This is a genomic window from Oscillatoria salina IIICB1 (genome assembly GCF_020144665.1).
GTDB lineage: Bacteria > Cyanobacteriota > Cyanobacteriia > Cyanobacteriales > SIO1D9 > IIICB1.
The window spans coordinates 1-53,870 of the sequence record NZ_JAAHBQ010000045.1 but is presented as its reverse complement, the minus strand read 5'-3'; the positions used below and the strand labels follow the sequence as shown (position 1 = coordinate 53,870).

Sequence of the window (53,870 nt, the reverse complement as noted above, 5' to 3'; positions counted from 1 at the left end):
GCTTCTGTATCTCCCTTTTCCTTATCATCTCATCGCTTTCAAGAGCGGATAAGCGCCTCTGCTTCCCGCTCACAAAGCTAAAATGTGAAGCAGAGGCGATCGCCCCAAAAAGCTCAAAAATGAGAGTCTAGATGAATAACCCGATTTTGATTCATGTCATGAAATTTTCGGTCTTGAACAAGCCCTCAAGATAATTGAATGGTATCGCTGGTGTTAGCGTATTGAGCAACTTTTCGCCACGCTCAAACAGTACTGGGCTATTTTTATTGATTATCGAGGTATTCTCAAGAGGGGTTGGGGTAAAGGTGACTTTAGTTATTGCGGGATCTTGTTCTGGGGTTGGTAAAACGACGGTGACTTTGGCTTTACTGGCTTTTTTGTCCGATCGTGGTTTTCCGGTGCAAGCTTTTAAGGTGGGTCCTGATTATATCGATCCTATGTTTCATACGGCAATTACTAAGCGCCCTTGTCGTAATTTAGATCCGGTTTTGACGAGTGAAGCTTATGTGCAGCAGTGTTTTGCTCGTCATAGTTCGGATGTGGATTATGCTTTGGTTGAGGGTGTGATGGGTTTGTTTGATGGGATTAGTTGGGGTGAAGTGGGTGATTTTGCTTCGACGGCTCATATTGCTAGGTTACTCGATTTACCTGTTTTGTTGGTGTTGGATTGTAGTAAGTTGTCGGGATCGATCGCTGCGATCGCGCATGGTTTCCGTACTTTCGATCCTAGAGTTAAAATTGCTGGTGTGGTGTTAAATCAAGTTGGCAGCGATCGGCATTTACAATTACTCAAAAATGCCCTAGAACCACTACATTTACCTATTTTGGGCGTTTTTTATCGCGAACAGTGTATTCGCATCCCTGACAGGCATTTGGGCTTAGTTCCAGCCGCCGAAATTCCGGGGATGCAGCGATTATTTGACCAATTAAACTCACTTGCTGAAGAGCATTTTGACTGGGAGCGATTGCTGCCATTATTAAAAGCAACACCGCTAACTCCAACTCCTCCCTTGTTAAGCGGGGTTGGGGGGAAGCCAAAAAAAGATAAAATCAAAATTGCGGTGGCAGGCGATCGGGCTTTCAACTTCTACTATCAAGATAACCTCGACATCCTCATCGCCCTCGGAGCAGAATTAATTTTTTGGAGTCCCTTAGCCGATACCAAACTACCACCAGGAATACAAGGATTATACTTTGGCGGCGGTTTTCCTGAAGTATTCGCCTCAGAATTAGCTAACAACAAAAACGCACGTCACGCAGTCAAAAAAGCCATTGCAGCCGGAATTACCACCTACGCAGAATGCGGTGGCTTAATGTACTTATGCGAGCAAATTATTGACTTCGACGGTCAAGCCTGGGACATGGTAGGAATCTTACCAAACAAAGCAGTAATGAGTAAAAAACTAACCCTCGGCTACCGTCAAGCCACTGCCTTAGAAAACACATTTTTATTTCCCGCCGGAACCCAAATTACAGGACACGAATTTCATCGCTCGCGGCTAAAAATTACAACCCAAAAGCCACTCTTTAAAGTTACCACATATCACCCCCAAACACCAGCAATTCTCGAAGGATTTACCCAAAAAAATCTCCACGCATCCTACCTACATTTACACTTCGGCACCCACCAACAAATCCCCCAACAATTCCTAATCAATTGTCACAATTCGACCCTTATTGAAACTCAAAAAAATTAGCCCGCGAAGGGGACCTAATTCGTGTAGCCGCCCGTTTACGGGTTCGGCAAATAAAATTTGCTTCAATACTGACAATTAATTTTCGTAAAAAAAATGTCATGCTGAATGGAGCGTTAGCGAAATGAAGCATCTCTAGACTACGTTTTAACTTCTACGGAGATTCTTCGCTTTAAAAGAATGACAGGTTAAACTGGGTCATAATCACAAGTTATAATTTGGGTTAACAGTCTTGATTGTCATGCTGAGATGATTTTTACTTTACTGTTGTCTTATAGTGAGAATTTTTTTTCGACCATAAGTTAACTATAACTCAACTAGACAGCACTACTTCCGTTAACTAGCCCATCGGCTGAAATTTATACTTCTAAGATAATCTCAATCTTTTTATTCACTCATGAAACTCGAAGATTACTTTGAATTTCTTGCGCCTGATGACATTAGACTCAAAGGTACAAGAGTCGGCATTGAAACTATTTTATATGATTACATTTATCATGCACGCACGCCGGAAGAAATTGCTCAAACCTATCCTACTATCACTTTAGAACAAGTTTATGCGACAATTCTTTATTACCACCACGAAAAAAGCAAAGTCAGTCAATACATAGCTGACTGGTTGGAGTGGAGTCACAAAATGCGAGAAGAACAACGTAAAAATCCTCCTCCTGGAATTAAGCGATTAATGGATATTAAAGCTGCCCAAAAGAAACAACAAACTCATGAGTCTTCAATATCTTAGACCAAATTTAATTAATTATCCAGCAAGAAAGATGATTTTTGTCCAGCAAAAAAAATGATTTTATCTAGCAAGTTAAGATGATTTTTGTCCAGCAAAAAAGATGCTTTTATCTAGCAATAAAGATGATTTTTATCCAGCAAAAAAGATGATTTTTATCTAGCTTTTTATCTAGCAATAAAGATGCTCGCACTACAGTATTTAATGATGATTAATTATCGGGCTTTTCCCAGAAAAACTGAAAAGCCAAAACGCAACCACAAGCGGTTTAAGCCTTACTATAATTACCAGCTTGTAGTTGCGCTTCGTAAGCATTAATCTTACTATTCAATTCCCGAATCCTGCGAGAAAGAGCGCGAGTAATATTAACAGCAATTTCTGGAGTTTCTTCGATCGCGTCCTGTAATTGTAGCTGGTTGAGTGTCAAACAGTCGCATTTGTCAAGGGTAGTTACGGATGCGGAGCGAGGTTGCGCGTCAAACAACGACATTTCGCCAAAAAAGGTTCCCTTCTCTAATTGTGCCAGTTCGCGATCGCCCAAATGAACCTTTACTCGTCCGGAAACGACGATGTAGAGCGATCGCCCTTCTTCTCCTTCCTCAAAAATTGTATGATCGACAGGAAATGCTACCTCGTCCATTGCGGAAGCGAGTTGTACTAAAAATTCGTCTCGCAATTCCTGAAAAATTGAGACACGTCTGATAAATAATAAGCGCTCGAAGCTACTTAACATTTTGGTTTATTTCTCTGTCGTTACTCATCACAAGACAAAAAACTCGGACACTTTAAATTGTATGGGGAAGCTCAGACTCTAACTCAGTTTGTAAGCGTTCAACTTGAGCGCTAACTAAAGGATCGGGATCGTTTCTTAGCACAGCCAGCAACTCCAAACAAGTGCGGGGACTCGCTTCTCGCAAATAAGCCAAAACTGCTTCTCTAACGAAACCCGTCGGATGACGCAAACAAGCTAAAGTAGCTTCCCTAGTTAAACTCCAGTGTGCCTGACGTGCTAAATAAAAACAACAAGCCAAACACCAGTCGGAAATAAAATGACGAAACTCTAACAAGCGACGCAAGCGATCGCTGGCTGACATCGGCTGATAGGGAACTATTTGCGATAATGCTACCAGTTTGTCGCTCGTTTTCGGACGGTCGAGAACTTCCAGAAAAACCCGTTTTTGCGGGATGTCAAGAGTATTATCTAATATTTCCAAACCCAAAGCGATATTTGCCTGTGAATCTGAGTTTAAATTAAAAATTGCTGCTTGAATAGCCCCAAATGGATACAGTAGCTTCATCAGTAAGAAACAACGCTCGAAGATATCAGCTTGCATACCTTCTAAGGCACTTTTGAGCAAATCGACTTCGATCCCGGATAATTGTTCTAAGTTCAGATCCAACATAGCTGCTAAAATTTGACCGAGCAAGAGCAGTTCTTGGTCAACCATCGTTTCGACACCGCTACGTCCGATTTGCTCGTTCACGGCTTCAATACCTGCCTCTTCGGGCATTTTTAGGAGAATACGCAAGAGATTGCGGCGCGTGGTTCCCCAGCTACTCAGTAATTGTTGAACGAGTGCTTCTTTGGCTTCGGGAGTATTAATCGCCGCGATCGTTTTTCCTGCTTGTAAACTGGCGAAATTGTCTTCGCGGGGATCTTGTAACAATTCTATTAAAAGTGGTAACGCTTCGTTACCTAATTCCTGCAAAGCGTTTTTTGCTGCCTCGCGAGTAGTTTTGTAGTAAAGTCCTTTAATTAAGGAAGGGTAATATTCTTCTAAACGCTTAACAGCAATAACTTCCAGTAAAGCGCAACGCACTCGCGCGGAATCATCTTGTAATAATTTAGGGACATAAAGCCGAACCAAAGTAGCGATCGCCGAATTAGAATAGCGATCGCTACTTTTTTCCGGGTAATTCGCCAGCTTACCCAAGTCTTCTAACTTATCTTTTTCTTGCAAAGCTCCCGTAGCGATCGCGCGTTCTCGTTCTCGTTTTGATTTCAGCATTTTTTCGAGAACTTTTGTTGCTTCTACTTGTTCGCTTCTACTTCCCCTTGCTAACATTAAACCTGCCGCCGTTCCCCGTAGCATTGGATCGACGCGATCGCTTAAATAAGGTTTCAAATTGCGCGTATCTAACTCAGGTTGCGACAACCAAACATAACGCAATGCTAAAGATAATACTTCTAAACTTGGCTTGCTTGCAATCAATCTTTGGACATAAGGCAAATAAGTTGAATTCGGATACTTCAACATTGCCTTTAAACTTTGTCGTTGCAATGCTGGAGAAAAATTCACTAATAAGGGAGCCAAAACTTCCCCCGATCCTGCGGGATCGATTTGTTCTAATAATTGAATACAAGAACGTTTATCTGCTTCCGCTTCTCGTTCTTCTAATGCTTCTAAAACTGCTCGTTTAAAAGCCTTCAAATCCACATTTAAAGCTTTTAAACGTCCTTGAGCAGCACTTTGCACGAGCAAGCTTAAATAACTGGAACGCAGTAGCCAAGCACTAGCTGCCCAAATCGAAGAAAACAGCACGATCGCGGAAATAAATACCCCACTTTGAATTTGTCGCTGAGTCTCTTCTACTTCTTCGGGAAATCCCCAATGAATAAGCGCAATTGTCGCTAAAATTCCTAAACCTGTAAGTCCCGCCGCCAAAGGTTCAGCAACTCCTTGGACAAATGCTTGAATTGAGCCGCGACTATGTTCGGGAATCGGTTGAAATAAAGCTGGTTCAATCCCAGCAATTAACGTATAGCGTAACAATTCATCGATAAATTTTAAAATTATTACACCAACAAACAAAATTTCCGCATCTTGAAACGTAAAAGTCCCGAACCTGGTATCAAAAATTAACGTAACTAAGCCTAAAATCGATAAAGATACAGGTAAAAACATCGCGGCAACAAACACACCCAGACGTTCTACTGCTCGACTAGAAACAAATAACTGCGTTGCCAGTTCGCAAAGTCCCAAAATACCAGAAAATAAGCCCAAAAATCCAGCTATTTCCCCTGTATCTAAATTAACTTCCAGTTGACCGAAATACTCAAATTCAACCAACAGAAACAGAACTTCACCTAAAACAAAGAAAGCAAAGAGGGGAATAATATATTTTTTTAAAGGACTGGAAGTGCTACGAGTTCCCTTACTTTCCTGTAGCTCTTCTAAGTCTCGCACTGGAGAATCAGGAAACGCGTGTTTGTAGCGTTTCGTGAGATAAAAAAGCGTTACAGATCCCACAATTATCATTACCGTAGCCGCAATCAAAACGTTTTTCAAACCAATTGTCAGCAACAACAAAGGTAAAGAAAAACCGGAAATTACATCGGCAATTAGTAAACCACTAGAAATTAGTGGGTAAGTGCGTTTAATTTCCCGAATATTAAACAGTTGATTTGCAGCAACTTGCGAATTAAGGTCATTGAGAACATCCGTAGCATCCATCCACAGCCGCAAAATAAATACGGTGACGAGGGACACGATCCCGTATTCAATTGATAAGCCAAAACGAAATAAACTTAGAGGCAATGCCATCAAAACAGCGATCGCCACTAATACTGTTTGCATTGGCAAAAAACTTTGCAGCCAAGAATATAAAAATCCTAGCCCCGACCCCATCAAAGCACTGGTAATGTAAATTATCGGCAGCCATTTCGTCCCAAATCCGTCGGGATAGGGAGCCAAAAATAAAGCTACCGCAGTTTGTTCTAGCCACAGCAGCCCTATTGAGGTCGCAGTATAAAAAGCGAACATTAAAAATGTTCGTTCGCCTTCCTCTGGTCGGAGATTCACCCATCGCAGGAGTCTCTGTCCCCAGTCACTCCTACTTCTTCCGCGTGTTTGCAGTTTCATTTTTTTGTCAATTGTCAGTTGTCAGTCGTCAGTTGTCAGTAGAAAAGCAGAGCCAACTGACCGAAATCAGAACGAAGCACCCGTGCCGCCGTATAGACGCACCTTGGCTTGTCTCTACAAAGCTCCTACAAAGAGATTGTGGCACAAGTGCTTCGCCAAGCGACCACTGACGGGCGATCATTTTTTCGGAGAAAGCAGCATCATCATGTTACGACCTTCTCTTTTGGGGGCTTGCTGCACTTCTGCTAGCTCCTGCAAATCAGTTGCCATCCGTTTAAGCAATTCTTCAGCTAAATCGGTGTGTTGAATTTCTCGACCTCGGAAAGTAATTGTTGCTTTCACCTTGTCTCCGGATTTGAGAAAGCGTTCGGCTTGAGAGACACGCACGTTATAGTCATGGTCTTCAATTTTGTAACGCATCTTCACTTCTTTGACGTCAGCGTTGTGCTGCTTTTTCTTGGCTTCTCGTTCTTTTTTCTCCTTTTCGTATTTGTATTTGCCATAATCCATGATTTTGCAAACCGGAGGATCGGCAGTTTCGCTGACTAAGACTAGATCTAGTTCTTTTTCTTCAGCAAGCCGCACTCCTTCTTCAGGAGAAATAATCCCAATCTGCGAGCCATCAGTATCGATAACTCGTACTTTGGGAAAGCGGATTCTGTCATTAATTTGGGGTAAGTCCCGATAGCGTTTTCTATCTCTCACAGGCTTATATTTCGCGGTGACTGGTAAACTAATTGAAAATAAAACTGTGTTTACTTGTCATTCTACTGAGTTTGACAAATTTCTGTACATATTGTTAACTTAACTTTCGATTTGAGGAAGATTGATGTAGTTTAGCAAACTTTTACCTTCGTGTTTACGCTACTGAGGTTAGATTCGGTCTTGATAAAATAAAGGCAGTAGCAACTTTTTTTAGTTAGAGGCTTTCTGTGACTGGGTTTGGACATTGGCAGCAACGTATTGGTTCTCAGCGAGATTGGGTTTGGCGAGGTTGGCAGACTCGCTATACTTATTTGCGGGCAGATTTAGACAATCCGCACTCAAGTACGCCCTTAATTCTTTTACACGGTTTTGGTACTTCTATCGAACACTGGCGGAAAAATTTTCCCGACTTAAGTCGCCAACACACGGTTTATGCTTTAGATTTATTAGGTTTCGGGGCATCGCAAAAAGTTCCCGTAGAGTATAATAGCCAACTTTGGCTCGAACAAGTTTATGATTTTTGGCGAACTTTTATTCAACAACCAGTGGTACTTGTGGGTAACTCGATTGGTTCGCTGATTTGTCTAGTGGCGGCGGCGACTTATCCAGAAATGGTTAAAGGCGTGGTTTTACTGAGTCTTCCGGATGTTACTCTTCGTCAAGAGACGATTCCTAAGCCTTTACAGCCTCTGGTTATGGGAATTGAGAGAACTGTAGCCTCGCCACCAGTGCTAAAACTTTTGTTTCGGTTGCTGCGAACTCGTCGGGTGATTCGTCGATGGGCAGCGATCGCTTATGCTAATTCTACGGCGATCGATCCGGAATTAGTAGAAATTCTGGCGACTCCGGCTCAAGATCGAGGTGCTTCGAGGACTTTTGCTGCTTTGTTTCGAGCCATTAGCAGTCCGAATTTTGCCCCGCCAGTTAAGGTATTATTACCTCATCTCTCGATTCCCATTCTCTTAATTTGGGGTCGTCAAGACCGCATGGTTCCTTCTAGTTTGGCTCATCAGTTTGCAACACTCAATTCTCAAGTTCAGTTAGTTGAACTGGATAATGTCGGTCATTGTCCTCACGATGAATGTCCCGAACAGTTTAATCAGATTTTACTTGCTTGGTTACAGGCTCAGTTTCCGGTAACGAGGGAAACTGAACCTGATTTGGTGGTAACTACTACTCCCGATTTTTAACCAACTTGGACTTGGGATGTGTCCACAGCTTGACAACCATTTACACCTTTGGCTGTAGAAACCATTTTGTCAAGTGTTGCTTGGTCAGATACTTCGCCTTTTAGCACTACAGTAGTGCCAGTTTGAGCTACCCAGAGTCTTTCTTCGTCATCCAAGTCAGGATCTTCGTCAAAAGCTAACACTACTCGTTTTGCTAGCCCGCTTTGGTCATATTCACCACTTAGTCCTACTCGTTCGGGAGGAATATCGTCTTTTTCGGGTGTGGGGCTAACTGAGGCATTTTGCACTACTGTAGCTCCAGAACCTGCTTCTTCAGCTTCTTTACTTCCTGGTTTGACTAAGTTAAAAATTCTTTTTAACCAACCCATAACTGTGTTTATCCTAATTTCTTGAATGGACTTTTCTATTATGGGGGTTGAATCCGGGAAGGTATCTATATCCCTAAGAAGATTTTCAGTTTTTCTTGATAAATGTTTATATCTCCATAAATAATTTGGCGAGATCGATGGCTAGCGATATCATAGTAAGTTACATCTACAAATAGTTTGTCTTTTTATAAGTTTTACTAATTGATACCATGAAACACACTATTTCTGTTTTAGTTGAAGATGAAGCTGGCGTTTTGACTCGAATTGCTGGGTTGTTTGCGCGTCGTGGCTTTAATATTGAAAGTTTGGCTGTTGGTCCGGCTGAACAAATGGAGATCTCTCGGATTACTATGGTCGTGAATGGAGACGATCGCACGATCGAACAGTTGATTAAACAACTTTACAAGTTAATCAATGTTCTTAAAGTACAGGATGTGACTACTATTCCCTGTGTGGAACGTGAGTTAATGCTGATTAAGGTTAATGCTACTACTTCTAACCGCGCAGAAGTTATTGAGTTGGTTCATGTTTTTCGCGCTCGTGTGGTTGATATTTCTGAAGATACACTTACTGTTGAAGTGGTCGGCGATCCCGGTAAAATGGTGGCAATTATCCAAATGCTTAATAAGTTCGGTATTCGCGAAATTGCTCGTACTGGTAAAATTGCTCTGGTTCGCGAGTCGGGTGTTAATACTGAGTATCTTAAGTCTCTGGAAGCTAAAGTTTAAATAGTTAGCTTTCTTGACAAAAAAACATTTTTCTGGTAAAAAAATTTCTATGGAAAAAGAAACAGCGATCGCTTGTGACAATCCCAAAGTAATTTGGGCAAACTAAAAGAAAGTAGCGGTGCAGAAATATGGTTGAATTCTTAATTAACGCCACTATCTTTCTTTTAGTGGGTATCGCTGGGGTGCTTGTTGTTAGTCTTGTTTCTTTGATTTCCGAACAAAAATCGCCTAAATCTCGTTATCGTCGCAATTACCGAAAGCCCCGTTTTTTACCTCGTTTCAAAAAGTTTAATTCTCAAGTTTTTCTCGGTTTTTCCCTAATTTTCTTAGCGCTAATTCTTTCTTTCCAGTCTTCCTATACTAACGATCTTTGGGAAGACAAAGATATTAGTGAAGTTAATTTTATTCAAAGACTTTTAGCGATTCCACCAGAAAGAAAGGCTGAATGTCAACTAGGATTTACCTATGTTAATCTGCTGAGAGAAATACACGGTAGAAATAAACTAAATTGGGACGAACGAGCTTATAATTTAGCTGTAGCTCGCTCGAAAGATATGTATAAGCGAGATTATTTTGACCATGTCACTCCTGAAGGAACTTGTGCTAAAGATCTGCAAAAGGAATATGGTTTTTCCAGTCAGGAATTTGTCGCAGAAAATATTTCAATGCAGGCGTATTATACCGTAATTAATGGAGTCGAAACTGACAAGAAAGTGCAATTACCCACTTTACCGAAAATAACTGAAGTTGTTGATGGTTGGATGAATAGTCGCGGACATCGATATAATTTACTGTTTCCCAACCATCAAGCAGGAGCGATCGGTTGCTACAAAAATTTTTGCACTTTCTTTGGCGTTAATCAAGAGAATTTTGGCGGTGGAAAGTGTACGACAGGAGAAGAAGGTTTAGAGTTTTGGCGGAATGTGGAAAAGCAACCGGATGAAGTTGATTATCCGTGAAATTTAATCAATAATTAGGACAATTTTTCCCATCATCGAACCAGATTCGAGTAGCTTATGTGCGGCAGCAGCTTCTTGTAAAGGAAAGGTTTTTGCAACGTGAATTTGTAACCTTTTTTGCTCGAACATTCGACTACATTGTTGGAGAATTTTCGCTTGTTCTTGTTGTGCTTCGATATTATTAGTTAACTGAGGAGTAAGCATCAATTCGAGACTAATGCGTAAATTACGCGATCGCGCTTCTTTCCAATTTGTTTCTGCACTGGGTTGCAATAAAGTCACCAAATCGCCGTAAAGTTGTATTGCACCGAAAGTTTGCACAAAATTTTCGCCACCGACGGTATCAAAAGCAAGTTCGACTCCTTCTCCTTCTGTCCAGTCTAAAGCCGCTTCAACAAAATCGGTTTCTTTGTAGAAAATCGGATAATCTGCGCCTAAACCAGAGACAAAATCGGCTTTTTCTTGACTGCCAACCGTGGTACAAACCGTGGCTCCTTGTAGTTTAGCTAATTGTATAGCCACGTGACCGACTCCGCCAGCACCCGCATGAACTAAGACTCTCCGCCCTGCTTCCAAGCGCCCGCGATCGTAAAGTGATTCCCAAGCGGTAATCAAAACTAAGGGCGCAGCCGCAGCTTCCGCCCAAGAAAGATTACTAGGCTTGTGGGCGACAAATTTTTCGTCAACGACAGCGTATTCGGCATAATTACCAGTAAATAATTTGCCCAAACCCCCTTGACAAAAATACACTTCGTCCCCTTGAGCAAAATTAGTCACTTGCGAACCTACTTCCTCAACAATTCCTGCACCATCACAGCCGAGGATAGCAGGCATTTGTTCGGGGTAAAAAGTACCTCTACTCCTTATTTTGGTGTCAATAGGATTAATTCCTGCGGCTTTAAGTTTGACAAGGATTTGAGTAGGTTGTTTGATTTGGGGTGTAGGCATTTCCTGAAGTTGGAGAACATCAGGATTGCCCGGAGTAGTCATCGCGATCGCTTTCATCTTCCCTAAGTTAGAAATTGTTTTGTAGCTGAATTTAAGCTAGTTAAATTCACAATCGGGGTCAGCTCGATTGTCTAATTTTATGTAACTTGTGGCAAGAGCGATCGCTAGTGAATTTAATTAGCCAAAAACTGCTTTACTATTTGTAAAATTCTCTCAGCCGCGCGACCATCGCCGAAAGGATTAACTGCTGTCGCCATTTTTTCATAAGCAGTAGTATCGCTGAGTAATTTACTCGCGGCGGCTAAAATTTTATCTGAGTCAGTACCGATCAGTTTAGCAGTTCCGGCAGCGATCGCTTCGGGTCTTTCAGTAGTTTCGCGCAAAACTAACACGGGTTTACCTAAACTTGGTGCTTCTTCCTGTAAACCACCAGAATCAGTTAAAAGTAAGTAACAACGTTGAATTGCACCAACCAGTTCTGCATAATCAAGAGGTTCGGTTAAAAATACTCTCGGATGATTGGCTAAGGAAGCTTTAATCGGTTCTCTTACCGTCGGATTGCGGTGCATCGGTAATAATAAAGCTGTATCCGGAAATTTCTCTAAAATTAGCTTAAATCCCTGCAAGATATCTTTTAATGGTTTACCCCAATTTTCTCGTCGGTGAACTGTAGCTAACATTACTCGATATTTTTCCCAATCTAAACCAGGAACTTTACATTCAGGTTGCTTTTTTGCCACTGTGAGTAAAGCGTCGATTACTGTATTTCCCGTTTGATAAATTTCTCCAGTAACTGCCGATTTTTGTAAGTTTTCCACTGCGAAGGAAGTAGGAGCAAAATTTAGTTGCGCGAGTTGAGAAATTAAGCGACGGTTAGCTTCTTCCGGGTAAGGATTAAATAAATTATCCGTCCGTAAACCTGCTTCTACATGACCTACCGGAATTTTTTGATAAAAAGCTGCTAATGTTGCTGCAAAAGCAGTCGTCGTATCTCCTTGAACTAAAACTACTTGCGGCTGAATTTCTTTGAACACCGTTTCGAGTCCCTGCAAACTCCGACAGGTAATATCTGTTAGTGTCTGCTGGTAGCGCATAATTTTTAAGTCTCTCTCCGCATTTAACTGGAATAATTCCATTACTTGAGCGACCATTTCTCGATGTTGTCCCGTTAAGACGACATAAGTTTGAAACATCTGGGAGTTACGAAACTGCTGAATCACTGGAGCAAGTTTAATCGCTTCCGGACGAGTTCCTAGAGTAATACAAATAGAGTTGGCTGATGCTGTCATTGTCGTTTTATCAATCTTAAACCTTTCCAATCGTAGGAAAATTTTGGCATTTAGCAACCCTATTTTCTACTTTCCCTGGTAAACACAGGAAAAAACCCGGTTTTTACCGGGCTGCACTGAGTTATATCAGACGACAAAAATCAATTCACTAAAAGCAGTTGATTTTATTTAATAACTCCACAAGTCAAAGGACAAGCTGCATAAATCGGATTATTAATAATTTTTCCTTTTCCGTGCAGCCAGTGCAGCCAACTGACTTCTTGAGGATGAACTCCTTTGAGAGTTAGCACTGCTGCACCAACAATCACTAAGAGTAAATTAATGCCGATTAAACTACTTGCTACTAGCAAAACTGCGCTAGCTGGTAATACTGATTGCAACACAATCGCTGAAAGCACGCCTATTGTTGCCATCAAGAAGACTAGAGGAAAGCCCACAACTAACAAGCAAACTCCTAAAGTGAAACTCCAAACCAAAAAGCTTTTAACCACTGTTAAAGAATAGGTTTTTGCTAGATTCTGCTTTTGTAACATTTCCATATTTTTGACCTCCTATTTTCCACATCAGTAAATTAAACAATTTTCTTTTACTTGGTCTTGCTTGAAATAGCTAAACTGTAAAAATTAGTACGTGAAAATCAGTATAGGGAAAATCTTAGTTAAGATGAGCAGTTCTTAAAAAAAATTTACAGTCAAAGTCAATAATTTGTGCGTATCGAATTGTAAAGTAAAGACTTATCTTCTTCGAGCTAGTACAGGAAAAATCTTACTTGAGATAGAAGTATTGCCCCAAAATAGCCTTACTCTGCATTGAGTCTCTTGTCGCGAAAAACTTCTGTCCGTGAGTGAAAAAGAACGCGATCGCCTTTACAGAACAGTCTGCCTACGCCACTTCTAGCTAAAGAAAATTTGCTTGACATTTTTTAACAAAAACTGGGATATTTCTCATAATTGAATTCATGAAAGTTAAAAATAAGAGTTAAATGTTCGCAATGAACTATTTTTAAAGAGGAAAAATTGAGAGTAATTAGCGATCGAAAAAAAGAAACACCGAAACAGATAGCTGGTCAAGAGTAATGATACTCAAACTCCAGATTAGGGAAGACTATATACAATGGTCAGTAAATTTGCTTTGTAGAATAGCGTAGTAGTTTAAATATGCCAGAACAGCGTCAGCGCATCTCCCCTCCCCCCCCACCGCCACCACCAATGGCAGCTCGGCTCGCTCAAGAAGCATCAACAGATACAGAGGTCATGTCTGGGAAAACTCACAATGGAGCGATAGCTTCAGCAGGCTCTGCACAAGCAACCAGAGCAATGCCGCCAAAAAAACCACCCATACCACCACCAATGGCGCGTCCGGGTGTAGCACCGCCTCCTCGGAGCGGTAAAGCGGCAGCACCAGCAGCACCAGCAACACCAGTAGCTCGCGGACCGGAGCGCTCGCCAGGTCAACCAACTTTAGATCAAATTATCCACCAAGCTCATGAAGAAGGATGTTCCGATATTCACTTAGGAGTAGGCGAAACACCTCGGTTCCGCGATCGCGGTGAAATGACAGTTAAAGAAGATTTACCCAAAACCGACGATCCCACCTTCATGAGTTGGCTGCACGAAGTCATGACTGACGAACAAGTGCGGCAATTTCAAGACACCCTGGAATTTGACGGCGCCACCCAATATGAATTTGCTCGCGTCCGGATTAACGTCTTTGATACCATGACCGGTCCAGCAATGGTATTGCGCTTAATTCCCCTGAAAATCTTGACAATGGAGCAACTCAGGCTTCCAGAAGTCTTCCGAAGTATCTCCGACGCTCATAAAGGTTTAGTTTTAGTTACAGGTCCGACGGGTTCGGGTAAATCAACGACAATGGCGGCAATGGTTGACTACATTAATAAAACCCACCCCAAGCACATTATCACAATTGAAGACCCGATTGAATTTGTCCATCAAAGCCGGAAATCGTTGATCAAACAAAGGGAAGTAGGCACCAATACCCTAAAATTCGACAACGCCCTCAAAGCAGCCTTGCGGGAAGACCCCGATATTATTCTGGTTGGGGAAATGCGGGACAAAGAAACTGTAAACACCGCCTTAAAAGCCGCTCAAACTGGTCACTTAGTAATGGGAACATTACACACTAACAGCGCCATTAAAACCATTGAGCGTATTCTCAACCTGTATACTGCCGAAGAACAACATTCCATGCGCGTAGCGATCGCTGAATCTCTTGTGGCTGTAATTTCTCAAGGTTTATGCCGCACTACCGATGGCAAACGAGCTGCTTATCACGATATCTTGGTTAATACAGAGACAATGAAGGAATACATTCGTAAAGACGATGTAGAAGGAATGGAAGGGTTAATGCTAGACGGTGAATTCGATGGCATGACTACTACCAATAAATCCCTCTTTAACCTTTATCAAGAAGGACGTATTACCGAGGAAACTGCCTTAGAAAAATCGCCCACACCTAATGAAATGGCTCAGATGCTGCGTGGCAGAATCTAGCATTAAGTTTTCAAAAGTTAGCTTGCTTGGATAAGCGAGAAGCCCACGCCGTAATTGCTGATTTGGCGTGGGATAAATCTTCTATAATGTTGTTTAATGTTCTTAACCGTTCCGAAAGAGTACGCTCAAAGTAAAAAGGTACCAGTTGGTGGCAAGCAAGCCCCCAGCAAACACCAAATTTCCAGTTCTTATCTCAGTTCAGCTTGTTGCCTTGATTCAATTTCAAAATTCTCTCCCCCATTTATTCAAAGGGATTGCCCTATTTACACCTGGGGGAGATTTAATTTATTGTATTGACCCCAGTAAACAAGGTCGTTGGCACTTAAACTTGTGTGTTGGATTACAAAATTTGCTTGGTTTGTCAGAACCACCACATTTTTTAGTACCAGGATATACAGCCACAGTAGATCGCTGGTTAGATCCTCAAACTCGACAAGTAAAAACCCTCGCAGAAATTTATCCGCCCGTACAACGCTATCAAATTCTTCTGAACGCTGTATTTGGTACTGATGAGCTAGTTTGGCGAGTAGCACCTTGGCAAGATGTAAGTTGTAGTCCAATGGTTTTGGAAACCTACAGACAGCAATTTCCCCAACTGTGGGAACCACAAGACTTGATTGTACGCTTAGACAATAGTAAGCAAGTTTCTGTCACTGACGAGATCTCAAAGTTAAGCCAGTCACAAGATTTTAAATCTTCCGGTTACGTGCTACGTTTGTTCGTTTCGGGTCAAAATGCACCCACTCAAAGAACTCTCGAAAGCTTACACCAAGTTTTAGAACAAGGACTGCGTTATCCTTATACTCTGAAAGTCATTGATATTTTTAAGCACCCAGAACAAGCTGAAATTAATCAAGTTTCTGCTACTCCAACTTTAGTACGAGTTTTTCCCCAACCTGTCCGCAAAATTGTTGGCGAACTGAATGACTTACCCAGAGTGTTACAAATTCTCACTAATGTTTGACATTTCGCACCAAATAAATTTGCAGAAAATTTTATTTAGGCAGGCAAACACTAGGAGCGCACAACCCAATAAGCGGCAAAGTTTTAACTGATAAAGTAGCTAACTCCACAACTCGGATTTGGTGATTATTCGTATCAGCAATATAAAGATGAGAGCTAGTAGCACTTAAGCCCGATGGTTCGGAAAATTGAGCCGCAGTACCACAACCATCCTTGTTACCGGAACTGACATCTCCAAGTAAAGTTTGACAAATACCAGTTTTCGGGTCAACACGCTTAATTTTATGGTTGTAAGTGTCTGCGATCCAAAGATAATTTTGAGCGTATTCCACACCCAGACAATGTTGGAGGCGAACCTCAAAACCTTCTTCATCCTTATCCCCAAAACCAAAAAGTTCGCCACTACCGCAGACAGTACGCACAATTGGTGCGGCGGTAGCACCAGTCCCAGTTGCGGATTTTGCGGGTTCAATTAATCCCACACCACGAATCGAACTAACTTCACTATCAGCGACAAAAAGCTCTTTACCGTCAGTAGTAATTCCACTCGGTTGAGCAAAAGCTGCTTCTGTCAAAGAACCATTAAAACAAGCTTCCCTCCCGATACCCGCATAAGTTTCAACTGTACCTGCGTTTAAATCCATTGACCAAATTTGATGGGAACCAGCCATTGCGATATAAAGCCTCTCACCGATCTTTTCCAAGTCCCAAGGAGAATTAAAAGCAGTTGCTAAAGCTTCTCCTTGTTGAGGATGAATATTACGACTTTGCTCTCCAGTTCCAGCAATAGTTTTTACTTGTTTCCGATTAAAATCTAGACAACGGATCGCGTGATTTTCTGTATCCGCAACGTAGAGACAAGCTTTTTCGCCATCCCAAGCCATACCTTGAGGAGCTCCAAACTCAGCTTCGTCAAAAGAACCATCTTGGAAACCAGACTTACCCGTACCAACTATTTGCAGTACCTCACCCTGAGAATTACTAACTACAATCCGATGATGACCTGTATCAGCAATAAAACAGCGTACCGCAAGCTCGGCGCCGCCATTGCTTTCTTCCTCAGCTAAGACTTTACCCGGAAAAGCCAAAGGTGTTGTCAAAGGACGTTGCTGTTTTTCTAAAGATAAACTTAGTTGGGGAAAATTAATTGTTCCTTTCGCTTCCATCTCGCGAATCATTTCCGCGATCGAACGATCCAAAACCTGGCGATTACCTTCACCAGATAAGTAACCAACTACATATCCTTCTGGATCGATGAGCATTAAGGTAGGCCAAGCTCGCACTGCGTACTGTCCCCAAATCGTTAAGTTACTATCTAGGACTACCGGATGCTCGATATCGTAGCGCAGTATTGCCTGACGAACATTTTCAGCTTCTTTTTCATTATCGAACTTCGCTGAATGAACACCAATAACTGTCAAACTATTGGGGTATTTTTTCTCTAAATACTTTAGATCCGGAAGTACGTGCAAACAATTAAGACAACAATACGTCCAAAAGTCAAGCAGAACAATGCTGCCACGCAGTTGTTTGAGAGTAAGAGGTTGATTGGTATTTAGCCAGGTTGCGTCGATCGGAAATTCAGGCGCTCTAACGCGAGTCATGGTCATAAAAATTTTTTCAGAGAAGATAAAAACTAAATTTGTTACTTGTCAAGGTTATCTGACCAAAATAGCGAAACTTAAAGCCTTGCTGCTTCTACCTGATGAAACAAACATCCCATAGCTAATTTATTGGGTAATTTTCAGGAGAGCGGGCAGCAGAGCGCTCTTGCTCTACTGCCCAGGTTAGAGATTAATTACTCTGGCGATCGCTCTTGGGAATTTTCTGGTTTTGTTTCCGTCGCTTGAGGTTCTTTTAATGGAGCAATTTCTTCTAATGGCTCCACAGGTTCCTTAATAGGAGCATCTTCAACTATCTCTGGTAGGGTATATGGTTCCCCAGGAAGAAGTTGAGATTTTCCTGATTGAGGTGACTCTTTCAACGATTTTTTAGTTTCCTTAAGCTGTATAGTCGGTATCTCTGGTTTTACTTTTGTTGGTGCTGGAGTTGGAACTACATCCTCTGAGTCGGAAGTAGTAGATTCAACTTCTTTAGTGGTAACAGCATTCTTCTCGGATTCTTCTGTAGCTTTGGTGTTTTCTTCTGGTAATACAGGAGCTATTTCTGGTTTAGCTACTGGTGCTGGAGTCGGAACTACTGACTCGGAAGTAGTGGACTTCACTTCTTCACTAGCTTCGGTTGTTTTTTCTGGTGCCACAGGAGCTATTTCTGGTTTAGCTACTGGTGCTGGAGTCGGAACTACTGACTCGGAAGTAGTGGACTCGACTTCTTCACTAGGGAAAAGATTTTCCCCAGACTCTTCAATAGCTTCGGTTGTTTTCTCTGGTGCCACAGGAGCTATTTCTGGTTTAGCTACTGGTGCTGGAGTCGGCACTACTGACTCGGAAGTAGTGGACTCGACTTCTTCACTAGGGAGAAGATTTTCCCCAGACTCTTCGATAGCTTCGGTTGTTTTTTCTGGTGCCACAGGAGCTATTTCTGGTTTAGCTACTGGTGCTGGAGTCGGAACTACTGACTCAGAAGTAGTGGACTCGACTTCTTCACTAGGGAGAAGATTTTCCCCAGACTCTTCAATAGCTTCGGTTGTTTTTTCTGGCAAGATCGGAATTTCTGGTTCTAATTTTGGCTCACTAGAAGGAGATTCTAAAACTTCTGGTGATGAAGAAGTTGGTGTTTTTCGGAAAAATTGTAGTAAGCGACCAAAGAATCCTTTCTTTGACTTTTCAGTTTCAGTAGAACTAGTTATTTCCGGTTTCACTACTGATGGTGGAATAACTTCTGGTTTAGTTTCTGGTTCAGTAGGTGTTTCCGGTGTCACCACAGGTGTTGGTGCTGCTTGTTCGCTTGGGGGTGGAATTACTGCCGGGGTTTCCTCGGTTTCTGGTTCGGTGGGTGTTTCCTCAGTAGTTATTTCCGGTTTCACTACTGATGGTGGAATAACTTCTGGTTTGGTTTCTGGTTCAGTAGGTGTTTCCGGTGTCACCACAGGTGGTGGTGCTGCTTGTTCACTTGGGGGTGGAATTACTGCCGGGGTTTCCTCAGATGTAGGTTCTTCAGTAGTTTCTGGTATAGTTTCTGGAACTTCTTCTGGCTGAGGAACTGGTTCTGGTTGATAATTAGGATCGACAATACTTTGAGCGATCGCCGTAGAAATTTCTCCTCGGATTAGCTGAGAAAGGGGATCTGCTCCATTCGGTTCGTAGCTAATCAGCTTAACTGTATTGTTAAAGGTGCCGTTATTTACTACTACTACTTGACCTTGCTCATCGAGAAACTCGATTTGAACCCAATTTTGTCCCGGATGAAAACCTTTGAGATAAATTGGTTCCCAGGTATCCATCAAAAAGCTTTGTCCATTGACTGTCACCCGAATTCGCCAATCAGCAATTTCATCTTCCGGGTTTTCCAAAGCTACCAGATGCAGTGGTGCATTAGTTAAGTAAAAATCGAGCAAAATTGGTTCAGCACCATAGCTACCCAAAGGTTGATTGTAAGTTAACAATGGCAAAGAAGAGTCAGGAGCATTATTTCCTGTCTTCGTCAAAATGTGAAATGTGGTTTGAGTATAAGCTCCTTCATTTTTAAAGCTTTCATGCCAAGGACGAGAGGCAAATACTCGTAAAGTGTGGGTACCAGGTTCTACATCCTTCAACAAGATCGAGCGATCTAGGTCATAAATTTCCTGATAGGTATCGTTATCTAAAATGAGCGTTAGATGCGGTCCAATTCCCAATTCAGATTTAAATACAGGTAAATCTCGCACCTGAAGCTTTACCTCTACTGAAGTATCTGGCAAAACTCGATCGACTCCCGGACTGAGAATACTTACCTGTGGTCGGTATTTATTCAGCTTTCTCCCTAATTGTTGAATTACCTCTGGAGGAGCCACTTCTGTAAGTTTCTCTCCAGTTGTCGGAGAGCCTAGTTGAGTCTCAAAAGACTCAGATGATTTGATTCGATCTCCACAACTAACTAAACCCCAGGTCAAAACTATTGTTAACAACCAGGATAATATTGCTCTAACTCGCTTTTTTTTGTAGACTGCCAACACGCGATCCTCTCCTATGCAAGCCTATCCATAGGCAATATAGCTGAATACGGTGTCACCTCCTACCCTATTCTCTAGAAAAAGCAGTTTTTGCTGAAGTAAGTTTAGAGATTTTTCTTTTTCAGGTTGGAGATTAAGATTACTTATGAATGTAGTCTTTTCCTGTAGCTGTAGAAATGAGCTTTAGCTAATCAATTTTCAACACTCACTAGCAAAGCAAAGCCATTTTGTAGAGGTTATGGCACTTACGGTTAAAAAAGTCAAATCTTAACTTATTGTTGCATTTTGTTAAATAAGTCGTAGTTAAGCTTGACTTTTGTCTGGAAAACTTTAGCCTAGGATCCAGAAACCATCAACAATTCAGCGAAGTTTAAATATTGTTAATTGCCCAGAGCAGAAGAGTAAGTAAGCTCTATCATCAACAGGTAAGGTGTTCTTGTTAACAGACATTTTAGAGATGGGCATCTGTTGATTCAGTGAGAAGCGTTGACCTTAACGCACAATTGCTGGCATTGTTGGAAAATATATTCCCAATAGGGAATTTTTAAATTCATGGTCTAGGGAGGAGAACCTTCATGACAGTTAGTCCTCCAGAAGGAGAGGCAAAAGTCAAGGTTGTGGTTGATAAAGACCCAGTAGAAACTTCTTTTGAGAAGTGGGCAAAACCGGGTCACTTTGACCGAACCTTGGCGAGAGGTCCGAAAACAACAACTTGGATTTGGAACCTTCACGCTAACGTACACGATTTCGATAGTCAGACAAGTGACTTAGAAGATATTTCTCGGAAAATCTTCAGCGCTCACTTTGGTCACTTGGCAGTGATTTTTATATGGTTGAGCGGGATGTATTTTCACGGTGCCCGCTTTTCCAATTACGAAGCTTGGTTACAGAATCCGCTTAACATAAAACCCAGCGCCCAAGTAGTTTGGCCCATCGTAGGTCAAGATATTTTAAATGCTGATGTGGGCGGTGGTTTCCACGGAATACAGATAACCTCTGGTCTGTTCCAGTTGTGGCGTGCCAACGGCATCACAAACTCATTCCAACTGTACTGCACAGCCATAGGCGCTTTAGTAATGGCAGCCTTAATGCTGTTTGCAGGTTGGTTCCACTATCATAAACGCGCTCCGAAACTGGAATGGTTCCAGAACGTGGAGTCGATGATGAACCATCACCTGGCAGGTTTACTAGGTTGCGGCTGCTTGGGTTATGCGGGACAACAAATTCACGTGTCTCTGCCCATAAACGCTTGTTTGGATGCGATCGATGCAGGCAAACCCTTAGTAGTAGGTGGCAAAACCATAGCTACTGTGGCTGATATTCCGCTACCCCACGAATGGATTTTAAATCCCAGTTTGATGGCAGATGTCTATCCAAGCTTTGCCCAGGGGTTAACTCCATTCTTCACCTTAAACTGGGCAGCGTACTCGGACTTTCTGACATTCAAAGGAGGTCTAAACCCAGTAACTGGTGGTTTATGGTTAAGCGATACAGCACACCATCACCTAGCATTGGCAGTGTTGTTCATCGTAGCCGGACATTTTTACCGCACTAACTGGGGAATCGGCCACAGTTTTAAAGAAGTTTTGGAAGCTCATAAAGGGCCCTTTACAGGCGAAGGCCACAAAGGGATGTATGAAATCTTCACAAATTCTTGGCACTGCCAGCTATCCTGGAACTTGGCATGGATGGGTTCGCTATCAATCCTGGTAGCCCATCATATGTATTCAATGCCGCCATATCCCTATATTGCAGTTGATTACCCAACTCAGCTATCTCTATTCACGCACCATATGTGGATTGGAGGATTTCTGATTGTTGGTGCAGGTGCCCACGCGGCCATATTCATGGTGCGCGATTACAATCCGGCCCAGCACGTCAATAATCTTTTGGATCGGGTAATCCGTCACCGCGACGCGATTATCTCTCACTTAAACTGGGTATGTATTTTCTTGGGCTTCCATAGCTTCGGTTTGTACGTCCATAACGACACAATGCGAGCTTTAGGTCGTCCTCAAGATATGTTCTCAGATACGGCGATTCAGCTACAGCCAGTATTTGCCCAGTGGGTACAAAATCTTCATACCCTGGCTCCAGGCGCAACTGCTCCTAGTGCGATTGAGCCTGCAAGTTATGCTTTTGGTGGTGGAGTCGTTGCTGTAGGTGGTAAGGTAGCAATGATGCCGATCGCCTTGGGAACGGCGGATTTCTTGGTTCACCACATCCACGCTTTCACAATTCACGTTACTGTCTTAATTCTGCTTAAGGGCGTACTGTTTGCCCGTAACTCTCGCTTAATTCCAGATAAAGCGAACTTGGGCTTCCGCTTCCCTTGTGATGGTCCAGGTCGTGGCGGTACTTGTCAAGTATCTGGTTGGGACCATGTTTTCCTCGGTCTGTTCTGGATGTACAACAGCTTGTCGATTGTGATTTTCCACTTTAGCTGGAAAATGCAGTCAGATGTCTGGGGAACAGTGGCTCCTGATGGTACGATCTCTCACATCACGGCTGGAAACTTTGCCCAAAGTGCAATTACTATTAATGGTTGGTTGCGTGATTTCCTCTGGGCGCAAGCTTCTCAGGTGATCACCTCCTACGGTTCAGCTTTGTCGGCTTACGGCTTGCTGTTCCTTGGCGCTCACTTTGTTTGGGCATTTAGCTTGATGTTCTTGTTCAGTGGTCGCGGCTACTGGCAGGAATTGATTGAATCAATTGTTTGGGCACATAATAAGCTGAAAGTAGCTCCATCTATTCAGCCTCGCGCTCTGAGCATTATTCAGGGTCGTGCTGTAGGAGTAGCTCACTACCTGCTCGGAGGAATTGTAACCACCTGGGCGTTCTTCCTAGCTAGAATCATCACAGTAGGATAAAAGCAGCAATAAAAACGGCACAAACAGCCGCTTCAAGAATACTACCGCCTGGAACTTCGGTTCCAGGAGGTAAAACAAAAAAATGAGCAGCAGTTAATTGCATAAGTCTCATTGGTCAGGGAGGAGAATTTCCAAAAAGATTTATGGCAACTAAATTTCCCAAATTTAGCCAAGAGCTAGCTCAAGACCCGACTACGCGTCGGATCTGGTACGGGATTGCCACAGCCCATGATTTTGAAAGCCATGATGGGATGACAGAAGAAAATCTGTATCAAAAGATTTTCGCTTCCCACTTCGGTCACGTAGCAATCATTTTCCTGTGGACTTCCGGCACCCTCTTCCACGTAGCTTGGCAAGGTAATTTCGAGCAGTGGGTTAAAGATCCGCTCAACGTTCGTCCGATCGCGCACGCGATTTGGGACCCTCAATTCGGCGCACCCGCAGTCGATGCTTTTACTCGTGCTGGTGCTTCTAACCCCGTAAACATTGCTTACTCTGGTGTTTACCACTGGTTCTACACCATTGGGATGACCAAGAACAATGATTTGTACATGGGAGCAGTGTTCCTATTGTTACTGTCGGCATTGTTCTTGTTCGCTGGCTGGTTGCACTTGCAGCCGAAGTTCCGTCCCAGCTTGTCTTGGTTTAAGAGTGCAGAACATCGCCTGAATCACCACTTGGCTGGTTTGTTCGGTGTTAGCTCTTTGGCTTGGGCAGGTCACTTGATTCACGTGGCTATCCCCGAATCTCGCGGACAGCACGTAGGTTGGGACAACTTCTTGTCAGTGAAGCCACATCCGGCAGGTTTAGCTCCGTTCTTTACTGGTAACTGGGGTGTGTACGCACAAAATCCAGATACTGCACAGCACGTCTTTGGAACTTCTGAAGGTGCGGGAACGGCGATTCTGACCTTCTTGGGTGGATTCCATCCCCAAACTGAGTCTTTGTGGCTGACCGACATGGCTCATCACCATTTGGCGATCGCAGTTCTCTTTATTGTTGCTGGACATATGTACCGGACAAACTTCGGTATCGGTCACAGCATCAAAGAGATGTGCGATGCTAAAGAATTCTTTGGCAAGAAGGTTGAAGGTCCTTTCAATATGCCTCACCAAGGCATCTATGAGACCTACAACAATTCTCTGCACTTCCAGTTGGGATGGCATTTGGCTTGTCTGGGGGTAATCACCTCTTTGGTGGCACAACATATGTACTCGATGCCGCCCTATGCTTTTATAGCGAGGGATTATACTACCCAAGCAGCACTTTACACTCACCACCAGTACATTGCTGGTTTCATCATGGTGGGTGCGTTCGCTCACGGCGCAATCTTCCTGGTTCGTGACTACGACCCCGAACAAAATAAGGGTAATGTTCTCGACCGCGTATTGCAGCACAAAGAAGCGATTATTTCTCACTTGTCTTGGGTGTCCCTCTTCTTGGGCTTCCATACTCTAGGTTTGTACGTCCACAATGATGTAGTGGTTGCTTTCGGTACTCCTGAAAAGCAAATCTTGATTGAACCTGTGTTCGCTCAGTTTATTCAAAGCGCTCACGGTAAAGTTCTTTATGGTATGGACACTTTGCTGTCCAATCCAGATAGTATTGCTACTACCGCTTGGCCCAATTACGGTAACGTCTGGCTACCAGGCTGGTTAGAAGCGGTTAACAACAGTACCAACTCATTGTATTTGACGATCGGTCCTGGCGATTTCTTAGTACACCATGCGATCGCGTTGGGTCTACACACCACTACTTTGATTCTGGTCAAAGGTGCTTTAGATTCTCGCGGTTCTAAGCTGATGCCTGATAAGAAAGACTTCGGCTTTGCCTTCCCTTGCGACGGTCCTGGTCGTGGCGGTACTTGTGATATCTCTGCTTGGGACTCTTTCTACCTCGCGATGTTCTGGATGCTGAATACCATTGCCTGGGTAACTTTCTACTGGCACTGGAAGCATCTCGGTGTTTGGCAAGGTAACGTGGCTCAGTTCAATCAGTCTTCTACTTATCTGATGGGCTGGTTTCGCGATTATCTCTGGTTAAACTCCGCTCAATTGATTAACGGGTATAATCCCTACGGCATGAACAACCTGGCTGTTTGGTCTTGGATGTTCCTCTTCGGACATTTGGTCTGGGCAACTGGTTTCATGTTCTTAATCTCTTGGCGCGGTTATTGGCAAGAGTTGATCGAAACTTTAGTTTGGGCGCACGAGCGTACTCCTCTGGCTAATTTGGTTCGCTGGAAGGATAAGCCCGTTGCTATGTCCATCGTTCAAGGTCGCTTGGTTGGTTTAGCTCACTTCACGGTAGGTTATATTCTGACTTATGCGGCGTTCGTGATCGCCTCGACTGCATCAGCGTTTGGTTAACCTAGTTAATTGATTGTCTGGCAGTTTAGGTAAGTAAAATTAATCCCCCACCGCTCGGTGGGGGATTGATTTTTGGTCATAAAAGGACAAAATGCGATCGCTCACTCTTCAATAATCTCTACCAAGTCTTCTATCATCACATCAAAAGTACGAGCTAATTTGTGAAGGGCTGTAAAATCCACTGTTGCTAGTCCAGGTGAACGGGCATAAGTTCTCAAAGTGCTATAAACTACTCCAGAACGTTCAGATACTTCCTTTAGCGTCCAGCCTTTTTCGTCAGCTAGTTCTCTCACCCGCAATCTAACGCAACCCATTTATTTCTTTAACTACTTGACAAATGACTAATATAAGTCGGATAATAAGTGAAAGTTAAAACAGCGATCGCCCCCTTAGTCTCGCAAACTATCAAGCGATCGCCTTAATGCCCTAAAGAAGGGAACTGATTACTATGTTATCAACAAATCCATCAAATTTGTCCAGTCGCGGAATAGCAAAAATAAAATATAGTACCCAAGTCCGCACCCCTAAGAAATCATTTAGTAGCTAATGACAAGGGTTGAACTAACTGCATGATTTCTTCAAATTCAAAGTTTTCTGCTAAGTCAACTAAAGCCTTAGCAATGTTTGCTTGTTCTTGAGGAATTTCTTCAACCAGATCTAAAATTAAACTATCGCTACCTTGAGCCGCAGCATTGTATAACTTTTCCCTCCACTCAATTGACATAAGTTCTAATGCTGAGAAATCAAGACTTAAATCCGACTTGAGCTTTTTTGGTAAATTAATGTTTTCGCTTTTTTGTGCTTCTTCATAAACATAGTGCAATTCTAAATATTGACCGATTTTACTGAGAAGTTCTTCTATTTTAAAAGGTTTGCAGACAAAATCATTACATCCTGCGGCTAAAATGGCTTCTCTTTCTTCTTCAAAAGCGCTAGCAGTCAAGGCAATAATTAAAGTTTCCTGACCTTGGAAAGAAGCTTTAATTTCCTGAGTTGCTTGATAACCATTCATAACTGGCATTCGCATATCCATTAAAATCAGATGAGGATGCCACTGATTCCAAACCGAGATAGCTTCTTGTCCATTGGTAGCTTCTCTAACTTCAAAACCAACAGATTCTAGGAGATTGACAAGGAAAAGGCGATTTGTAGATTTATCTTCAACGATTAAAATACGATAACTAGATTGATGGGGAGCGAGGTGCAAAATTTTTCTTGGCTGTAAAGGACAATCTGCTGCTGAATTTAGTTCCTCGACAGTAGTAATTTGAACATTGAAAGAAAAAATACTACCTACACCGGGGGTACTTTGAACCTCAATCTCGCCTCCCATTAGTTGGACGAATTTTTGGCTAATTGGTAAGCCTAAACCAGTTCCTTCGCCAGACTTTGAGCCTGTTTGAGTTTGTCCGAAAGCTTCAAACAATTTATCTAATTCTTGGATAGCAATACCTGCTCCGGTATCAATAACTGAAAACCGAAGATATTCGCGATCGCTTTTTACTTTGAGGGTGACACTACCAGATTCAGTGAATTTAATTGCATTCCCAATTAGGTTAATTAAAATTTGACGCAGTTTACCTCGATCGGTACTAATATATCTAGGTATATTTGGTTCTCTTTGGCAGATTAGTTTTAAATTCTTTGATTCAGCTTTGAACCGGAACATTGCTTCGAGATCGTCGAGAAAGCGATCGAAGTCAAAACTACTTGTTTGCAAAGTAACTCGCCCTGCTTCAATTTTTGACATTTCGAGAACATCATTAATTAAGGTTAGTAAATGTTCGCCACTGCGGTTAATAATTTCTAAGTAATTTTGGAATTCTCGATCTAAAGTTGATTGTTGGTGGAGAAGTTGGGAAAAACCGAGAATTGCATTCAGGGGAGTGCGTAACTCATGACTCATGTTGGCAAGAAATTCGCTTTTAGCTCGGTTAGCAGCGTCAGCAGTTTCTTTTGCTGCTTGTAATTCACTTGCTTGTTGTTGTGTGTGAGCTAATAACTGTGCTTGTTGAACGGCAACGCCTAACTGAGTGCCAATTTGAGCTACCATTTTGATTTCGGCGCTTTCCCAATAGCGGGAGTTAGAATTTTGGTAGTTAGCCAGTAGTCCCCAAAGTTGTTTACCGCAGAAAATCGGCACAATAATATAAGCTCTGGCTTGGAGTTGTTCTAATAGTTCGAGATAACAAGGGCTAAAGTTGGCTTTGTAAATGTCAGCAATGCTGATAGAATTGATACCTTGGTTGTAAGCACCGCCACTGGTTTTTTGTAAATAGGTATCACAAATTTCTTTTTCGGAGTTATCAAAACTAAGTACAGTGCAGTTAGTTTCTGCAATTGAATTTTGACAAGCGATTAAGTTATCTTGTTGAGCGTTGAGGAGAGAACGCCAACTGGAACCTACCGATTCGCAGACAATTTTGCCACTCCAATCAGAATTAAACTGATAGATGAGGACGCGATCGCATTTGAGAACTTGCCTTAGTTCTTGAGTTGTGGTATCGAAAATAGTTTTTAAGTCCAGGGTTTGTCGCATTCTCTGGATGACTTGCGCGATTGCACCTTCTCTTTCGGCGCTTTCGCGTAAGGCGGTTTCTGCTTGTTTGCGTTGGGTAATATCGGTATGGGAACCTACCATGCGATAAGGTTGATTGCAGTCGTTTCGTAAGGCGATTCCGCGAGCGAGTATCCAGCGCCAGTTGCCGTTTTTGTGTAAGGCTCGGAATTCGACTTCGTAATGAGGAATTTTACCTGCTAAATAATCATTTAATATTCCTAATACTCGCTCTATATCTTGGGGATGAATTAATTTTTTGAATGAGTCTGCATGATTAGCTATTTCGGTATCTTCGTAACCTAGCATACTTTTCCAACGACGGGACAAATAGGCGTAATCTGTGTTGATGTTCCAGTCCCAAAGTCCGTCGTTTGTTCCTTCTACTGCAAGGGCAAAGCGTTCTTCACTTTCACGTAGTGCTGTTTCTGCTTGCTTTTGTTTGGTAATTTCACTTAGGGTACAAACTACTCGTTCGACTTTACCATTTTTATCGAGCTGAGGATCGGCATTTACCAGTAACCAACGTTGTTTTTGTGGATGTTCTACACCAATAACTATGTTGTTTATGGGTTGGCGAGTGGCGATCGCTTTTTGTACAGGTAACTCGCTGTTGGGAAAGGGGGTTCCGTCTTCATGGATTAATTTCCAATCGCCGAATACTCGACCGGGCAATTTTTCTGTAGAGAGATTAAGTAAGTCATTAGCGGCGGGATTGCTGATGATAATTTTGCCTTCTACATCAGTTAGCAATACGCCAACTTGCATATTTTGGATCAATTTGGTCAGGCGTTTTTCACTTTCTTTTAGGGATTGTTCTCGGATTGAATGAATGATGATAAATTTGTCAAATAGCGATGCCAGTAAAGCTAAAAATAAAACAAATAAAGTGGCAATAGCGATCGCCATTGCTAGCCAAAATTGATTAATTCCTTCAACATTTTTTCCGCCTAAATGGTGATGACAAATAAAGTCTGTTGCCCACATTCCCGTATAGTGCATTCCACTGATGGCTGTTCCCATTAGTAAAGAACTGCCGATTTTTTGCCCGATGAGACTATGAGATGATTTTTCTTGTAGTCGAAATGCTAGCCATAAGGCGGCGAAGGATGCACCAATGGCGATCGCGATCGACAAAGTTACTTTTACCCAGTCATAAACAATTTTTGCTTGTAGTTGCATTGCTGCCATACCTGTGTAGTGCATCCAGGCGATCGCTAGCCCCATGCAAACACCACCGCTAATTAGCAACGATAACCCTGATGTCGGACGACTCCATAGCCACAAAGCAATCCCCGAGGCGATTACAGCATAAAATAAAGATTCTAAGGTTCTCAGTATGTCATAGTTAACTGCGATTGGTAGTTGAAATGCAAGCATGGCAACGAAGTGCATTGACCATATACCAATCCCCATAGCTATTGCGCCGCCCACTAACCACAATAAACGCATTTTTTGGCGACTCAATTTAACTCGTCCTGCTAAGTCTAAGGCTGTGTAAGAGGCAATCACAGCAATAAAAAAGGAAAGCAAGACTAAACTAATACTGTACGATTCTGGAAATCTCTCAATTACTTGTGTAGCTAAGTAGTTATATCCGATCGCGTCTTTAATCATTCTTCAAAACAATCTTTCCGAGTTTTTTCTGAAATATTTATTTTACTTTTTTTGTCTAACCACAAAAATACGCCTCACTGTTACTCTTTGATTTTTTTCTCGACCAAAGTATTATTTTTATTATATTAACTATTGGGAATTTTACAAGACTAAGTTATCAAATTTATCTTCGTATTTGTGAAGACTGAGGTTTTTTTTATTTTGTAAGTAAGTTGAGCGAGCGACAAAACTTGCTAATCGCTAATTGACAACTTATAAACGAGAGAAAAATATTCACTTAAATGATTCAAGTAGCCAAAAAATCAGGGATATATAACCAAATTTTGCTTAGTTATTTAAGGTTAAATTAAAACTATAAAATAAAGATTACGCCAGTTACCAAATCACTAAAAAAACCAAGAAAAAAATCTAGGAAAATTCAATTTAAGAATTAAAAACAACACGATTACCACCTTCTTTTTTGGCTAAAACAAGAACCTCATTAACAGCCATAATCAACAGATCGGAAGAAAAATGTTGTTGTGGTATTTGACTTTCGCCACCAATACTAACAGTCAGGACATCTTCCGGAAAACCATCATAAACAGAGCGATCGTGAGCGATCGCCAAAGCCTTAACACTTTGACGAATATTTTCGGCGATCGCCACAGCCGAAATTTGATCGACTCCAGGCAAAAGTACCCCAAACTTGGTACTTTCATAACGTCCCACTAAAGCACTCGGATACCTCATAACGCAATCATCAATTGTAATCCCAATCTGTTGAATGCAAGTAGCTGCTGCTTCCTCTCCAAAAGCTTTGCTATAAAAATCAAAATAGTCAATATTGCAGAACAACATCGACAAAAAAGAAGAATTTTCTTGGCACTGCTGCCACTGAGTTTCTAGATATTCCTGAAAATAATTGCGATTAGCAAGCTGAGTAAGTTCATCAACCTTATTTGCTTTGCGAGAGAAGCGTTGCAAAATTTGGCGATCTTTTTCCTCTCTTTCTCTACCCAGTTGTTGGCGAAAATAAAGTCGATACAACTCACAAGATGGTTTCGCACTAAACCCTTCCAGTTCGATTAACCCCATACTTTCTAACTTATAAGCTGTAATTGCTTCCAACTTCACATTTTCACCAGCATTTACAACCTGTTGTAGAGCTAGTTTTAATTGCGGTTCATCTCGGAGCATCGTTAAGTAACCCCGTAAATGATTACTATAAATTCCTGCGGGTGTAGGAGCAACTTGCAACAACTCCTCCAGCAGAATTTTTTCCCGGCGTAGGTAATAAAAAGCGAGATTAACCAAATAAGGATGTCCTCCCACCATTGCCATAATTTCTTTAAGCTGATTATTATCTAACCAAGTAAGTCCGTAACGCAAAGCTAATTCTCTTACTTGCTCTAAATTAAACTGTGGCAATCTGAGTGACAGTCCCACATTAAACGGAGACTGATTTAACTTAATTTGAAAGTAAATTTCTGTAGATTGAACTAAAACTAAGCGCAATTTTTGCCAACTTTTAAACCTTTGTGCTTGTTCGTGCCAAAATCGTAACATTGGCAAAAATTCTTGGACAATTTCGCGACGGTCGAAAATTCTATTCAATTCATTAAAAGCTAAAATTATCGGGCGATCTATTTTCTTGAGTATGTAATTATTAATATAAATTTTACAACTTACTTTACTCCCCATTTCTTCATCCCAATAATCCTCTAAACGCGGTTCTAAATTTAACTGCCTGCTAATATTTAAACAAAACCAACGCAGAAATTTGTCCAGAGTCAAAAAAACTGCTTCTTCAGTTTCTTGAAAATCCAAATAGACAACGTGATAATTCCAATCTCTAGCACAACCAACAATTTGGTTAAGCAGAGACGTTTTACCCATTTTCCTAGGTGCTTTGATTTGCAGTAAACATCCTGGTTGACTGATTTCTGCACAAGCAAGTTCTTCCACTGGAGGACGATTCACATATAAAGGTGATTTAGCGGCTAAAGCAGCACCAGGAGAAGGATGCGCCAGTTTCGGAATTGCAACTACTACATTAGTTTGTGTTTGTTTTTCTAGATATTCGCTTAAAACTAAATTCAGATTTTTTTTCGTTACTTTTTTCCCTACAGCTTTAGAAAGTGCCTCCCACAACTGAGAACCAATTTCCTTAAGATAAGAATTTCCATAACCAGAATCTTGGGACATAGCCGTATAAGTTCGTCCCACCCAGGACTGATGCAACACTAATCTCTCCACAGGACTAAGTTGTCGCGAGAGAATAACTGTTTCTATAGATTCGAGATATTTATCTACGCTCATTAGCTCATCTCTTATTATCTTGACAAGTTAACTATAACTTTACACTAATATTTGGTACCACTCGGACGAAAACGACCTTTTATTTCCTACTTTTTACAATCTTCATCCTGGATGAACTTTCCTTAGTCTCGTTATTGACTCCGAGTACCAATGGTTATTGTTACAAGAGATACTAAAGTAGTTAACTCGTCTTGCTCAAGTCCGAAAGCAAGTTATCGCTGGGCAAAATTTTCACTTAAGCTAGTATTTATTTTGAGTAGGAGCAGCGATGAAGTCTTTTGAAAATACCAGACGAGAAAATCCTGATTGTGAGTGTTTTTATTTATGTGGATGTGTAACTAAAGAAGTTGCCAAGCGAGTTAATGAAGCTGCCAATTTTGCGACAATGTATCCTTTGAACGAGCTTATTTACAACTTGGAACAAGAAGAGAAGTTTATCGACAGTCTACTTGCTTGATCTTTTTCCAAATAAATGAAATAGATTTATATTTTCTGGTGCTCAAGAGTTACTAAGAACTTACTTGGACAAATTCTTGCAATCTTTCACTGACTGGTCGGTCAATAACTATACCATTTTTGACGTAAGCTTTGCCTAAAGTTTTTAAAATTTGTAAGTTATAATTACTCGCCACGTCTAAACCTTGAACTACTTCTATTTCTCCCTTTCTAACTTTTTTTCTTGGCTTCGGTGGGAGATTACTTAACAAGTCTAAAAGTAATTCTTCGTCAAGGACTTTTTGTAAATACTCTGAAGTTAATAATGGTTGCAAGCGTAGGTAGCGTTGATTGTCTTCGTAATTACAAACTATTTCTCTGGTAATATATTCATGAATTTCTAAGGAAGCATCCATCAAGATATCGACGATTTTTCCTGCCCATTGAATAACGCCCCAGCCTCTAACTTTGCGATAAGGAAAGGGGTTAATCATTTCGCCAGTCCCGATAGAAAGAACTGCTAAATCACTAATGGGAAGGTTTAATCTGAGGGCTTCGGCGACGGCACAAGCGGCGGGATTGTTTGCGCCTAAACCACCATCTACGGCAGAATAAATAATATTTCCTGTGGCATCTATAACTCCATAAGCGGGGAAAAAAGTTGGCGCGGAAGCGGAACAAACGCAAGTTTCCCAGAGAAAAAGATTGGCATAAGGCATTTCGTGTCGCCAGCTTTTAAAGACAATTGGTTTGCGATGAATTGTGTCGTAAGAGGGAATTAATAAATTTGGTCGAGAACTACCTTCGGGTGTAACTTCAGCAAGGGTAATTTTGCCAAATTCTTCTTGTAAGACTTTGATGAGTCCGTCGTGAGAAAATTTTGGTGCAGAAATTCCATATTTGAGAATTAGGGGTATTCTTTTGGGTGATAAATATCCCCAAGTTCCCCAGTAGGGAAAAATGATATCTGTTTTAGTAGCGTATAATTCCACCAGTTGTTTTGCTGTCATGCCGATGCTAATGCCAGCAGCGAGGATGGAACCAGTTGAGGTTCCGGCAATTAAATCAAAGTATTCGTGTAAGGGTTGGGGATAAATTAGTTCCTCGAAATAAGTAAGCATTTGGGCGGCGAGAATGCCACGAACGCCACCGCCGTCTAAACTGAGAATTCGATATACCATGTAAATTTATCAAATCAATATTTAGAGGTTATTAGCAGATATTCTACCATTAACTTGAGTCATTAAGCTGTTAGTTTAAGCGGCAAAAGTTGTCAAAAGTTTATTAGTAAATAAGAGGGAATATCTTGGGTTTTCTCTCTTAGCCTAAGCTGTCACGCATTTAAATTGGGTGTGAGAAAATTGAGTTTAAGTAACAACTAAGAAAGTTACTGACAACTATTTGTGTATCTTGAGGCTATAAATTTAACTCCCCCAAGAAAGGAGGAGTTAGTAGTTTATTTGCTGCGATCAACTCGATTTTTTAGTAGAAGTTTTCTTCCGGCTGCGAGTTGATTTTTTGCTGGCTTTCTTTTCTGCTAGTAATTCCAGGGCTTTTTCGAGGGTTACTTGTTCTGGTTTTAATTCGTCAGGAATCGAAGCATTAGTTTTGCCGTGTTTGATGTAGGGACCGTAGGGACCTTCGTAAATATCGATCGGTTCGTTGTCCTCTGGATGATTCCCTAATTCGCGCAAAGGTGTTTTGGCTTTTCTAGCACCGCCACCGCGTCCCCGCTTGGGTTGGGCGAGAAGTTCTAATGCACGTTCTAGTTGAATTGTCAAGATGTTGTCTTCAGCTTTGAGAGAACGATAATCTTTGCCTTCTTTACCGCGATCGTGAACGACGTAGGGACCGAAACGTCCTAATCCAGCTTTGACCTTCGCTCCGGTTTCCGGGTGAACGCCGAGAGTTCGAGGTAGAGAAAGTAAACCAACGGCCATATCTAGGGTGACATCTTCAGGTTTAGTACCTTTAAGCAAAGAAACTTGTTTAGGTTTCTTGTTAGTGTCACTTTTATCGCCAAGCTGGACGTAGGGACCGTATTTGCCGATGAGAACATAAATCGGTTCGCCTGTTTCGGGATGCAAGCCAATTTTTTCGGGACCTTCAGTTTTTTGACGCAGTAGCATCTCGACTTGTTCGGGATTGAGATCTGCTGGTGTCAAATCTTCAGGAATAGAAGCAGTCACAGGACCACTACCATTTTCAGCTTCGATGTAAGGTCCGAATTTACCAATTTTGACTTTAGCATCGAGATTTTCTAGCGCGATCGCCTTTGCCACATTGGGGTCAATTTGATTTTCTCGTTCTTTAACTTGATGTTCTAAACCTTGTTCTCCCAAATAAAATTCTTTCAGATAAGGTAGCCATTTGGCTTCTCCGGTAGCAATCTCATCAAGAGTTTGCTCCATTCTTGAAGTAAAGCTAGTATCTACCAAGTCAGGAAAATGTTCTTCTAGCAAACTACTAACTGCAAAGGCGGTAAAAGTAGGAATCAAGGCATTACCGCGCATTTGGGCATAACCTCGGTCGATAATCGTGCCAATAATGCTGGCGTAGGTGGAAGGACGACCAACTCCTTCATTTTCCAAGGTTTTCACTAACGACGCTTCGGTATATCTAGCAGGCGGTTGAGTTTCATGGCTAACCGCCTCTAACTCTTGACATTCAGGATTATCGCCCACTTGTAATGGTGGCAGATTGACTTCCTGATTTTCGATCGCCGCATCGGGATCGTCAGAACCTTCCACATAAGCGCGGAAAAAGCCAGGGAAGTCAATCCGTTTCCCAGAAGCGCGAAAACCTGCATCTTCCACATCCAGATTAACCGTAATCATCGTTAATCTCGCGTCCGCCATTTGAGTAGCGACCGTCCGTTTCCAGATTAGATCGTAAAGTTTGAGTTCGCGGTCAGCCAAACCCGTACTTTGGGGAGTACGAAAACTTTCCCCAGCCGGACGAATCGCTTCGTGGGCTTCTTGTGCGCCCTTACTTTTCGTTTTATACTGGCGGGCTTTGGGCGAAAGGTATTCTTTACCATACATTTGCTCAACACAGCTTCTCGCCGCCGCGATCGCCTGCTCAGACAAATGTACTGAGTCAGTACGCATATAAGTAATAAAACCTTTCTCGTAAAGGCTTTGGGCTGTCCGCATCGTATCCCGCGCCGACATATTCAATTTTCGGTTTGCCTCTTGTTGCAAAGTTGAAGTAGTAAACGGTGGGTAAGGTTTGCGTGTCGTCGCCCGTTCATCAATTTCCCTAACTCGCCACGTTTTATCCTCCAAGCGCGATCGCAAAGCTTTCGCTTCAGCTTCATTCAGCAAAACCACTTCGCGTCCTTGAGCAATTTGACCTGTATTTTGGTCAAAATCGCTACCCGTAGCAATTTTTTTCCCAGCCAAAGTAATTAACTTGGCTTCAAAAGCCATTTTCTCTTGTTCGAGAATAGCTTTGAGGTCCCAATAACTTCCTTGTTTAAAAGCGCGGCGCAAACGTTCTCGTTCGACTAACAAACGAACCGCCACCGACTGAACTCTACCTGCGGAAAGCCCCCAAGAAATTTTCTTCCACAGCAAAGGCGAGAGAGTATAACCGACTAAACGGTCTAAAATTCGGCGAGTTTCTTGGGCGCGAACCAAATTATCATTAATGTTGCGTGTATCGTGCAGCGCTTTGCGAATTGCCTCTTTCGTAATTTCGTGAAATACCATCCGTTTGACCGGAATTTTCGGCTTTAGTAGCTCGTACAAATGCCAAGAGATACTTTCTCCTTCACGGTCTTCATCAGTAGCGAGAATTAATTCATCGGCTTGTTTGAGAGCTTGTTTGAGTTCTTTAACAACCTTTTTCTTTTTACTAGGAATAACGTAGATCGGTTCAAAGTCTTTCTCTACATTAACTCCTAGCTGCGCCCAATTTTGGTCTTTGTATTGTGCGGGAATTTCGTCGGCTGACGAAGGTAAATCGCGAACATGACCCATCGATGCCTCCACACGATAACCCGCCGGGAGGTAGTTACGAATGGTTTTTGCTTTGGTAGGAGATTCGACAATAACGAGAGTTGACATAGGAGTTGATCTTTCTAGGAAAAATAGCAATTAGTGGTATTTGCACGCCTAAATGATTTAGGGAACGATTACTTCTGTTATAGCTAATAGGGATTGGGGATTAGGGATTGGGGATTGGGGATTAGGGATTGGGGATTAGGGATTAGGGATTAGGGATTAGGGATTGGGAGATAAGGGAGACAAGGGAGATAAGGGAGACAAGGGAGACGAGGGAGACAAGGGGGATAAGGAGGAATTGAGAGATAAACTGAGAACTTGAGAACTGTTCACCAATAACTGAACCAACTCACCAGTCCCCAATCCCCAGTCCCCACCTCACCAGTCCCCACCTCACCAGTCCCCAATCACCAGTCCCCACCTCACCAGTTTCCAGTCCCCATTCGGCGATCGCACAGTTAATACTGTCCACAATAACGATAATTACTGCTAATTTGCCAAACTGTCGAGCAGAAAATCCCGATCGCGATTGAGATTCGAGGCAGATTGCACGTTACAATCCAAATGTATTGCTTTTCGTTAAGATTTGCTAATCAGGGCTGAGGTTAACCCTACCCAGTCTTGAGTTTGGATTGTGACTGAAGGGGTTCAACTTATCAAATATGGACTTTGCTAGCAATGTCGCTACTCAGCTTAATGCTGGGACAATTTTACCCGAAGGAATCATCATTATCACTTTATTGGTGGTCTTGGTGGGAGATTTGATTCTGGGACGGAATTCGGCGCGTTGGCTGCCTTATGCAGCGATCGCGGGAATTCTTGTCTCGGTTGTAGCACTTTATTTTCAATGGAACAATCCTCAGCCGCTTGGTTTTCTAGGTAGCTTTAATAGTGACAATCTCAGTATTGTTTTCCGCGCGATCGTTGTTCTGTCAACGGCGGTGACAATCTTGATGTCAATTCGCTATGTAGAACAATCTGGTACTTCTTTAGCCGAGTTTATCGCGATTATGCTGGCGGCGACGCTCGGAGGAATGTTTTTGTCTGGGGCGAATGATTTGGTAACAATTTTTATCTCCCTGGAAACGCTGTCGATCTCTTCTTACCTGATGACAGGTTATATGAAGCGCGATCCTCGTTCTAACGAAGCGGCGCTGAAATATCTGTTAATTGGGGCTTCTTCTTCGGCGATTTTTCTCTATGGTGTTTCTCTGCTTTACGGTTTGTCTGGCGGACAAACGATTCTCAGTGCGATCGCTGCGGGAATGGCGCGAGTTGAAGGTACAGATTTAGGATTGGCAGTTGCTTTGGTTTTTGCGATCGCGGGGATTGCTTTTAAAATCTCGGCTGTACCTTTTCACCAATGGACTCCTGATGTTTATGAAGGTTCGCCGACTCCGGTAGTGGCTTTCCTTTCTGTGGGTTCTAAAGCTGCTGGTTTTGCTTTGGCAATTCGCCTCTTAGTTGTGGCTTTTGCTGGTGTCAGTGAAGAATGGCACTTTATTTTTAGCGCCTTGGCAGTCCTGAGTATGATTTTGGGTAATGTCGTTGCTCTTGCTCAAAGCAGCATGAAACGAATGTTAGCCTATTCTTCAATCGGTCAAGCTGGTTTTGTGACGATCGGTTTAATTGCAGGTACTGATGCAGGCTATTCCAGCACGATTTTTTATCTGCTGATTTACCTGTTTATGAATTTGGGCGCTTTTACTTGTGTCATTCTCTTCTCTCTGCGTACTGGAACCGACCGAATTAGCGAATATGCGGGTTTGTATCAAAAAGACCCTCTGCTAACTCTCGGCTTAAGTATTTGCTTACTTTCTTTAGGTGGAATCCCTCCTTTAGCAGGATTTTTTGGCAAGATTTATCTGTTCTGGGCTGGCTGGCAAGCAGGACTTTATGGTTTAGTTTTGCTCGGTTTAATTACCAGTGTGGTTTCGATTTACTATTACATTCGCGTTGTCAAAATGATGGTGGTTAAAGAACCGCAAGAAATGTCTGACACTGTGAAAAATTATCCTGAAATTCGCTGGAATTTACCGGGAATGCGTCCTTTGCAAGTCGGTTTAGTTCTCACGGTGGTAGCGACTTCCTTAGCGGGAATTTTATCTAATCCACTCTTTACTTTGGCAACAAAATCGGTGACTACTACACCAATTTTGCAATCTAGTGCGATTAATTCTTCTGTTACTCAGGTATCAGTTGTAACTCCAGTAGAACAAGATTGATTGTTCTTTTTTGGGGCTTTATTCCCCGAAAAAATTCAGTTGAGAAACTAAAACCTTAAGTTTGACTCTCTCCCTCCTTTAAGGGGGGAGATTCTGTTTGCAAGAGCAGCGATCGCTAAAAACAAATCCCTAAAAACAAAAAGTTATAATTTCTGGTTCGAGTGCTAAAACCCTGACACCCTGACTAGAAACCAAACTATCCCATTCTTCGATAAAATCAAAATAAGCTGTCACCAGGATCGAGATTGATGAATGAGATTGAAGCGTTGAAAGAGGAACTCAAGCAAACTCGGCTAGCTTACTATCTAGCTGCTCAAATGAGTGAATTCAAAGGAGGTTTTCTCGCAAGAACTTCTCACGAGTTGCGATCGCCTCTCAATAGCTTAATTGGGCTTCATCAATTAATTTTGTCAGATTTATGCGATTCTCCGGAAGAAGAACGGGAATTTGTCGCTCAAGCTCATCAATCTGCCCTGAAACTTTTAAACTTGTTAGATGAAATTGTTAATGTCTCGAAAACTGAATATGGCTCAAATCCCGCAGATATTAAACCCGTACAGTTGGTACAAGTATTAAATGAAGTGGAAACTTTGATGCTGCTGCCAGCAGCTAACCGTAGCTTGAGACTTAATCTAACTCTACCTTCAGAAAAAGTTTATGTCCTGGCTGATTTCCGCCGCTTACAACAATCCTTAACCATGTTAGTCGATACGGCGATCGCCAAAATGGATGAAGGGACAATTGCTCTCTCTGCTGAGAGTAATCCTACGACAAATACAGCACAAATCTACCTCGATATCCACTCTCCAACTACTATTTGGAGTGAAGCCGCAGACTTGCTCCAACAACCCGTAACTCCAGTTACACCAGAATCAGCTAAAAATCCCCAAGCAAAATCTCTTCCTTCACCCGGAATGAAGCTTTGGCTAGCTCAAAGCTTAATCGAATTAATCGGAGGAAAACTTGAGGTTGTCCCTGTTTCTCTGGAAGAAAACTCTCAACCGCTTACACGGCTACTGTGTTCGCTTTCTCTTGCTGATGCTGCTGCTGTAGCACGGGAATTGGCTGATTAACATTGTTATAAAGCACCATTGTCGTGCTGCTATTTTCTTGAAAACCAATTCGCTGGTAAAAGCTTTGTTTGTGAGTAGTCATTAAGTAAACTCGCTCGACTCGATTTAAGCGAGGATGACTTAAAACACTTTCGACTAATTTGCGACCTAAACCAACGCCGCGATACTCTGGATGAACAACTACATCCCAAATTGTAGCGCGGAAAATGCAGTCTGAGGTAGCTCGGGCAAATCCAATCAGTCGCTCTCCATCCCAAACATTAATTACTGGATCGCTATTGGCGATCGCGATTTCCCATTCTTCTCTTGTTCGCTCTACTGCCCAAAAAGCACTTAATTTAAACAGTGCTTGCAGTTGCTTATAGTCGGTCTTTGTCTTGTCAGCACAAAATAAAATGTTACTGCAATCCATTACGAGCAATTCCTAATTTTTTTCGCTTACTTACTGTGTTTTTTCAGGTGAAAAAATTTTTGCCTTTCTCAGTTAGCTCCTAGCTTCGAGCGCTTTGCTTCTAACTACTTATCGAGACTGTTTTTTCCCTTAATATTTCTACACAGTCGTGGCTTACAATTTTTAATTGTAACGATCTTGACAGAAGTTGCAATAGTTTTACCGTTGATTTTGTCTGCATTTGTTGACATAAAAATCGGGGTGGAGATTCCCCACCCCAGTAAACCGAAAAGCTTAATTAATTATGACAACCAACGCACAGCATCTTTCGCGTGATATGTCAAGATTAAATCGGCACCAGCGCGTTTAAAACTAGTCAAAGTTTCCAAAACAATTTTTTCTTCGTCAACCCAGCCATTGAGGGCAGCAGCTTTAATCATCGAATACTCACCAGAAACATTGTAAGCAGCGACAGGCAAATTAGTTATTTCCTTAACGCGCCAAATAATATCCATATAAGCCAAAGCTGGTTTAACCATTAACATATCAGCCCCCTCAGCAATATCCAGGGCAACTTCCTTAAGTGCTTCTGTACCATTAGCCGGGTCCATTTGATAAGTGCGGCGAGATCCAAATTGAGGCGCGGAATCAGCCGCATCGCGAAAAGGTCCATAATAAGCAGAAGCATATTTAGCAGCATAAGACAAAATCGGTGTATTCTCAAAGCCAGCCTCATCCAAACCTTCGCGAATAGCTTGCACAAAACCATCCATCATTCCCGAAGGCGCGATAATATCTGCACCAGCCTTAGCTTGAGAAACAGCAGTTTTTTTCAGCAACTCCAGCGTCGGATCGTTTAAAACTCTACCTGTCAAATCGCCTACTTGCAAATAACCACAGTGACCGTGATCGGTATACTCACACAAACAAGTATCAGCAACAACGACCAAATCCGGTACTGCTTCCTTAACCGCAGTGGCAGCTTTTTGGACAATACCACAATCGTGCCAAGCACCAGTCGCTTCAGTATCCTTATTTTCTGGAATACCAAAGAGAATAATCGCCGGAATCCCCAAATCGTAGACTTCCTTGGCTTCCTCAACAATTTTATCTATCGATAACTGATAAACCCCAGGCATCGATTTAACTTCTTCGGCGATGCTTTCCCCTGGTACAGCAAAAAGGGGATAAATCAAATCATTAGCAGTCAAGATATTTTCGCGCACCATACGGCGCAGAGAATCACTTTGACGTAGACGGCGGGGGCGATGAATGGGAAACATACTTTGTTGTTAAAAACGAATTTTCTTAATTTGACATCTCAAAATAGTGTAGAGCGATCGCTGCATCCTCACACCAGAATTGTAATGTTTGGTTACTAGCAAAAAAAAATAACAGGCATCCCCAGAAGGATACCTGTAACTTGACTAGCTCAACAAACTAAGCTTGCATAGCTTGTAACTCATCTGCGGTATAAACGCTGACTTTCTTACGGCTTCTACCCTTTCTTTCAAAAGTTACGATTCCATCGATCAAAGCAAACAAAGTATCATCATTACCGCGACCGACATTATTTCCCGGGTGAAACTTAGTCCCGCGCTGACGTACTAAAATATTACCCGCACGAACTACTTGACCGCCATAACGTTTAACTCCCAACCGTTTCGCATTAGAGTCGCGACCGTTACGCGTACTACCAGTTCCTTTCTTATGAGCCATAATTTCCTCTTTTTTCCTTGATAGTTTTACTGAGAATGTAACTCTTTCTTATTTTTATTTTATTCAGAAGCAGTAGACTCAGCAGGAGTTGCTTCTGCTGACTCGCTAGCAGCCGCTATTACCGTACCATTAAGATTAATCGAGTTAATCATCAAGCGAGTTAATTCTTGGCGATGTCCTCGCTTTTTCCGAGTTTTCTTTTTCGGTTTCATTTTATAAACGATGACTTTACGACCGCGCAAGTGTCGCATTACCGTACCTTCTACAGTTGCACCTTCAATGAAAGGCTGACCGATACTGATTTCGCCATCGTTATTTACCAGTAAAACTTTTTCGATGGTATGATTTTCGTCTTCTGCTATAGGTAGCAGTTCGATGTCATAAAAGCGACCGGGTTCAACTTTAAGTTGCTTGCCCCCAGTTTCAATAATTGCATAAGTCATGAGATTTTCCTTTTAGTTGCCGTACAGGTAGCCGAATTTCGGCGTTTGTCATGTCTCAACCTGGTCCGAGCAGGACTTTAGACACGCGATCTATCATGATATTTGATTAGTTACTCTTTTGTCGAGTTTTAGAGATTGGGGATTTCAGTTAGTAGTTATCAATAATCAGTGAACAGTGGGGATTGCCAATCACAGAGATTAAAGAAGATGGAATTAGAAGAACCACAGATTCGAGGGTAAACTGGTAACTGTTCACTGTTCACTGTTGACTGACTGCGGATTAGGGATTGGGAAACAAGGAGGAAGGAGGAATTAATTGGGGACTGGTGATTGGTAACTATTAACTGGAATGAATCTTTCTGAAGAAGAGAAAGTAGAGTTAATTGCAGCAGCTAAAACTGTTACAGCTAAAGCTTATGCACCTTATTCCGGTTTTCGAGTAGGTGCAGCAGTTTTAACTGAAATGGGTAATATTTTTGTTGGCTGTAATGTAGAGAATAGCTCTTATGGGATGACAATTTGTGCTGAACGCACGGCGATTGTCTCGGCTGTAACGAAAGAAGGAGGAGATCTGATGAGAATTCGGGCGATCGCGATCGCTCCCGTTACTTTTTGTTCTCCCTGCGGTGCTTGCAGACAGTTTATTTATGAGTTTGGTGCTGATGCTGTAGTTATCTTTCCGGGGCGAGAAAGAATTAAAGAAGTTTTGGCTAGAGAATTGTTGCCAGAAGGATTTTCCTGGAGTCAGAATTTTGCTCGCGATTGAAATGATTAAGAGGCGATCGCCATTTTACTCGTGGGCTGATTGTTCTCCCTGCGGTGCTTGCAGACAGTTTATTTATGAGTTTGGTGCTGATGCTGTAGTTATCTTTCCGGGGCGAGAAAGAATTAAAGAAGTTTTGGCTAGAGAATTGTTGCCAGAAGGATTTTCCTGGAGTCAGAATTTTGCTCGCGATTGAAATGATTAAGAGGCGATCGCCATTCTACTCGTGGGCTGAAAATTGTTTCCCTGAGCGATCGCTGGTTCTCGCGATTCTCTTTTTAAGTTCTGGTCTTGATTTTCTAGCGCCTTACTCCGCACTAATTGTCTGGATTCTTGTTTTACTCTACCTTCCATTGCTTCTGCCTGTAAAGTCATGAAGGCGGTAAAGTCTTCGCGATCGTATTTATTTCTTAACAACTGCCGTAGTTGATTTTCGGCTTCGATGCTCAAAAATCCGCTTGTAATTGCTTGTTTAACGATTTTGTGCATTGCACCCATTGAATTACTCCTCCTGATTAGCTAAAACCAAAAATTTAATTAAGAATTTCCTTTAGGATTGTTCACGTATGTATGTTAAACAATGTGCGATCGCCTTGTATCTGTCTAAAGGAATCTGTCGAGTGGAGGAAGATTTTTTTTCAGGGTTTTTACTGAGATTAGTTGCCTGATTTAGTCATTAAATTTTCCTTTTAGAAGGAAAATTATTCACTTATAACAGTTTTAATTGTTTTTCTCCTCTAGCTTGCGGTGGAAATTAAGCGATTCATCGATTTTCAAAGAGATAAGCATCGTGGATAATTTAACTTAACTTAATAACTTGTTGCTATATTGATAACTGCGATCGCGAGGAAAAGAAAATAACCATCGCTAAACCCTAAATACACAAAAGAGAAATTTAGTCAAGAGTAAGATCGCGGAAAAGAAAAAAGCAAACAGATGTCGTTAATCAAGCTTGCAATGTATCCAGAGCAATAACTGGAATTAGTGAGAAGCTTAGATCGTAATCTTTATCGGAGTATGTCACAAAGCAGGTCAGATTATTGGCAAAATATCAAATATAGCGAATTGCAACTTGCACAGCTATCTTATTAATTTGTACTAAGTCAATTGAACTGCATTAATGAAAACCTACCTCGCCGCCGCGCTCCAAATGACCAGTAAACCTGACCTCGAAAAAAACTTAGTCGAGGCAGAAGAACTCATCGAACTTGCCATCCATCGCGGTGCAGAGTTAGTAACTTTACCGGAAAACTTCTCATTTTTGGGCAAAGAATCAGACAAAATCGCTCAAGCCGCAGCGATCGCTGAAAAAAGCGAAAAATTCCTAAAAACGATGGCACAACGCTACCAAGTCACAATTGTTGGTGGTGGCTTTCCCGTACCTGTAGACAGTACCAGAGTTGCCAATACGGCTGTTTTAATCGATCCTAGCGGAACCGAACTTGCTCGTTACCAAAAAGTCCATCTCTTTGACGTCAACTTACCCGACGGTAACACCTACAGAGAATCACAAACAGTAGTAGCAGGGACGCAATTACCACCAGTCTGCTTCACAGAACAACTAGGTAATTTAGGCTTATCTGTTTGCTACGACGTTCGTTTCCCAGAACTTTACCGCCACCTTTCCAGTAAAGGTGCTGACGTTTTGTTCGTTCCGGCGGCATTTACCGCTTATACAGGAAAAGATCACTGGCAAGTGTTACTTCAAGCCAGAGCAATTGAAAACACTTGCTATGTAATTGCTCCAGCCCAAACCGGGCGACATTACGAACTGCGCCAATCCCACGGTCATGCGGCGATCGTCGATCCTTGGGGAGTAATTTTAGCCGATGGGGGAGAAAAGCCCGGAGTAGCGATCGCCGAAATTAATCCTCAACGACTCAAACAAGTTCGCCAGCAAATGCCCTCTTTACAACACCGAGTTTTTGTCTAAAAGCAAAAAACTCAAACAAAAACTGGGTAGCCACTCATAGCTACCCAGAAAATTATTTTAAGCCAACTGAATTGCTTTCAATTAAACAGAAGCAGTCGCCTTAGTTTTAGCAGCCAATTCGCCCTTAGCATACTTAGCCGCAAAATCATCCAAAGTCATTTGCTTAATCTTGCTAGCATTACCAGCAGTACCAAAAGCATCGTAACGCTTCAAGCATACTTGCTTCATATACTGGATCGAAGGCTTCAAGAAGTGGCGAGGATCGAAGTTAGAAGGATCTTTAACTGCTGCTTCGCGAATAGCCGCAGTAATTGCCAAACGGTTATCAGTGTCGATATTTACTTTGCGAACGCCACTCTTAATACCTTTTTGAATTTCTTCAATTGGTACACCGTAAGTTTCAGGAATTGAACCACCGTACTCGTTGATCATATCAAGCCATTCTTGAGGCACTGAAGAGGAACCGTGCATTACCAAGTGAGTATTCGGTAAACGGCTGTGAATTTCCTCAATGCGGCTGATTGCCAAAATTTCGCCAGTAGGCTTACGAGTAAACTTATAAGCACCGTGGCTTGTACCAATAGCAACAGCGAGAGCATCAACTTGAGTACGTTCAACGAACTCAACAGCTTCATCAGGATCGGTCAACAACTGCTCTTTAGTCAAAGTACCTTCAAAGCCGTGACCATCCTCTTTGTCACCTTTACCAGTTTCCAAAGAACCCAAGCAACCAAGTTCACCTTCAACGCTAGCACCAACTGAGTGAGCAACTTTTACCACTTCAGCCGTGACGTTAACATTGTAGTCAAAGCTAGCAGGCGTTTTCGCATCTTCTTCCAAAGAACCATCCATCATCACGCTAGTGAAACCGTTCCGGATAGCAGAATAGCAGGTAGCAGGACTATTACCGTGGTCTTGGTGCATCGCCACAGGAATATGGGGATAGGTTTCTACTGCTGCTAAAACTAAATGACGGAGGAAGTTTTCTCCTGCGTATTTACGCGCACCGCGAGAAGCTTGCAAAATAACTGGGCTATTAGCTTCTTCAGCAGCCTGCATAATTGCCAGGATCTGCTCCATGTTGTTTACGTTATAGGCTGGAATACCATAGTCGTTTTCTGCCGCGTGATCCAACAGCAGTCGCATTGGTACGAGCGCCATAAATTTCCTCCTGTTTATTACTTTTTGTTAGAAAGTTACTTCTCTTATTTGTCAATCTTAAGATATTTTTCAACTTCTGACGAATTGTTTTTGCCGATTTGGGTGTATTACTTTTGTCGATCTTGCTGATGACTAGGCTTAAGGGATGATTCGCTGGCGGAAATTTGCCAATCGCGAGTAACTCCCGAAACCCAGAATTTCCTAGAATTCCGCTAGATTTATCTACCTCTAACTCCCGCAAAAATTTTTGCCTGAGTTAGCTAAAAAATGGGTCGCCTGGGATTCGAACCCAGAACTTATCGGTTAAAAGCCGAGTACTCTACCGTTGAGTTAGCGACCCGCGAACTTTCCGCTTTGTTCGCGCCGTTTCTAAATATAACACAGTTTTTTAGAAATAGGAACCCTCGCCGCAAATTATTTTTTTGTCCCAGGAGTAAAGCACGGCTAAAAGCATTATCACAGGTACATAACTTCCATTGCCACTGTAGCTTCACAGGTAGCTCCTGGTTCCAGATGAGTCAATCTTTCGCCAGTATTGAGTGCGTTACGCAAAGCACTCCAAGGTTCGAGACAAACATAATCTTTTCCTTTTACTGTCCAAAAAACTAAGGCTGAATAAAGTTCAGAATAATTGATTGTAATTTTGAAGCGACGGCGGTTGTGAGTAATCGAGGCTGAGTTTTTCGTCACTGGAAAAAGGGCGACATCAATTTCGTCAGCATCGAAATCAAAGCTACCCTCAAAAGGATAAACTTCCTTAGTATCTTGGGCTTGAATCTGAGAAGCAGGAAGATCGAAACTAAGTAGCTTTTTGTCAGCAATGAGAAAATAGGGATGCAAACCAGTGGAAAAGGGCATCGTGGTTTGAGAGTTATTCGTGTAGCGCTGGTGAATTTTTAAACTATTTTCTTTGAGTTCGTAGGTGAAAGCGAGTTGAAACTTAAATGGATAGACAGCCAAGGTTTGCTCATTGCTGTTGAGAACCAGAGTAATACTCGCTAGATCGTCAGTTTCGGTATTGGTTACTTGCCAAGGAAGATCGCGAGCAAAACCGTGTTGTTTGAGACTGTACTGTTCGCCTTGGTAAGTATAAACATCATTAGGTAGATTACCGCAAATGGGAAACAAAATGGGTATTCCGCCCCGGACACTCATCTTCGGGTTAGCGAAGCGTTCCGCATCTAAATAGAGAAGATCTTGCCCTTGGATGCGCCACTGAGTAATTATTCCACCTCGTTCCGGTACTACCTCCAGACGAGACATAGCTTCTTCATGAGAGAGAATATAAGTCTGGTACTGCTCTTGCTTGACTGCGATCGCGAACACCGTTTTTATCCTTTTTACTTGATAGCTTCTACTTCAATAACAGATTTTGATCCCTAAACTCTAAATATTTGCCTAAATGTAAAACCTTGTCACAATTGCCTTTTTGTGCTTAATTGTCTGGATTAGGGCTGATTGTGATCGAGATCCTCGTCCTGAGTTGAGGACGATCGCACTTGTGAAGGAATAGAAATCATTTTTTATAGAGAAAAAAGATCGGATACTAAATATATCTACCATCTAGAAACGCTCTTAGAAGTTAGTGCAATGATTAACACGCTTGTACAATCAGCTTTTCAAACAGGGTGCTTGAGCGTTGCTTCCGAAGGTCTGATTCGTCAGTTGTTAGCGATGAAAAGTTATCAACCCGCAGACCTAGAGATCCTCGCTGTTCTCAGTGAAGCATTAAACTCAGGGCAAATTCAACGGGAATTGCGATCTGCTCAAAACTTGCAGTTTGCCATTAACTAAACGAATGTTTTTATTTTTACTTTTACCTCTCGCTAAACTCAAGCAGTGACCAAGTCTGCATAGCGAGAGGCATTTATTACCAAAGTTGCATCAAGAAAAAGCTGAGAGCGGCACTTCCTAGGGGTACGGTAAGATTGTCAATGCCTAGTTTAGAAAAAGCTTCTAAAGTGGTAGCAGCGATCGCCACCAGAGAAGAAACTAAGATTATTTGGGCGATCTGGCTGCCCAAAGTCATCAAAATGAGACTACAGACGACAAAACTAACTACTGTCATCGTTAGGGAACCTTCCCAACTTTTGCCGATTCCCCAAACTTGATAGCGATGTTTACCGAAACGCCGTCCAATCACCGCCGCAAGTCCATCTCCCCAAGCCATTACTAAAATACCGATCGCTGCGTACTCTGGTAAATTTTGCGGAAAAAACCAAGCAACTAAGATCCCGACACTGAGAGCATAGAAAAAGGTTCCGAGGCTTTGTCGTCCGACGCTGTTAATACTAGGCAAAATTGGCAAAAAATAAGAAACTAAAGCGATCAAACTCGCGATCGCAGCAGCGCCAATCCCCACCCAAGCGGGAATTTCTAACCACCAAGCTAAGATAATCACATTCCCGACACCAATGTGAACCACCTTACGAGTAAATTCAGCATCGGCGGTGGATAAACGATTTAATCCCTCAGCTAACAGGACAATAACGACTAAATAGAGAGTCGTTACACTGAGAGGAGTCAACCAAGATAAAGATATAGTAGATTCAACCAAGGGGATACAACTTAAAAACTAAAGCGATTTACCAAGAATGTCGCCTATTAACACTGTATTAGATTAGCGTTATCTGATGAAAAGTATCTTAATCTGGTTAATTAAAGGTTACAGAATATTTATTTCGCCTTTGTTTCCGCCAGTGTGTCGTTTCCAACCTACTTGTTCCCAGTATGCGTTGACGGCGGTGCAAAGGTTTGGTTTTTGGCGCGGTAGCTGGTTGGCTGTGCGCCGAGTTTTACGCTGTCATCCGTTGCATCCCGGAGGCTACGATCCCGTTCCTGATTCGGTTGAAAAGAAGAGAAACTAAAATGCAACGTCTCTAATTCTATTACCTTTGAGTTGAGAAACTATGAAACCATATCAACAGATTAAAATTAGCGAATCTGGGGAACCGCTTGTAGCAATTCCTTTAGAGCGGTTTGCGGTAGAGTCGCCCCATCCCTATGTCAAACTAGGTGCTGATTATGGTGGAGTTAACCCTTATTATTTGCGCTTGGGGGTAGTTAAAGCTTTAGTTACGGCGCAAAATTATTTAGAACAGTTGTCTCCGGGTGGGAAAATTCTGATTTTTGATGCTTATCGACCTGTGGCAGTGCAGCAGTTTATGGTAGATTACACTTTCGCTCAGGTGTTGCAAGAGCGGGGCTTAAGGAAAGAGAACTTATCGGAACCAGAAAGTCAAGCAATTTGGCAAGAAGTTTACCAACTTTGGGCAATTCCCAGTTTAGATCCAGCAATGCCGCCACCTCATGCGACTGGTGCGGCAGTGGATGTGACATTAGTGGATGAAGAAGGGAAAATAGTTGAGATGGGTTCAGAAATTGACGAACTATCGCCGCGATCGCAGCCGCTTTTTTATGCTCAAGATAGCAGCAGTGAAGGGAAAAAATATCACGCCAATCGAGAGTTATTGCACCAAGTGATGCTTAAAGCAGGGTTTCAGCGCCATTTGGGTGAGTGGTGGCATTTTTCCCTCGGAGATCAAATGTGGGCTTGGTTGCACGAACAAGCAAATCCTGGTGATAATTTTGTGGCTCGCTATGGCAGAGTCGCTGAATCTGGTTAAGAGCAAGATAATCTAATAAATGAAGATAAATGACTGTTGTCGAATAGTGACGAGATTCTGATTTACTATGCGCGTTTATGTTTTATTGTTCAACGCCCGGACGGAAAATGAGGGTATCCACACGATTCAGATTGGATCTCGCAATAAGGTGTTGATGTTTAAGTCGGAAGATGATGCGATTCGTTTTGGTTTGATGTTGGAAGCACAAGATTTTCTCACACCAACGGTGGAAGAGTTTGAATCGGAGGAAATTGAGGAGTTTTGCCGTGAAGCTGGTTATGATGCTGAGTTGATTGAGGAAGATATGTTAGCTGTTCCCCCAGAAACGAATGTTGAACAAACGGAATGGAATGCCGAAGGTAAACCTTCATCAGCAGCAGAAGCCTCAGAAATGTCCGATTTAGACGCTATTCGCCGCAGATTGGAAGGTCTTTTGTAGAATTAAACTTCAGGTAAGAGAAGGCGGAAGGATGAAGAATTTCGAGTCTAGAGGTCATCTGCTCACAGAGCAGGTTAACCCGAATAGCGAAGATCTCGATCGCTTAACTTCGTTGGAATTGGTGGATCTGTTTAATCAAGAGGATGCGAAAACGCTCTCAGCGATCGCTGCGGCTCGTTTTGAGTTAGCTAAGGCTGTGGAGATTATCGCTGAGGCGCTGCGTCACGGAGGTAGGTTATTTTATATTGGTGCGGGAACGAGCGGACGTTTGGGGGTTCTCGATGCGGCTGAATGTCCGCCGACTTTTTGCACTCCTCCGGAACTGGTTCAGGGGATAATTGCTGGGGGTGCGGGTGCGCTGGTGCGTAGTTCGGAAGATTTGGAAGATCGAGCTGAAGATGGAGCAGAAGCGATCGCTCAACGACAAGTACATGACTTGGATGTGGTTGTCGGGATAACGGCTGGAGGAACTACACCTTTTGTTCGTGGTGCTATAGCCGCAGCTAAAGCGAGAGGAGCAAAAACAGTGGGAATTGCTTGTGTTCCTGCGGATCAGGTTCGGTGGGATGTAGATGTGGATATTCGCTTGTTGGTAGGTGCAGAAGTTCTGGCTGGTTCGACTAGACTCAAAGCCGGAACGGTAACAAAAATGGCTTTAAATATCTTATCTACAGGCGCAATGGTACGCTTAGGTAAAGTTTATGGTAATCGCATGGTCGATGTCGCTGTCACCAATACCAAGTTACGCGATCGCGCTGTGAGAACGATCCAAGATTTAACCGATTTAAGCCGCGATCGGGCTAGCGAATTGTTAGAAAATAGCAAAAAGCGAGTTAAACTAGCCCTACTGATGCACTGGAGCGGCTTAGATGCTGAAGAAAGTTCTCGCTTGCTTACGAAATATCAAGGTAATCTCAGAGCAGCACGGGAAGCGGTAAAACAAAAATAGGGAAATTTATCAACCAAGTTTTCCGAGCGATCGCAACTGTTTAAATCATCAGACTAATCACTAAAAAAATGTTTAACGGATCGGATACTATTGCAACATTTTCCATTGTTCTCGTCGCTTTAGGTATTCTCATTTGGGGCTACAATCGAGCCAGGTCTTATGGCAAACTAGGGATCTTGGCTTGGTTACAATCGGTAGTTCTCATGGCTCCCTGGCTGTTATTTTTCGGCTTGTTTTCTGCGGGAATTTACCTCAATTTAGTCGGTATTCTCTTTTTGCTAGTCGCTTCGGCTGGAGGTTACATTTATTTAGGAAGGCGATTGCGTCAAGAAGGTCAAGATGCGATCTTACGCGAACGTGCTTCCCAAAGATTAAAGGAACTTGAAGCTGAGAATAATGCTGAGGGTGAGGTACGCGAGTCTTCAGAACCAACAGACAATACAGAAAACGCATACCATAACGTCGGTGCAGCGATCGCCCCAGAAGTGCTTCCTATTCCTGACGATGACCTCAAAACTATTAAAGGTATTTTTGGTATTGACACCTTTTTTGCTACCGAAACTATTTCTTATCAAGAAGGAGCCATTTTTCGCGGTAATTTACGCAACGACCCCGATCGAGTTCATTCGCGTCTTTCAGCTAGTTTAAAAGAACGTTTGGGTGAAAAATATCGACTCTTTTTAGTCGAAAGTCCGGAAGGAAAACCTGTGGTTATTATTCTCCCTAGTACGGATGACCCTCAGCCTGCTACTATTGCTCAAAAAGTCTTGGCTGTGGTGCTTTTTGTCGCCACGATTGCTACCAGTTTAGAAGCAGCAGGAATCCTCCTTGGTTTTGATTTCTTTACCGATATTTCTCGTTTCCAAGAGGTGCTACCTCTGAGTTTAGGACTGTGGACAATTCTAGCCGCTCACGAAATTGCTCATCAAGTAATAGCCAAAAAATACGATCTTCGCTTTAGTTTTCCTTTCTTTATTCCTAGTTGGCAAATTGGTGCTTTTGGGGGAATTAATCGTTTTGAATCTTTAATTCCTAGCCGCACTGCACTTTTTGATGTGGCTTTTGCAGGTCCGGCTATTGGGGGAATTATCTCGCTTTTAATGTTAATTGCTGGATTAATTCTTTCTCATCCTGGTAGTTTATTCAAGTTACCTACTGAGTTTTTCCAAGGTTCGGTTTTGGTAGGAAGTTTAGCAAAAGTCGTCTTAGGTTCTGCTTTACAAGAACCAATTGTTGATATCCATCCTTTGACTATTATTGGTTGGCTAGGTTTAGTGATTACGGCTTTGAATTTACTTCCCGCAGGACAGTTAGATGGAGGTAGAATTGTTTTAGCTATTTATGGACGCAAAACAGCCCGACGCACGACAATTGCTACTTTAGTTTTGATTGGAATTGTGGCAATTTTTAATCCGAGTAATCCCATTCCTTTGTATTGGGGAATTTTGATTCTTTTCTTGCAACGAAATTTAGAGCGTCCTAGTTTAAATGAGTTAAGCGAACCTGATGATGCAAGAGCAGCTTTGGGTTTATTGGCGCTATTTTTAACTCTAGCAACTTTGATCCCTTTGACTCCTAGTGTCGCAGGAAGTCTTGGTATTGGTGGTGGTTAAAAATAGTCGTAGAGACGTTGTAGACAGCGTCTCTACAATCTCGTATTCAAAGAAACACAAGCTAATCTAAAAGGTCAAAGAAAATGCTTTAAATATTATCTAAATATTGAGCAGTTTGACTCTTTAAAAATCAATAATTTATAGCTAATATTTTTGATTTTATCTGAGAAGAAAAACCCTCAATAATTCCCTAGGAACTTAGAATTATTAATTGAAAATTGACTGACTTTAAAGGATTTATTACTAACTTATGAAGCCAAGTTATCAAGTTTGGAAAACAGAAGAAATCTCGAAAAAATTCCTCGAAGGTGTACGAAGTGCAATTCCTTTAGCCGCAGAACAAATTGAGATTTTGCTGAGAGTTATTCGGCTGACTCAACCACAAGTAAACTCTTTTTTGGATTTGGGTTGCGGTAACGGTATTTTAGGTAAATCTATTCTTCAGAATTATCCTCAAGCAAGAGGAGTATTTTTAGATTTTTCGGAAACAATGTTATCTGCGGCAAAAAATAGTTTAGCTAATCGCGATTACCAAATTGAATTTTATCAAGCAGATTTTGGGAAGAAAGATTGGCTGAAAACTATTAATAATGAAAAATCTTTCGATGTCATTGTTTCTGGTTTTGCTATTCATCACCAACCAGATACTCGCAAACAAGAAATTTATGCAGAAATTTATGATTTACTGAAACCAGGTGGTTTGTTTCTAAATTTAGAACATATTGCTTCTAAATCTGCTTGGGGTGAAAAAGCTTTTGATGAGTTGTTTGTTGATTCTCTGTATTCGTTTCATCAAAGTCAAGGAGTGCAGAAATCTAGGGAAGAAATAGACAAAGAATATTATACTCGCGCTGATAAAGTGGCTAACATTCTCGCATCTGTGGAAATTCAATGTGATTGGTTGAGGGAAATTGGTTTTATTGATGTAGATTGTTTTATGAAGCTATTTGAAATTGCTTTGTTTGGTGGTTTGCGACCAAAACTAGGAGAATAAACAGGTATTCTTAGTTGATTGGAGAAAAAAAATAGATCGAGAATAGTTTAACAACTCATTAATTAAGGGTTAATCTTGCCAAATTTGTTAGCTTTGATACTGAAATTATTGTCAAAATGTATTTAGCTTTTATTGGTGATTCTTTTGTCAATGGCACTGGCGACAAGGCTTGTCTCGGTTGGACGGGTAGGATTTGCGCTGATGCTTGTCAGCAAGGCTACAATATTACTTATCTTAACGTCCGGAGAAGACCCTCACTATTAGTGACGGGATGAATCCGGACAATCTTGGTTTTGAACGTATATTTTAAGTTCC

General features: G+C 42.1%; 47 protein-coding genes and 1 tRNA gene. 23 read left to right on the top strand and 25 right to left on the bottom strand.

The features are described 5' to 3' along the window. The first annotated feature begins 305 nt into the window (after positions 1 to 305). Both G3T18_RS14745 and G3T18_RS14740 read left to right on the top strand, forming a co-directional pair. Positions 306 to 1,697, top strand: a complete 1,392-nt coding sequence (locus tag G3T18_RS14745; protein ID WP_224411325.1) for a cobyrinate a,c-diamide synthase — start codon at positions 306 to 308, stop codon at positions 1,695 to 1,697. 394 nt (positions 1,698 to 2,091) lie between these two features. After that, complete coding sequence (locus G3T18_RS14740; protein ID WP_224411324.1) at positions 2,092 to 2,436, top strand: DUF433 domain-containing protein; 345 nt, start codon at positions 2,092 to 2,094, stop codon at positions 2,434 to 2,436. A 265-nt stretch (positions 2,437 to 2,701) separates the two neighbouring features. On the opposite strand, the gene G3T18_RS14735 is transcribed toward G3T18_RS14740, so the two are convergent. From G3T18_RS14735 to infC, 3 genes are all read right to left on the bottom strand, one after another. After that, a complete protein-coding gene (locus G3T18_RS14735) occupies positions 2,702 to 3,166 on the bottom strand; it encodes a Crp/Fnr family transcriptional regulator (protein ID WP_224411323.1) in 465 nt (154 codons plus the stop codon). Positions 3,167 to 3,218: 52 nt separating this feature from the next. Further along, positions 3,219 to 6,296, bottom strand: coding sequence for an MFS transporter (locus tag G3T18_RS14730; protein WP_224411322.1), 3,078 nt, complete (start codon positions 6,294 to 6,296; stop codon positions 3,219 to 3,221). A 177-nt stretch (positions 6,297 to 6,473) separates the two neighbouring features. Next, positions 6,474 to 7,034, bottom strand: coding sequence for a translation initiation factor IF-3 (infC, locus tag G3T18_RS14725; RefSeq protein WP_224411328.1), 561 nt, complete (start codon positions 7,032 to 7,034; stop codon positions 6,474 to 6,476). Positions 7,035 to 7,228: 194 nt separating this feature from the next. Between infC and G3T18_RS14720 the strand changes: the two genes are divergently transcribed. Further along, positions 7,229 to 8,191 carry an alpha/beta fold hydrolase gene (locus G3T18_RS14720; protein ID WP_224411321.1) on the top strand — a complete coding sequence of 321 codons (963 nt, stop codon included), beginning with the start codon at positions 7,229 to 7,231 and terminating at the stop codon, positions 8,189 to 8,191. Here the strand turns inward: G3T18_RS14720 and G3T18_RS14715 are convergent. Then, on the bottom strand, positions 8,188 to 8,559 hold the full coding sequence (locus G3T18_RS14715; RefSeq protein ID WP_224411320.1) for a phospholipid-binding protein: 372 nt from the start codon (positions 8,557 to 8,559) through the stop codon (positions 8,188 to 8,190). The genes G3T18_RS14720 and G3T18_RS14715 overlap by 4 nt on opposite strands. A 209-nt stretch (positions 8,560 to 8,768) precedes the next feature. Here G3T18_RS14715 and ilvN point away from each other — a divergent pair, with 209 nt between their 5' ends. Together ilvN and G3T18_RS14705 are read left to right on the top strand one after the other, a co-directional pair. Next, positions 8,769 to 9,287, top strand: a complete 519-nt coding sequence (gene ilvN / locus G3T18_RS14710) for an acetolactate synthase small subunit (RefSeq protein ID WP_224411319.1) — start codon at positions 8,769 to 8,771, stop codon at positions 9,285 to 9,287. A 128-nt stretch (positions 9,288 to 9,415) separates the two neighbouring features. Further along, entirely contained in the window at positions 9,416 to 10,246 is an 831-nt protein-coding gene (locus G3T18_RS14705; RefSeq protein WP_224411318.1) for a CAP domain-containing protein, read from the top strand. Between the two features lie 3 nt (positions 10,247 to 10,249). On the opposite strand, the gene G3T18_RS14700 is transcribed toward G3T18_RS14705, so the two are convergent. From G3T18_RS14700 to G3T18_RS14690, 3 genes are all read right to left on the bottom strand, one after another. Continuing rightward, positions 10,250 to 11,251 (bottom strand): zinc-dependent alcohol dehydrogenase family protein, encoded by a 1,002-nt coding sequence (locus tag G3T18_RS14700; protein WP_224411317.1) that lies wholly within the window; start codon positions 11,249 to 11,251, stop codon positions 10,250 to 10,252. A gap of 116 nt (positions 11,252 to 11,367) precedes the next feature. Then, complete coding sequence (wecB, locus tag G3T18_RS14695) at positions 11,368 to 12,483, bottom strand: non-hydrolyzing UDP-N-acetylglucosamine 2-epimerase (RefSeq protein ID WP_224411316.1); 1,116 nt, start codon at positions 12,481 to 12,483, stop codon at positions 11,368 to 11,370. Between the two features lie 164 nt (positions 12,484 to 12,647). Beyond that, positions 12,648 to 13,022, bottom strand: coding sequence for a hypothetical protein (locus G3T18_RS14690; RefSeq protein ID WP_224411315.1), 375 nt, complete (start codon positions 13,020 to 13,022; stop codon positions 12,648 to 12,650). 618 nt (positions 13,023 to 13,640) lie between these two features. Here G3T18_RS14690 and G3T18_RS14685 point away from each other — a divergent pair. Further along, positions 13,641 to 14,996, top strand: a complete 1,356-nt coding sequence (locus tag G3T18_RS14685; RefSeq protein WP_224411314.1) for a type IV pilus twitching motility protein PilT — start codon at positions 13,641 to 13,643, stop codon at positions 14,994 to 14,996. Between the two features lie 214 nt (positions 14,997 to 15,210). Beyond that, positions 15,211 to 15,960 (top strand): circadian clock KaiB family protein, encoded by a 750-nt coding sequence (locus G3T18_RS14680; protein ID WP_224411327.1) that lies wholly within the window; start codon positions 15,211 to 15,213, stop codon positions 15,958 to 15,960. A 31-nt stretch (positions 15,961 to 15,991) separates the two neighbouring features. Here G3T18_RS14680 and G3T18_RS14675 read toward each other — a convergent pair whose 3' ends face one another. Then, positions 15,992 to 17,569 (bottom strand): thioredoxin-like domain-containing protein, encoded by a 1,578-nt coding sequence (locus G3T18_RS14675; protein ID WP_318013980.1) that lies wholly within the window; start codon positions 17,567 to 17,569, stop codon positions 15,992 to 15,994. Between the two features lie 188 nt (positions 17,570 to 17,757). Continuing rightward, the gene (locus G3T18_RS14670; protein ID WP_224411313.1) at positions 17,758 to 20,070 is read right to left on the bottom strand and encodes a hypothetical protein; all 2,313 of its coding nucleotides are present in this window, start codon (positions 20,068 to 20,070) and stop codon (positions 17,758 to 17,760) included. Positions 20,071 to 20,645: 575 nt separating this feature from the next. Here G3T18_RS14670 and psaA point away from each other — a divergent pair. After that, positions 20,646 to 22,940, top strand: coding sequence for a photosystem I core protein PsaA (gene psaA / locus G3T18_RS14665; protein ID WP_224411312.1), 2,295 nt, complete (start codon positions 20,646 to 20,648; stop codon positions 22,938 to 22,940). Here the strand turns inward: psaA and G3T18_RS25570 are convergent. Next, positions 22,927 to 23,052, bottom strand: a complete 126-nt coding sequence (locus tag G3T18_RS25570) for a hypothetical protein (RefSeq protein ID WP_263480423.1) — start codon at positions 23,050 to 23,052, stop codon at positions 22,927 to 22,929. The genes psaA and G3T18_RS25570 overlap by 14 nt on opposite strands. A gap of 31 nt (positions 23,053 to 23,083) precedes the next feature. Between G3T18_RS25570 and psaB the strand changes: the two genes are divergently transcribed. Continuing rightward, complete coding sequence (psaB, locus tag G3T18_RS14660) at positions 23,084 to 25,309, top strand: photosystem I core protein PsaB (RefSeq protein ID WP_224411311.1); 2,226 nt, start codon at positions 23,084 to 23,086, stop codon at positions 25,307 to 25,309. A 101-nt stretch (positions 25,310 to 25,410) separates the two neighbouring features. Here psaB and G3T18_RS14655 read toward each other — a convergent pair whose 3' ends face one another. The 3 genes from G3T18_RS14655 to G3T18_RS14645 form a co-directional block, all read right to left on the bottom strand. Next, on the bottom strand, positions 25,411 to 25,623 hold the full coding sequence (locus G3T18_RS14655) for a helix-turn-helix domain-containing protein (protein WP_224411310.1): 213 nt from the start codon (positions 25,621 to 25,623) through the stop codon (positions 25,411 to 25,413). Positions 25,624 to 25,841: 218 nt separating this feature from the next. Then, positions 25,842 to 29,483 carry an MHYT domain-containing protein gene (locus tag G3T18_RS14650; protein ID WP_224411309.1) on the bottom strand — a complete coding sequence of 1,214 codons (3,642 nt, stop codon included), beginning with the start codon at positions 29,481 to 29,483 and terminating at the stop codon, positions 25,842 to 25,844. A gap of 423 nt (positions 29,484 to 29,906) precedes the next feature. Continuing rightward, positions 29,907 to 31,784 (bottom strand): AAA-like domain-containing protein, encoded by a 1,878-nt coding sequence (locus G3T18_RS14645; protein ID WP_224411308.1) that lies wholly within the window; start codon positions 31,782 to 31,784, stop codon positions 29,907 to 29,909. A 268-nt stretch (positions 31,785 to 32,052) separates the two neighbouring features. Here G3T18_RS14645 and G3T18_RS14640 point away from each other — a divergent pair, with 268 nt between their 5' ends. Then, positions 32,053 to 32,241: a hypothetical protein gene (locus G3T18_RS14640; RefSeq protein ID WP_224411307.1), complete on the top strand. Its 189-nt coding sequence runs from the start codon at positions 32,053 to 32,055 to the stop codon at positions 32,239 to 32,241. 52 nt (positions 32,242 to 32,293) lie between these two features. Here the strand turns inward: G3T18_RS14640 and G3T18_RS14635 are convergent, their stop codons facing one another. From G3T18_RS14635 to G3T18_RS25565, 3 genes are all read right to left on the bottom strand, one after another. After that, entirely contained in the window at positions 32,294 to 33,400 is a 1,107-nt protein-coding gene (locus tag G3T18_RS14635; protein ID WP_224411306.1) for a patatin-like phospholipase family protein, read from the bottom strand. 288 nt (positions 33,401 to 33,688) lie between these two features. Then, positions 33,689 to 36,289 carry a type I DNA topoisomerase gene (gene topA / locus G3T18_RS14630; protein WP_224411305.1) on the bottom strand — a complete coding sequence of 867 codons (2,601 nt, stop codon included), beginning with the start codon at positions 36,287 to 36,289 and terminating at the stop codon, positions 33,689 to 33,691. A gap of 286 nt (positions 36,290 to 36,575) precedes the next feature. Beyond that, positions 36,576 to 36,698, bottom strand: coding sequence for a hypothetical protein (locus G3T18_RS25565; RefSeq protein ID WP_263480422.1), 123 nt, complete (start codon positions 36,696 to 36,698; stop codon positions 36,576 to 36,578). Positions 36,699 to 36,888: 190 nt separating this feature from the next. Between G3T18_RS25565 and G3T18_RS14625 the strand changes: the two genes are divergently transcribed. Together G3T18_RS14625 and G3T18_RS14620 are read left to right on the top strand one after the other, a co-directional pair. Beyond that, positions 36,889 to 38,451, top strand: a complete 1,563-nt coding sequence (locus G3T18_RS14625; protein ID WP_224411304.1) for an NAD(P)H-quinone oxidoreductase subunit N — start codon at positions 36,889 to 36,891, stop codon at positions 38,449 to 38,451. 248 nt (positions 38,452 to 38,699) lie between these two features. Continuing rightward, positions 38,700 to 39,524, top strand: coding sequence for a sensor histidine kinase (locus G3T18_RS14620; RefSeq protein ID WP_224411303.1), 825 nt, complete (start codon positions 38,700 to 38,702; stop codon positions 39,522 to 39,524). Here G3T18_RS14620 and G3T18_RS14615 read toward each other — a convergent pair. From G3T18_RS14615 to rplU, 4 genes are all read right to left on the bottom strand, one after another. Continuing rightward, a complete protein-coding gene (locus tag G3T18_RS14615) occupies positions 39,457 to 39,936 on the bottom strand; it encodes a GNAT family N-acetyltransferase (RefSeq protein ID WP_224411302.1) in 480 nt (159 codons plus the stop codon). The two genes, G3T18_RS14620 and G3T18_RS14615, sit on opposite strands and share 68 nt — an antisense overlap. A 281-nt stretch (positions 39,937 to 40,217) precedes the next feature. Then, a complete protein-coding gene (hemB, locus tag G3T18_RS14610) occupies positions 40,218 to 41,198 on the bottom strand; it encodes a porphobilinogen synthase (protein ID WP_224411301.1) in 981 nt (326 codons plus the stop codon). 157 nt (positions 41,199 to 41,355) lie between these two features. After that, positions 41,356 to 41,634, bottom strand: coding sequence for a 50S ribosomal protein L27 (gene rpmA, locus G3T18_RS14605; protein ID WP_224411300.1), 279 nt, complete (start codon positions 41,632 to 41,634; stop codon positions 41,356 to 41,358). A 59-nt stretch (positions 41,635 to 41,693) separates the two neighbouring features. Next, on the bottom strand, positions 41,694 to 42,077 hold the full coding sequence (gene rplU, locus G3T18_RS14600; protein ID WP_224411299.1) for a 50S ribosomal protein L21: 384 nt from the start codon (positions 42,075 to 42,077) through the stop codon (positions 41,694 to 41,696). A 349-nt stretch (positions 42,078 to 42,426) separates the two neighbouring features. Here rplU and cdd point away from each other — a divergent pair, with 349 nt between their 5' ends. Both cdd and G3T18_RS14590 read left to right on the top strand, forming a co-directional pair. After that, complete coding sequence (cdd, locus tag G3T18_RS14595; protein WP_224411298.1) at positions 42,427 to 42,843, top strand: cytidine deaminase; 417 nt, start codon at positions 42,427 to 42,429, stop codon at positions 42,841 to 42,843. Beyond that, positions 42,830 to 43,036 carry a hypothetical protein gene (locus G3T18_RS14590; protein WP_224411297.1) on the top strand — a complete coding sequence of 69 codons (207 nt, stop codon included), beginning with the start codon at positions 42,830 to 42,832 and terminating at the stop codon, positions 43,034 to 43,036. Before cdd ends, G3T18_RS14590 begins: the two co-directional genes overlap by 14 nt. A gap of 5 nt (positions 43,037 to 43,041) precedes the next feature. On the opposite strand, the gene G3T18_RS25765 is transcribed toward G3T18_RS14590, so the two are convergent. Beyond that, on the bottom strand, positions 43,042 to 43,338 hold the full coding sequence (locus tag G3T18_RS25765) for a hypothetical protein (RefSeq protein WP_318013979.1): 297 nt from the start codon (positions 43,336 to 43,338) through the stop codon (positions 43,042 to 43,044). Positions 43,339 to 43,960: 622 nt separating this feature from the next. Here G3T18_RS25765 and G3T18_RS14580 point away from each other — a divergent pair. Then, a complete protein-coding gene (locus G3T18_RS14580) occupies positions 43,961 to 44,773 on the top strand; it encodes a carbon-nitrogen hydrolase family protein (RefSeq protein ID WP_224411296.1) in 813 nt (270 codons plus the stop codon). 81 nt (positions 44,774 to 44,854) lie between these two features. On the opposite strand, the gene fba is transcribed toward G3T18_RS14580, so the two are convergent. The 3 genes from fba to G3T18_RS14565 all read right to left on the bottom strand — a co-directional run bounded on the left by fba (position 44,855) and on the right by G3T18_RS14565 (position 47,260). Continuing rightward, positions 44,855 to 45,934, bottom strand: coding sequence for a class II fructose-bisphosphate aldolase (fba, locus tag G3T18_RS14575; protein ID WP_224411295.1), 1,080 nt, complete (start codon positions 45,932 to 45,934; stop codon positions 44,855 to 44,857). Positions 45,935 to 46,202: 268 nt separating this feature from the next. Continuing rightward, positions 46,203 to 46,274: transfer RNA gene (locus G3T18_RS14570), tRNA-Lys, on the bottom strand. A gap of 116 nt (positions 46,275 to 46,390) precedes the next feature. Then, on the bottom strand, positions 46,391 to 47,260 hold the full coding sequence (locus G3T18_RS14565) for an aldose epimerase family protein (protein ID WP_224411294.1): 870 nt from the start codon (positions 47,258 to 47,260) through the stop codon (positions 46,391 to 46,393). A gap of 264 nt (positions 47,261 to 47,524) precedes the next feature. Here G3T18_RS14565 and G3T18_RS14560 point away from each other — a divergent pair, with 264 nt between their 5' ends. After that, positions 47,525 to 47,728 (top strand): hypothetical protein, encoded by a 204-nt coding sequence (locus G3T18_RS14560; RefSeq protein WP_224411293.1) that lies wholly within the window; start codon positions 47,525 to 47,527, stop codon positions 47,726 to 47,728. Between the two features lie 76 nt (positions 47,729 to 47,804). Here G3T18_RS14560 and G3T18_RS14555 read toward each other — a convergent pair whose 3' ends face one another. After that, positions 47,805 to 48,491: a diacylglycerol/polyprenol kinase family protein gene (locus G3T18_RS14555; protein ID WP_224411292.1), complete on the bottom strand. Its 687-nt coding sequence runs from the start codon at positions 48,489 to 48,491 to the stop codon at positions 47,805 to 47,807. 76 nt (positions 48,492 to 48,567) lie between these two features. On the opposite strand from G3T18_RS14555, the gene yidD reads away from it, so the two are divergent. The 7 genes from yidD (at position 48,568) to G3T18_RS14520 (ending at position 53,830) form a co-directional block, all read left to right on the top strand. Beyond that, positions 48,568 to 48,801 (top strand): membrane protein insertion efficiency factor YidD, encoded by a 234-nt coding sequence (gene yidD, locus G3T18_RS14550; RefSeq protein WP_224411291.1) that lies wholly within the window; start codon positions 48,568 to 48,570, stop codon positions 48,799 to 48,801. Between the two features lie 42 nt (positions 48,802 to 48,843). After that, the gene (locus G3T18_RS14545) at positions 48,844 to 49,560 is read left to right on the top strand and encodes a M15 family metallopeptidase (protein ID WP_224411290.1); all 717 of its coding nucleotides are present in this window, start codon (positions 48,844 to 48,846) and stop codon (positions 49,558 to 49,560) included. Positions 49,561 to 49,627: 67 nt separating this feature from the next. Next, a complete protein-coding gene (locus G3T18_RS14540; RefSeq protein WP_224411289.1) occupies positions 49,628 to 49,999 on the top strand; it encodes a DUF3110 domain-containing protein in 372 nt (123 codons plus the stop codon). A gap of 31 nt (positions 50,000 to 50,030) precedes the next feature. Beyond that, positions 50,031 to 50,948, top strand: a complete 918-nt coding sequence (gene murQ / locus G3T18_RS14535; RefSeq protein WP_224411288.1) for an N-acetylmuramic acid 6-phosphate etherase — start codon at positions 50,031 to 50,033, stop codon at positions 50,946 to 50,948. A 68-nt stretch (positions 50,949 to 51,016) separates the two neighbouring features. After that, on the top strand, positions 51,017 to 52,561 hold the full coding sequence (locus tag G3T18_RS14530) for a site-2 protease family protein (RefSeq protein WP_224411287.1): 1,545 nt from the start codon (positions 51,017 to 51,019) through the stop codon (positions 52,559 to 52,561). Between the two features lie 250 nt (positions 52,562 to 52,811). After that, complete coding sequence (locus G3T18_RS14525) at positions 52,812 to 53,555, top strand: class I SAM-dependent methyltransferase (protein WP_224411286.1); 744 nt, start codon at positions 52,812 to 52,814, stop codon at positions 53,553 to 53,555. Between the two features lie 116 nt (positions 53,556 to 53,671). Further along, positions 53,672 to 53,830: an SGNH/GDSL hydrolase family protein gene (locus tag G3T18_RS14520; protein ID WP_224411285.1), complete on the top strand. Its 159-nt coding sequence runs from the start codon at positions 53,672 to 53,674 to the stop codon at positions 53,828 to 53,830. Positions 53,831 to 53,870: the final 40 nt, after the last annotated feature.

Coding starts and splice junctions, on each gene's coding strand:
- murQ (WP_224411288.1), top strand. CDS start 50,031: ATGAAGAATTTCGAGTCTAGAGGTCATCTGCTCACAGAGCAGGTTAAC.
- G3T18_RS14625 (WP_224411304.1), top strand. CDS start 36,889: ATGGACTTTGCTAGCAATGTCGCTACTCAGCTTAATGCTGGGACAATT.
- G3T18_RS14545 (WP_224411290.1), top strand. CDS start 48,844: ATGAAACCATATCAACAGATTAAAATTAGCGAATCTGGGGAACCGCTT.
- G3T18_RS14640 (WP_224411307.1), top strand. CDS start 32,053: ATGAAGTCTTTTGAAAATACCAGACGAGAAAATCCTGATTGTGAGTGT.
- hemB (WP_224411301.1), bottom strand. CDS start 41,198: ATGTTTCCCATTCATCGCCCCCGCCGTCTACGTCAAAGTGATTCTCTG.
- G3T18_RS14530 (WP_224411287.1), top strand. CDS start 51,017: ATGTTTAACGGATCGGATACTATTGCAACATTTTCCATTGTTCTCGTC.
- rpmA (WP_224411300.1), bottom strand. CDS start 41,634: ATGGCTCATAAGAAAGGAACTGGTAGTACGCGTAACGGTCGCGACTCT.
- G3T18_RS14645 (WP_224411308.1), bottom strand. CDS start 31,784: ATGAGCGTAGATAAATATCTCGAATCTATAGAAACAGTTATTCTCTCG.
- G3T18_RS14675 (WP_318013980.1), bottom strand. CDS start 17,569: ATGACCATGACTCGCGTTAGAGCGCCTGAATTTCCGATCGACGCAACC.
- G3T18_RS14690 (WP_224411315.1), bottom strand. CDS start 13,022: ATGGAAATGTTACAAAAGCAGAATCTAGCAAAAACCTATTCTTTAACA.
- G3T18_RS14730 (WP_224411322.1), bottom strand. CDS start 6,296: ATGAAACTGCAAACACGCGGAAGAAGTAGGAGTGACTGGGGACAGAGA.
- G3T18_RS14580 (WP_224411296.1), top strand. CDS start 43,961: ATGAAAACCTACCTCGCCGCCGCGCTCCAAATGACCAGTAAACCTGAC.
- topA (WP_224411305.1), bottom strand. CDS start 36,289: ATGTCAACTCTCGTTATTGTCGAATCTCCTACCAAAGCAAAAACCATT.
- G3T18_RS14740 (WP_224411324.1), top strand. CDS start 2,092: ATGAAACTCGAAGATTACTTTGAATTTCTTGCGCCTGATGACATTAGA.
- G3T18_RS14520 (WP_224411285.1), top strand. CDS start 53,672: ATGTATTTAGCTTTTATTGGTGATTCTTTTGTCAATGGCACTGGCGAC.
- rplU (WP_224411299.1), bottom strand. CDS start 42,077: ATGACTTATGCAATTATTGAAACTGGGGGCAAGCAACTTAAAGTTGAA.
- psaA (WP_224411312.1), top strand. CDS start 20,646: ATGACAGTTAGTCCTCCAGAAGGAGAGGCAAAAGTCAAGGTTGTGGTT.
- G3T18_RS25765 (WP_318013979.1), bottom strand. CDS start 43,338: ATGGGTGCAATGCACAAAATCGTTAAACAAGCAATTACAAGCGGATTT.
- G3T18_RS14635 (WP_224411306.1), bottom strand. CDS start 33,400: ATGGTATATCGAATTCTCAGTTTAGACGGCGGTGGCGTTCGTGGCATT.
- wecB (WP_224411316.1), bottom strand. CDS start 12,483: ATGACAGCATCAGCCAACTCTATTTGTATTACTCTAGGAACTCGTCCG.
- G3T18_RS14685 (WP_224411314.1), top strand. CDS start 13,641: ATGCCAGAACAGCGTCAGCGCATCTCCCCTCCCCCCCCACCGCCACCA.
- G3T18_RS14700 (WP_224411317.1), bottom strand. CDS start 11,251: ATGAAAGCGATCGCGATGACTACTCCGGGCAATCCTGATGTTCTCCAA.
- ilvN (WP_224411319.1), top strand. CDS start 8,769: ATGAAACACACTATTTCTGTTTTAGTTGAAGATGAAGCTGGCGTTTTG.
- cdd (WP_224411298.1), top strand. CDS start 42,427: ATGAATCTTTCTGAAGAAGAGAAAGTAGAGTTAATTGCAGCAGCTAAA.
- G3T18_RS14715 (WP_224411320.1), bottom strand. CDS start 8,559: ATGGGTTGGTTAAAAAGAATTTTTAACTTAGTCAAACCAGGAAGTAAA.
- G3T18_RS14560 (WP_224411293.1), top strand. CDS start 47,525: ATGATTAACACGCTTGTACAATCAGCTTTTCAAACAGGGTGCTTGAGC.
- yidD (WP_224411291.1), top strand. CDS start 48,568: ATGAAAAGTATCTTAATCTGGTTAATTAAAGGTTACAGAATATTTATT.
- G3T18_RS14540 (WP_224411289.1), top strand. CDS start 49,628: ATGCGCGTTTATGTTTTATTGTTCAACGCCCGGACGGAAAATGAGGGT.
- G3T18_RS14650 (WP_224411309.1), bottom strand. CDS start 29,483: ATGATTAAAGACGCGATCGGATATAACTACTTAGCTACACAAGTAATT.
- G3T18_RS14735 (WP_224411323.1), bottom strand. CDS start 3,166: ATGTTAAGTAGCTTCGAGCGCTTATTATTTATCAGACGTGTCTCAATT.
- G3T18_RS25570 (WP_263480423.1), bottom strand. CDS start 23,052: ATGAGACTTATGCAATTAACTGCTGCTCATTTTTTTGTTTTACCTCCT.
- G3T18_RS14615 (WP_224411302.1), bottom strand. CDS start 39,936: ATGGATTGCAGTAACATTTTATTTTGTGCTGACAAGACAAAGACCGAC.
- psaB (WP_224411311.1), top strand. CDS start 23,084: ATGGCAACTAAATTTCCCAAATTTAGCCAAGAGCTAGCTCAAGACCCG.
- G3T18_RS14525 (WP_224411286.1), top strand. CDS start 52,812: ATGAAGCCAAGTTATCAAGTTTGGAAAACAGAAGAAATCTCGAAAAAA.
- fba (WP_224411295.1), bottom strand. CDS start 45,934: ATGGCGCTCGTACCAATGCGACTGCTGTTGGATCACGCGGCAGAAAAC.
- G3T18_RS14620 (WP_224411303.1), top strand. CDS start 38,700: ATGAATGAGATTGAAGCGTTGAAAGAGGAACTCAAGCAAACTCGGCTA.
- G3T18_RS14655 (WP_224411310.1), bottom strand. CDS start 25,623: ATGGGTTGCGTTAGATTGCGGGTGAGAGAACTAGCTGACGAAAAAGGC.
- G3T18_RS14705 (WP_224411318.1), top strand. CDS start 9,416: ATGGTTGAATTCTTAATTAACGCCACTATCTTTCTTTTAGTGGGTATC.